General features: G+C 72.4%; 48 protein-coding genes. 21 read left to right on the top strand and 27 right to left on the bottom strand.

All coding sequences use genetic code 11. The features are described 5' to 3' along the window. Positions 1-1,038 (bottom strand): sodium/proton-translocating pyrophosphatase (locus RMN98_RS02465; protein ID WP_309647218.1); only part of this gene is annotated, 1,038 nt, incomplete at its 3' end. 183 nt (positions 1,039-1,221) lie between these two features. Then, the gene (locus tag RMN98_RS02460) at positions 1,222-1,554 is read right to left on the bottom strand and encodes an STAS domain-containing protein (protein WP_091111217.1); all 333 of its coding nucleotides are present in this window, start codon (positions 1,552-1,554) and stop codon (positions 1,222-1,224) included. Between the two features lie 202 nt (positions 1,555-1,756). Here RMN98_RS02460 and RMN98_RS02455 point away from each other — a divergent pair, with 202 nt between their 5' ends. Further along, the gene (locus tag RMN98_RS02455) at positions 1,757-4,084 is read left to right on the top strand and encodes a DEAD/DEAH box helicase (RefSeq protein ID WP_309647217.1); all 2,328 of its coding nucleotides are present in this window, start codon (positions 1,757-1,759) and stop codon (positions 4,082-4,084) included. A 54-nt stretch (positions 4,085-4,138) separates the two neighbouring features. Further along, positions 4,139-4,456 carry a hypothetical protein gene (locus RMN98_RS02450; protein WP_309647216.1) on the top strand — a complete coding sequence of 106 codons (318 nt, stop codon included), beginning with the start codon at positions 4,139-4,141 and terminating at the stop codon, positions 4,454-4,456. Here RMN98_RS02450 and RMN98_RS02445 read toward each other — a convergent pair. The 7 genes from RMN98_RS02445 to ssd form a co-directional block, all read right to left on the bottom strand. Further along, positions 4,450-4,824, bottom strand: coding sequence for an Rv3654c family TadE-like protein (locus tag RMN98_RS02445; protein ID WP_309647215.1), 375 nt, complete (start codon positions 4,822-4,824; stop codon positions 4,450-4,452). The genes RMN98_RS02450 and RMN98_RS02445 overlap by 7 nt on opposite strands. A 23-nt stretch (positions 4,825-4,847) precedes the next feature. Next, positions 4,848-5,216, bottom strand: a complete 369-nt coding sequence (locus RMN98_RS02440; RefSeq protein WP_309647214.1) for a pilus assembly protein — start codon at positions 5,214-5,216, stop codon at positions 4,848-4,850. Further along, the gene (locus RMN98_RS02435) at positions 5,213-5,449 is read right to left on the bottom strand and encodes a DUF4244 domain-containing protein (protein WP_309647213.1); all 237 of its coding nucleotides are present in this window, start codon (positions 5,447-5,449) and stop codon (positions 5,213-5,215) included. The genes RMN98_RS02440 and RMN98_RS02435 overlap by 4 nt, the downstream gene beginning before the upstream one ends. A 147-nt stretch (positions 5,450-5,596) precedes the next feature. Next, positions 5,597-6,313 (bottom strand): type II secretion system F family protein, encoded by a 717-nt coding sequence (locus tag RMN98_RS02430; RefSeq protein ID WP_309647212.1) that lies wholly within the window; start codon positions 6,311-6,313, stop codon positions 5,597-5,599. Further along, positions 6,310-7,116: a type II secretion system F family protein gene (locus RMN98_RS02425; RefSeq protein WP_309647211.1), complete on the bottom strand. Its 807-nt coding sequence runs from the start codon at positions 7,114-7,116 to the stop codon at positions 6,310-6,312. Before RMN98_RS02425 ends, RMN98_RS02430 begins: the two co-directional genes overlap by 4 nt. Then, complete coding sequence (locus tag RMN98_RS02420) at positions 7,113-8,273, bottom strand: TadA family conjugal transfer-associated ATPase (protein WP_309647210.1); 1,161 nt, start codon at positions 8,271-8,273, stop codon at positions 7,113-7,115. The genes RMN98_RS02425 and RMN98_RS02420 overlap by 4 nt, the downstream gene beginning before the upstream one ends. After that, positions 8,270-9,316: a septum site-determining protein Ssd gene (gene ssd, locus RMN98_RS02415; protein WP_309647209.1), complete on the bottom strand. Its 1,047-nt coding sequence runs from the start codon at positions 9,314-9,316 to the stop codon at positions 8,270-8,272. The genes RMN98_RS02420 and ssd overlap by 4 nt, the downstream gene beginning before the upstream one ends. 125 nt (positions 9,317-9,441) lie before the next feature. On the opposite strand from ssd, the gene RMN98_RS02410 reads away from it, so the two are divergent. Further along, positions 9,442-10,236: an HAD family hydrolase gene (locus RMN98_RS02410; RefSeq protein ID WP_309647208.1), complete on the top strand. Its 795-nt coding sequence runs from the start codon at positions 9,442-9,444 to the stop codon at positions 10,234-10,236. A 291-nt stretch (positions 10,237-10,527) separates the two neighbouring features. On the opposite strand, the gene RMN98_RS02405 is transcribed toward RMN98_RS02410, so the two are convergent. Next, the gene (locus tag RMN98_RS02405; protein WP_309647207.1) at positions 10,528-11,253 is read right to left on the bottom strand and encodes an oxidoreductase; all 726 of its coding nucleotides are present in this window, start codon (positions 11,251-11,253) and stop codon (positions 10,528-10,530) included. Positions 11,254-11,286: 33 nt separating this feature from the next. Between RMN98_RS02405 and RMN98_RS02400 the strand changes: the two genes are divergently transcribed. The 5 genes from RMN98_RS02400 to RMN98_RS02380 are packed head-to-tail and all read left to right on the top strand — an operon-like array spanning position 11,287 to position 15,977. Next, positions 11,287-12,141, top strand: a complete 855-nt coding sequence (locus tag RMN98_RS02400; RefSeq protein ID WP_309647206.1) for a methyltransferase domain-containing protein — start codon at positions 11,287-11,289, stop codon at positions 12,139-12,141. A gap of 42 nt (positions 12,142-12,183) precedes the next feature. Continuing rightward, on the top strand, positions 12,184-13,296 hold the full coding sequence (locus RMN98_RS02395) for a histidine kinase (protein WP_309647205.1): 1,113 nt from the start codon (positions 12,184-12,186) through the stop codon (positions 13,294-13,296). Between the two features lie 10 nt (positions 13,297-13,306). Continuing rightward, a complete protein-coding gene (locus RMN98_RS02390) occupies positions 13,307-14,056 on the top strand; it encodes a LytTR family DNA-binding domain-containing protein (protein ID WP_309647204.1) in 750 nt (249 codons plus the stop codon). Between the two features lie 18 nt (positions 14,057-14,074). Continuing rightward, the gene (locus tag RMN98_RS02385; RefSeq protein WP_309647203.1) at positions 14,075-14,449 is read left to right on the top strand and encodes a hypothetical protein; all 375 of its coding nucleotides are present in this window, start codon (positions 14,075-14,077) and stop codon (positions 14,447-14,449) included. Between the two features lies 1 nt (position 14,450). After that, positions 14,451-15,977, top strand: a complete 1,527-nt coding sequence (locus RMN98_RS02380; protein WP_309647202.1) for a cation acetate symporter — start codon at positions 14,451-14,453, stop codon at positions 15,975-15,977. A gap of 201 nt (positions 15,978-16,178) precedes the next feature. On the opposite strand, the gene RMN98_RS02375 is transcribed toward RMN98_RS02380, so the two are convergent. The 7 genes from RMN98_RS02375 to RMN98_RS02345 are packed head-to-tail and all read right to left on the bottom strand — an operon-like array spanning position 16,179 to position 26,173. Then, entirely contained in the window at positions 16,179-16,874 is a 696-nt protein-coding gene (locus RMN98_RS02375; RefSeq protein ID WP_309647201.1) for a sirohydrochlorin chelatase, read from the bottom strand. Beyond that, positions 16,871-18,001 carry a uroporphyrinogen-III synthase gene (locus RMN98_RS02370; RefSeq protein ID WP_309647219.1) on the bottom strand — a complete coding sequence of 377 codons (1,131 nt, stop codon included), beginning with the start codon at positions 17,999-18,001 and terminating at the stop codon, positions 16,871-16,873. The genes RMN98_RS02375 and RMN98_RS02370 overlap by 4 nt, the downstream gene beginning before the upstream one ends. Next, positions 17,989-18,363: a nitrite reductase small subunit NirD gene (gene nirD, locus RMN98_RS02365; protein WP_309647200.1), complete on the bottom strand. Its 375-nt coding sequence runs from the start codon at positions 18,361-18,363 to the stop codon at positions 17,989-17,991. The genes RMN98_RS02370 and nirD overlap by 13 nt, the downstream gene beginning before the upstream one ends. Next, on the bottom strand, positions 18,360-20,984 hold the full coding sequence (nirB, locus tag RMN98_RS02360) for a nitrite reductase large subunit NirB (RefSeq protein WP_309647199.1): 2,625 nt from the start codon (positions 20,982-20,984) through the stop codon (positions 18,360-18,362). The genes nirD and nirB overlap by 4 nt, the downstream gene beginning before the upstream one ends. Positions 20,985-21,023: 39 nt before the next feature. Next, the gene (locus tag RMN98_RS02355) at positions 21,024-22,538 is read right to left on the bottom strand and encodes an FAD-dependent oxidoreductase (RefSeq protein WP_309647198.1); all 1,515 of its coding nucleotides are present in this window, start codon (positions 22,536-22,538) and stop codon (positions 21,024-21,026) included. Then, positions 22,535-24,595, bottom strand: a complete 2,061-nt coding sequence (locus tag RMN98_RS02350; protein ID WP_309647197.1) for a molybdopterin oxidoreductase family protein — start codon at positions 24,593-24,595, stop codon at positions 22,535-22,537. Before RMN98_RS02350 ends, RMN98_RS02355 begins: the two co-directional genes overlap by 4 nt. 3 nt (positions 24,596-24,598) lie before the next feature. Continuing rightward, on the bottom strand, positions 24,599-26,173 hold the full coding sequence (locus tag RMN98_RS02345; RefSeq protein ID WP_309647196.1) for an MFS transporter: 1,575 nt from the start codon (positions 26,171-26,173) through the stop codon (positions 24,599-24,601). A gap of 310 nt (positions 26,174-26,483) precedes the next feature. Here RMN98_RS02345 and RMN98_RS02340 point away from each other — a divergent pair, with 310 nt between their 5' ends. The 5 genes from RMN98_RS02340 (at position 26,484) to RMN98_RS02320 (ending at position 32,598) form a co-directional block, all read left to right on the top strand. Continuing rightward, positions 26,484-26,849, top strand: a complete 366-nt coding sequence (locus RMN98_RS02340) for a DUF485 domain-containing protein (RefSeq protein ID WP_309647195.1) — start codon at positions 26,484-26,486, stop codon at positions 26,847-26,849. 1 nt (position 26,850) lies between these two features. Further along, on the top strand, positions 26,851-28,476 hold the full coding sequence (locus tag RMN98_RS02335) for a cation acetate symporter (RefSeq protein ID WP_309647194.1): 1,626 nt from the start codon (positions 26,851-26,853) through the stop codon (positions 28,474-28,476). A 156-nt stretch (positions 28,477-28,632) separates the two neighbouring features. Next, positions 28,633-30,612, top strand: a complete 1,980-nt coding sequence (acs, locus tag RMN98_RS02330; protein ID WP_309647193.1) for an acetate--CoA ligase — start codon at positions 28,633-28,635, stop codon at positions 30,610-30,612. Between the two features lie 170 nt (positions 30,613-30,782). Continuing rightward, positions 30,783-32,117 carry a Na+/H+ antiporter NhaA gene (gene nhaA / locus RMN98_RS02325; protein WP_309647192.1) on the top strand — a complete coding sequence of 445 codons (1,335 nt, stop codon included), beginning with the start codon at positions 30,783-30,785 and terminating at the stop codon, positions 32,115-32,117. 64 nt (positions 32,118-32,181) lie between these two features. Then, positions 32,182-32,598, top strand: coding sequence for a phage holin family protein (locus tag RMN98_RS02320; RefSeq protein WP_309647191.1), 417 nt, complete (start codon positions 32,182-32,184; stop codon positions 32,596-32,598). 31 nt (positions 32,599-32,629) lie between these two features. On the opposite strand, the gene RMN98_RS02315 is transcribed toward RMN98_RS02320, so the two are convergent. From RMN98_RS02315 to nth, 4 genes are read right to left on the bottom strand one after another with little or no spacing between them, the layout of a single operon-like run. Then, positions 32,630-33,805 (bottom strand): MarP family serine protease, encoded by a 1,176-nt coding sequence (locus RMN98_RS02315; protein WP_309647190.1) that lies wholly within the window; start codon positions 33,803-33,805, stop codon positions 32,630-32,632. After that, complete coding sequence (locus tag RMN98_RS02310; protein WP_309647189.1) at positions 33,802-34,503, bottom strand: CoA pyrophosphatase; 702 nt, start codon at positions 34,501-34,503, stop codon at positions 33,802-33,804. Before RMN98_RS02310 ends, RMN98_RS02315 begins: the two co-directional genes overlap by 4 nt. Continuing rightward, positions 34,500-35,012 carry a TlpA disulfide reductase family protein gene (locus tag RMN98_RS02305; RefSeq protein WP_309647188.1) on the bottom strand — a complete coding sequence of 171 codons (513 nt, stop codon included), beginning with the start codon at positions 35,010-35,012 and terminating at the stop codon, positions 34,500-34,502. The genes RMN98_RS02310 and RMN98_RS02305 overlap by 4 nt, the downstream gene beginning before the upstream one ends. Next, positions 35,009-35,713, bottom strand: a complete 705-nt coding sequence (gene nth / locus RMN98_RS02300) for an endonuclease III (protein ID WP_309647187.1) — start codon at positions 35,711-35,713, stop codon at positions 35,009-35,011. Before nth ends, RMN98_RS02305 begins: the two co-directional genes overlap by 4 nt. Positions 35,714-35,854: 141 nt before the next feature. Here nth and RMN98_RS02295 point away from each other — a divergent pair, with 141 nt between their 5' ends. The 5 genes from RMN98_RS02295 to RMN98_RS02275 are packed head-to-tail and all read left to right on the top strand — an operon-like array spanning position 35,855 to position 39,108. Further along, positions 35,855-36,532 (top strand): Crp/Fnr family transcriptional regulator, encoded by a 678-nt coding sequence (locus RMN98_RS02295; RefSeq protein WP_309647186.1) that lies wholly within the window; start codon positions 35,855-35,857, stop codon positions 36,530-36,532. Positions 36,533-36,556: 24 nt separating this feature from the next. Further along, the gene (locus RMN98_RS02290; RefSeq protein ID WP_309647185.1) at positions 36,557-36,856 is read left to right on the top strand and encodes an SAV_915 family protein; all 300 of its coding nucleotides are present in this window, start codon (positions 36,557-36,559) and stop codon (positions 36,854-36,856) included. Beyond that, the gene (locus RMN98_RS02285) at positions 36,853-37,179 is read left to right on the top strand and encodes a hypothetical protein (protein WP_309647184.1); all 327 of its coding nucleotides are present in this window, start codon (positions 36,853-36,855) and stop codon (positions 37,177-37,179) included. The genes RMN98_RS02290 and RMN98_RS02285 overlap by 4 nt, the downstream gene beginning before the upstream one ends. Next, entirely contained in the window at positions 37,176-38,345 is a 1,170-nt protein-coding gene (locus tag RMN98_RS02280; RefSeq protein ID WP_309647183.1) for a hypothetical protein, read from the top strand. The genes RMN98_RS02285 and RMN98_RS02280 overlap by 4 nt, the downstream gene beginning before the upstream one ends. Continuing rightward, entirely contained in the window at positions 38,329-39,108 is a 780-nt protein-coding gene (locus RMN98_RS02275; protein WP_309647182.1) for a hypothetical protein, read from the top strand. Before RMN98_RS02280 ends, RMN98_RS02275 begins: the two co-directional genes overlap by 17 nt. A 7-nt stretch (positions 39,109-39,115) precedes the next feature. On the opposite strand, the gene RMN98_RS02270 is transcribed toward RMN98_RS02275, so the two are convergent. Genes RMN98_RS02270 through RMN98_RS02255 form a run of 4 tightly spaced genes read right to left on the bottom strand, consistent with a single transcriptional unit; the run spans position 39,116 to position 41,444 of the window. Next, complete coding sequence (locus tag RMN98_RS02270; RefSeq protein ID WP_309647181.1) at positions 39,116-39,937, bottom strand: MBL fold metallo-hydrolase; 822 nt, start codon at positions 39,935-39,937, stop codon at positions 39,116-39,118. Continuing rightward, positions 39,934-40,803 carry an NUDIX domain-containing protein gene (locus tag RMN98_RS02265; protein ID WP_309647180.1) on the bottom strand — a complete coding sequence of 290 codons (870 nt, stop codon included), beginning with the start codon at positions 40,801-40,803 and terminating at the stop codon, positions 39,934-39,936. The genes RMN98_RS02270 and RMN98_RS02265 overlap by 4 nt, the downstream gene beginning before the upstream one ends. A gap of 3 nt (positions 40,804-40,806) precedes the next feature. After that, positions 40,807-41,292 carry a RidA family protein gene (locus RMN98_RS02260; protein ID WP_309647179.1) on the bottom strand — a complete coding sequence of 162 codons (486 nt, stop codon included), beginning with the start codon at positions 41,290-41,292 and terminating at the stop codon, positions 40,807-40,809. Further along, positions 41,289-41,444: a DUF4177 domain-containing protein gene (locus RMN98_RS02255; protein WP_224123438.1), complete on the bottom strand. Its 156-nt coding sequence runs from the start codon at positions 41,442-41,444 to the stop codon at positions 41,289-41,291. The genes RMN98_RS02260 and RMN98_RS02255 overlap by 4 nt, the downstream gene beginning before the upstream one ends. Before the next feature lie 183 nt (positions 41,445-41,627). On the opposite strand from RMN98_RS02255, the gene RMN98_RS02250 reads away from it, so the two are divergent. Beyond that, positions 41,628-43,154: a PTS fructose transporter subunit IIBC gene (locus tag RMN98_RS02250; RefSeq protein WP_309647178.1), complete on the top strand. Its 1,527-nt coding sequence runs from the start codon at positions 41,628-41,630 to the stop codon at positions 43,152-43,154. 87 nt (positions 43,155-43,241) lie between these two features. Here RMN98_RS02250 and RMN98_RS02245 read toward each other — a convergent pair whose 3' ends face one another. Together RMN98_RS02245 and RMN98_RS02240 are read right to left on the bottom strand one after the other, a co-directional pair. Next, the gene (locus RMN98_RS02245) at positions 43,242-44,555 is read right to left on the bottom strand and encodes an Nramp family divalent metal transporter (protein ID WP_309647177.1); all 1,314 of its coding nucleotides are present in this window, start codon (positions 44,553-44,555) and stop codon (positions 43,242-43,244) included. Between the two features lie 47 nt (positions 44,556-44,602). Then, positions 44,603-45,340, bottom strand: a complete 738-nt coding sequence (locus tag RMN98_RS02240) for a 3-beta hydroxysteroid dehydrogenase (protein WP_309647176.1) — start codon at positions 45,338-45,340, stop codon at positions 44,603-44,605. A 60-nt stretch (positions 45,341-45,400) separates the two neighbouring features. Between RMN98_RS02240 and RMN98_RS02235 the strand changes: the two genes are divergently transcribed. Both RMN98_RS02235 and RMN98_RS02230 read left to right on the top strand, forming a co-directional pair. Continuing rightward, on the top strand, positions 45,401-45,733 hold the full coding sequence (locus tag RMN98_RS02235; RefSeq protein ID WP_309647175.1) for a TfoX/Sxy family protein: 333 nt from the start codon (positions 45,401-45,403) through the stop codon (positions 45,731-45,733). Positions 45,734-45,742: 9 nt separating this feature from the next. Further along, complete coding sequence (locus tag RMN98_RS02230) at positions 45,743-46,342, top strand: nucleotidyltransferase domain-containing protein (protein ID WP_309647174.1); 600 nt, start codon at positions 45,743-45,745, stop codon at positions 46,340-46,342. Position 46,343: the final 1 nt, after the last annotated feature.

The raw sequence follows: 46,343 nt of genomic DNA, 5'->3' as shown, positions 1-46,343 counted from the left end.
TGCGCCGGAGATCAGCTCGAGGGTGTTGGTGCCGAGGCCCTCGAATTCGGCGAAGCTGGTCGGCAGGTAGACGAACGACAGGAGCACGCACGCGACCGCGGAGATGCCGGCGGAGAGGTAGAACGCCTTGTTGATCGTGGTGAGACCACTCTCGCCGACCTTGGGTCGGGTCAGGTAGACACCCGCGACGGCGGTGAGCGCGCCGATGGCCGGGATGAGCAGGGGGTAGACCAGGCCCTTGTCGCCGAACGCCTGCGACCCGAGGATGAGCGCGGCGACCAGCGTGACGGCGTACGACTCGAAGAGGTCGGCCGCCATGCCGGCGCAGTCACCGACGTTGTCGCCCACGTTGTCGGCGATGGTCGCCGCGTTGCGCGGGTCGTCCTCGGGGATGCCCTGCTCGACCTTGCCGACCAGGTCGGCCCCGACGTCGGCGGCCTTGGTGAAGATGCCGCCGCCGACACGCATGAACATGGCCAGCAGCGCGGCACCGAAGCCGAAGCCCTCGAGGACGTCGGGTGCCTGGTCCCGGAAGAGCAGGACGACGATGCTGGCGCCCAGCAGGCCGAGGCCCACGGTGAGCATGCCGACCATGGCACCGGTGCGCAGGCCGATCGTCATGGCCGGCTCGCGGCCACCCGGCTCGTTGGCCGCCGCGGCGACCCGGACGTTGGCGCGCACGGCGAGGTTCATGCCGAGGTAGCCGACGGCGGCGGAGAAGCCGGCCCCGGCCAGGAAGAAGATCGAGCGGCCGATCCGGACCGACATCTCGTCCGCGGGGAGCGCCAGCAGTGCGAAGAACGCGATGGCGGCGAAGATCGCCAGCGTCCTGAACTGCCGCGTCAGGTAGGCGTTGGCGCCCTCCTGGATGGCTTGGGCGATGTTCTGCATGTTGGCGGTGCCTTCACCGGCAGCAAGGACTTCCTGGCGGAACATGAACGCCATCGCGAGCGCGCCGAGCGCGATCAGGGCGACGACGATGACCAGGACGAGATTGCCGCCGGAGAGGTCCACGACAGCGGGAGTGATCCCGGCCATGTGCGTCCTCCTGCGAGATGAGTGCGAGCCAGAGTGTGGCTCAGGTCACGGAACGAGCCGGAGTCTACGCACGCCTTCAGCTCAGCAGGGCAGGAGGTGTGACCCACGCCACGTCGGCGTGTCGCCGGACCGGGGCATGGCGAAGCGCCCGGCACCTGACGGTGACGGGCGGCGCGGGGGCACTCAGGCCAGGGCGGCCTCGGCCGACTCGTGGATCACGAACACCTTGGCGAGACCGGTGATCCGGAAGATCTTGAGCAACCGGTCCTGGTTGCAGATGAGCTGCAACGAGCCGTCGTGCGCGCGCACCTTCTTGAGCCCACCGACCAGGACACCGAGGCCCGTCGAGTCGAGGAACTCCACGGCCTCCATGTCGATCACCAGGTCGTAGACGCCCTCGGCGACCAGCTCGGTGATGCGGTCACGCAGCTTGGGCGCCGTGTAGACGTCGATCTCCCCGCCGACGGCCACGATGGTGCGACCACCGACCTCGCGCGTGTCAAGAGTCAGGTCCACGTTCTCTCCCATGAGGCGGTCATCAGTTCCGAGGTCCAGGCTCCCACCGCACACCTGGACTGGAATATGAAACCACGCCCGCCGCTCACCTGCACAAAGAAGTAAAGAGTATGGCGCGGCACGGGGGTTTCAGACCGGCTCTCACCGAGTCCCGCTGAGGCGCCCGGGCTTCGATGTCGGTCGTCCCTGAGAGAGTTGACGGATGACGTCGACGGCCTCCTCCCGCGCTCGCCGCGGATCCGAGACCCTACGACGCCTGGCCGCAGTGCCCGGCCGCGAGGACCGGCTGACCCACCTCGAGACCCTCCCGGCGCGAGCAGCCGTGCACGCGCCGTGGCCGTCGTGGGTCGCCGACGACGTGCGCGCGGCCCTCCTGGCGCGTGGGCTGGACCAGCCCTGGCGCCATCAGGTGGAGGCGGCCGACGCCGCGCACGCCGGGCAGCACGTCGTCCTCTCGACCGGCACCGCGTCGGGCAAGTCGCTGGCCTACCAGCTGCCCGCCCTCACCGCGATCCGCGACGGTCGCGGGAGCCGGGGCCAGCGCGGCGCGACCGTGCTCTACCTCGCACCGACCAAGGCCCTGGCGCAGGACCAGCTCTCCGGGCTCACCTCCCTGGGGCTCGACGTACGCGTCACGACGCACGACGGCGACAGCAGCCACGACCTGCGCGACTGGGCACGCGACCACGGCGAATACGTGCTGACCAACCCCGACATGCTGCACCGCTCGCTGCTGCCGGGCCATGCACGGTGGGCGGCGTTCCTCGGCTCCCTGCGCTACGTCGTCGTCGACGAGTGCCATCACTACCGCGGGGTCTTCGGGGCCCACGTCAGCCAGGTGCTGCGACGGCTGCGGCGGGTGTGCGCCCACTACGGCGCCCACCCGACCTTCGTGCTGGCCTCCGCCACGGTCGCCGAGCCCGAGACGGCCGCCGGTCGGCTCACCGGGCTGCCGGTCACAGCCGTCACCGAGGACTGCTCGCCACGGGGCGAGGTGTCGCTCGCGCTGTGGGAGCCGCCCTTCACGTCCTACGCCGGCGAGAACGGCGCGCCCGTGCGGCGCGCCGCCTCCTCCGAGACCGCCGACCTGCTGGCCGACCTGGTCGCCGAGGACGTGCGCACGCTGGCCTTCATCAAGTCGCGCCGCGGCGCCGAGCAGGTGGCGATGACCGCAGCCGGCCTGCTCGCGGAGGTGGACCCGTCCCTGCCCGGCCGGGTCGCTGCCTACCGCGGTGGCTACCTGCCCGAGGAACGCCGCGCGATCGAGCACGCACTGCGCGACGGCTCGTTGATCGGTCTGGCCGCCACCAACGCCCTCGAGCTCGGCATCGACATCAGCGGTCTCGACGCGGTGCTGATGGCCGGCTTCCCCGGCACCCGCGCCGGGCTCTGGCAGCAGGTCGGCCGCGCCGGTCGGGAGGCCCAGGACGCCCTCGGCATCCTGGTCGCCCGCGACGACCCGCTCGACACCTACCTCGTGCACCACCCCGACGCGTTGTTCGGGCAGCCGGTCGAGGCCACGGTCTTCGACCCTGACAACCCCTACGTCCTCGGCCCCCACCTGTGCGCGGCCGCCCAGGAGATCCCGCTCACCGATGCCGACCTCCCCCTCTTCGGCGACACCGCCGCGGACGTCGTCGCGGGCCTGGTCGCCGCGGGTCTGCTGCGCCGCCGACCGCGAGGCTGGTTCTGGACCGACCGTCGGCGTGCGGCAGACCTCACCGACATCCGCTCCGCCGGCGGGTCCCCGATCCAGCTGGTGGAGTCGGAGACGGGTCGCGTGATCGGCACCGTCGACGGCGGACGGGCGCACAGCGAGGCCCACGAGGGCGCGGTCTACGTCCACCGGGGCGAGACCTGGCTGGTCGAGACGCTCGACCTCGACGAGCACGTCGCGGTGATGAGCCGCGCCGATCCGGGCTACTCCACCTCGGCGCGCGAGATCACCGACATCTCCATCGTGGCCGAGCGCTCGCACGAGGCCTGGGGTCGCTGCCGGTTGTCCTTCGGTGAGGTCGACGTCTCGCACCAGGTCGTGTCCTACCTCAAGCGCCGTCAACCCAGTGGCGAGGTGATCGGCGAGGAGCTGCTCGACCTGCCCGAGCGGGCGCTGCGCACCAGCGCGGTGTGGTGGACGGTGCCCGACGACCTGCTCATCGGCGCCGGCCTCGCGACCGCCGACGTGCCCGGCTCCGCACACGCCGCCGAGCACTGCTCCATCGGGCTGCTCCCACTCTTCGCGACCTGCGACCGCTGGGACATCGGCGGGGTCTCCACCGCCCTGCACGGCGACACGGGGATGCTGACGGTCTTCGTCTACGACGGCCATCCCGGTGGCGCCGGCTTCGCCGAGCGTGGCTTCGCCGCCGCCCGCGCCTGGCTGGGCGCGACGCGCGAGACCATCGCGTCCTGCGCGTGCACCGAGGGTTGCCCGTCCTGCATCCAGTCGCCCAAGTGCGGCAACCAGAACAACCCGCTCGACAAGGTCGGCGCCCTCCGTCTCCTCGACGTGCTGCTCGGACACGCTTGACCATGCGCCCGTCCCGGAGGCGCGCGGGCGCCGGATCCGAGTAGCCTCAGCACCATGTTCATCCTGGGGTTGCTCCTCGTAGCCGGTGGCGCGCTGCTCGTCGTCGCTGCCGTGTTCACTGCCGAGACCACGGTCGGTCAGATCGAGCTGCTCGGCACCGAGGTCGGCGCGCTGACGCTGTTCCTGCTCGGTGTCGGCGCCGGCGTCGCCGTCCTGTGGGGCCTGGCCATCTCGAAGTTCGGTGCGAAGCGCTCGCTGGCCAAGCGTCGCGAGGCCAAGAAGATCGACGAGCTCTCCGAGAAGCTCGAGCACGCGGAGGCCGAGCGCCGCCGCGACATCGACGAGAACGACCCGGACCGCCGGCCCTACTGACGACCCACACTCGCGGGACCCGCTCTGGCCGGCCCGGCCCGTGCGCGTCCGTGAAGGTCGGCGTCCTGACCGAGCCACCGTGGCCCGGTGACCGACACGTCGACCAGGACGTCACGGTCGATGACCGCACACGCGGTGAGGCTGGCGCCGTTGCCGGCGGCCACGTCGGCCGCCGTGGCGCACGGATCGCGGCCACGCTGGAGCGCGGTGGCCCCGGCGATCGCCGCCAGGTCGGCGGCGGCCTGGGCCGTGCGGTGCGCCACCACCAGCGCGGCGACCACGCCCAGCGCCGAGCCCAGGAGCAGCAGCAACCCGGCGAGGGCGACGACCAGCAACGTGACGGCACCGCGGGCATCGCGTCGAGGCACGGACCCGGCGCGCCGGCAGCGCGTCACGGTGCCTCCCCCTCGTCGAGGGTGACCGCCTCGGCACTGACCCGGACCTCGGGCAGGAAGTCGAAGAGCCCACCGGGCCCGGCGACCGCGCCGGTCACCACCGCCACCACACGCCCGTCCTGCCGGGTCACCGTGACCGAGCTGCCGTCGGGTGCCACCTGCTGCCCGCGGCTGACCGCCTCGGACGTCTCGTCCCCCCGGGCGACGCTGCGGGCGGTCTCGCGGGCCGCGTCGACGACGCGCACCTGGGCCGCGCCGACGGCGAGCAGCCAGACCAGGCCGACCGTCACCGCCACGAGGATCGGCAGCGTGAGGGCCAGCTCGGCCGTGACGGCGCCTCGCTCACGTCGGACGGCACGGGTCATCCGATGCCCAGCAGGCCGAGGACGTGGTCGAAGAGGGTCTTGAGCATCTTGTCGCCGAAGCCCCCGGTGAGCAGCTTGTAGAGGAGGCCGGCCAGGCCGGCACCGGCGGCCGTGCCGACGGCGTACTCGGCCGTGGTGATGCCCTGCTCCGACCGGAGCACCAACGCCCTCCGACCGGGGCGACGAGAGCGGCGAGAGCGGCGAGCGCGGAGGGTCGGGGGGGTCGCGGTCATGGTGGTCTCCTTCGGGTCTGGCGTGGCCACCGGACGTGGCCGCGCAGGACGAGACTGCGCCGCGGCGGGGACATCCGCGTCCTGCCTCCGACGCTCCTGTGGGCAGCGCGGTCGGGAGCTCGCCTGTGGACGGCTGGTGGCCGGCGGTCACCATCGGAACGAGCTCATCAGGCCGGCGACCAAGGGCACGATGCCGATCAGCAGGAAGGCCGGCAGCAGGCACAGGCCCAGCGGCACCGCCGCCTTGACGCCCACGGCACGGGCCCGGTCCTCGACGTCACCGCGGGCCTCCCGGGCCAGCTGGTCCGAGAGCCGCTCCACGGCGGTGACGACGGAGGCACCGGTCTCGTGGGAGCGCGACAGCGCCCGCCCGAGCGGGGCCAGACCGGGCTCCTGCGCGAGCTGGGACCACACCTCGGCAGGGTCGGCCCCCAGCTCCAGCCGGGCCACCGAGCGGTCGAGCCGCGTGGTGGCCGGACCGGGCAGCGCACGGCAGACCAGTCGCGCCGCCTCCGCGGGCGCCACGCCGGCCCGCAGGGCTGCGGCGAGCAGGGTCACGACGTGCGGCAGCTCGCGGCGCGTGGCCTCGCGGTCGCGGCGCGCCTGTGGTGACTCGGCCCGCCCGATGACGACCTGCGCGACGACCGTCACGACGACGCCACCGACCAGGCCCGGCGTCCCTCCGACGAACAGCCACGCACCGAGGCCCGCGAGCAGCGCCAGCAGCCAGCGGTGCCGACGCATCCGGCCACCGTCGTCCGGGACCGGGCGGCCGGGCCCAGGCACCGGTCGCTCCCAGCGTGGTCCGGCCGGCAGCAGCAGCGCTGTCGCCAGCGCGACCGCCAGCGCGCTCAGCCAGCTCATCGGGCCCGCTCCACGCCGCGGGCGATCGCCTCGATCCACCACAGGCCGGCGAAGCCGAAGGCCAACCCCGCGGCGAGGCACGCGAGCCCGACCGGGTGCCCGAGGAGGAAGCCCCACGGGTCGCCGCCGGCACCGGAGCCCATCGCCAGCGCGAGCAGTGGCAGGGCCGCAACGAGCCGAGACGTCGCTCGGGCCGAGGCGAGCTCCCCGTCGACGATCCGCCGGGTGGCGTGGGCGGCGCGGAGGTCCTGGGCCACCCGGTCGATGGCGTCGGCGAGCCCCGCGCCCGTGCGGTGGGTCAGCTGCCACGCGGCCGCGACCAGCCGGAGGTCGGAGGTGCCGGCCTGCTGGGCGACCTCACGCAGCGCGGTGGGGACGTCGGAGCCGATCCTGTGGGCGGCGGCGACCGGCGCCAGCGCCGGCCAGGTCACCGCGGCCCGCTCCAGGGCGGCACCGGGCGGCTGGCCGGCACCCAGGTCGCCCGCCAGGTGCTCGCACAGCTCGAGGACCCGCTGGCCGGCGTCACGTCCGGCGAGCCGACGCGACCGGGCGCGCAGCAGGAGCCCCGCACCAACCACCACGGCCAGTGCGAGCAGCGCGAGCACCAGGGCGGTCCCGGACGCCAGCCAGAGCGTGACCGCGCCCGGCGCCACCAGCCCACGCCACCGCAGCAGGTCACGGGGCCCCGACGCCGGCCGCACGGCAGGGGATACCGGCTGCGGCGCTGGCCCAGGCGGCGGTGCCGACACGAGCCACACGGCCAGCACCGCGGCACCGACCGTGAGCGTGGCCGCGAGGGTCACGGCGCGCGGACCGTGAGGAGGTCGACCAGCCTGTCCTCAGCAGGTCCCGCGACGGTCGAGCCGTCGGCGGCGATGTCGACGGCCGCGCTCATGATGACGAGACCGGCGCGGTCACGCACCGGCACCGCGACCTGGGCGAGCCGCCGACGACCCTCGCGACCACGCACGAGGTGGAGGACCACGTCGACGGCGGACGCGAGCTGGCTGTGCGCCGCCTCGCGCCCGAGGCCGGCGGCGAGGGCGAGCGACTCGACCCGCGAGGGCACGTCGAGCGCCGAGTTGGCGTGCAGGGTGCCGCAGCCTCCCTCGTGTCCGGTGTTCATCGCGGCGAGCAGGTCGACGACCTCCCCGCCGCGCACCTCTCCCACGACCAGCCGGTCGGGGCGCATGCGCAGCGCCTGGCGCACGAGGGTGCGCAGGTCGATCCCGCCCGAGCCCTCGACGTTGGCCGGTCGAGCCTCGAGCCCCACGAGGTGCGGGTGGTCGGGGCGGAGCTCGGAGGAGTCCTCGACCAGGACCAGCCGCTCGTGGGCCGGGACGCGCGACAGCAGTGCCGCGAGGAGGGTCGTCTTGCCCGTGCCTGTGCCTCCGCTGACGAGGAACGCCAACCGGGACTGGACGATCGCGTCCACCAAGCGGCCCGACTGCTCGGTCAGGAAGCCCGTCGCGACGAGCTCCTCGAGGGTGAACACCCGCCGGCGTGGGACCCGCAACGAGATGACGGTGCCCGGGCGGGAGACCGGGGCCAGCACCGCGTGGCAGCGGGTGCCATCGGCCAGGCGGAGGTCGACGTAGGGCGTCGCGTCGTCGAGCCGGCGTCCACCGGCGCCGGCGAGTCGCTGGGCGAGGCGCCGGACGGCCTCGTCGTCGGGAAAGCGCACGTCGGTGTCCTCGAGCCCGGCTCCCCGGTCGACGAACACCTGGTCGGGTCCGTTGACGAGGACGTCGGTGACCCCCGGCAGCCGCAGCAGCGGCTCCAGCGGGCCGGCCCCGACGACGTCACGGCGCAGGCTCTCGTAGACCTCCAGGACCGTGGCGTCCCCCACCGGGCGGCCGGTCGCCCGGAGCGCCTCAGCGACCCGGTGGGGCGTGAGGTCGCCGGGGGCGCGGGCCAGGCGGTCGCGGACCTGCTCGACCGCTCCGGCTGGGAGTGTCACGCCGCCTGACCCATCACGGTCACGCGTTGCAGCACCCCGGTGGCGGCCCGACCGAGCGGCCCGCGACGCGAGCGGATCGGCCCGAGCCCGAGGTCGATGGCCTCGGCCAGCCCCCGCTGGTCGCTCATCTCGGCGACGACCGGCACCCCGGTCGCCCGGCTGACGTCGCGTGCCGCCAGGCCCTGGCCACGCAGGACCAGCCGCAGCTGGGGTGGCGCACCGAAGCGGGCGCAGGTGCGCGCCGCGGCCGCGACCCCGGCCACGCTGGGCACCACGAGCATCAGCACCAGGTCGCAGCGCGAGACGATCTCGTCGACCACCGGCTGGGGCGAGCGCGGGAGGTCGAGGACGACTGCGTCGTGGCCACGGCCCGCGGCCGATAGCGCCTCACGTACGGCGAAGGGCTGGAGGGTGCCGGCGGAGCCGGAGTACCACGAGAGGACACCGAGGGCGCCGCGACGAGGCAGCGCCTCGCGCAGGGCCCGACCGCTGAGCCGGCCGGTCGTCTGGCACAGCGCATCCCAGCGGAAGCCGTCGTAGGCCTCGACGCCCAGCACCCGGTCGACCCCGGGACCCAGGGGGTCGCAGTCGATCACCACCGCCGGGCCCCGCTCCGCCGCCATCTGGCCCAGCGCGCAGGCGAAGGTGGTGGCGCCGGCACCGCCCGAGCCCCCGACGACGCCCAGCACGATGCCCCGCGACGGGGTGTCGTCACCGAGGTCGGTGAGGGTCTCGATCAACCAGGTGTCCGAGCGCGGCAGCTCCGTGACGTCCTCGGCGCCGACGGCGAGCGCGGTGCGGAAGAGCTCGTCGGGGACGCCGCCCCATGCCACGACGTGGACGCCCGGCCGGCGGGCGGGCGAGATGTGGGCCATCTCCACGGCCAGGTCGGCCCCCAGCAGCACCAGGGGCGCTCCGCTCCACCCGCGCAGGGCCGCGGCGCAGTCGCGCGCGACGTCCGGCGTGATGCCGGCGGCGGCAGCGAGCCGCAGGAGCTCGTCGAGCAGGGTCTCGTCTCGGGTCACGAACATGGGTGCAGTCATGACCAGGAGCGTCCCCTGGAGGACGGACAACCCAACCCCTGTTGGGCGGAGCCTGTGGAGGAGCCGGCCCGGCCGGGAGCCTGTGGATGCCAGGTGGCGCGTGGAGCGCCCCCTACGATGGACGCATGGCGCCGACCGCGGCCTTCTTCGACCTCGACAAGACGATCATCGCCAAGTCGAGCACCTTCGCCTTCTCCCGCCCCTTCCAGGCCGGAGGGCTGATCTCGCGACGCGCCGTGCTGCGCTCGGCCTACGCCCAGTTCGTCTACCTCGTCGGTGGCGCCGACCACGACCAGATGGAGAAGATGCGGCAGTTCATGTCGCAGCTGTGCGCCGGCTGGGACGTCGCCACCGTGCGCGAGATCGTCGCCGAGACCCTGCACCACGTGGTCGACCCGCTGGTCTACGACGAGGCGGTCTCCCTCATCGAGGAGCACCGGGCCGCCGGGCTCGACATCGTCATCGTCTCTGCCTCCGGCAGCGAGCTCGTCGACCCGATCGGCGAGCTGCTCGGCGCCGACCGCGTCGTGGCGTCGCGCCTGGAGATCGTGGACGGCAAGTACACCGGCGAGATCTCCTACTACGCCTACGCGGAGGTCAAGGCGGAGGCGATCCGCGAGCTCGCCGAGGAGAGGGGCTACGACCTGGCCGAGTGCTTCGCCTACAGCGACTCGATCACGGACGTGCCGATGCTCGAGGTCGTCGGGCACCCGCGAGCGGTCAACCCCGACCGCGAGCTGCGCAAGGTGGCCGCCGCCAACGGCTGGCCCGTGCTGGTCTTCACCAAGCCCGTGGCCCTCGGCAACGGCCTGCGCCTGCCCCCGGCGAAGCCCACCCTGGCCGTGCTCGCGGTCGGTGGCGCGGCCGCGGTCGGCAGCGTCCTGTGGGTCAACGCACGCAAGCGTCGCCTCGGCGCCTGAGTGCCGTCGTACGACGTCAGGAAGCCACGCCCACCTCGTCCCCAGGCCAAATGTCAACCCTTGTAGGGCTGGGCAAAGCGGCGTAGAACAGGGGAGAAGGACAACTCAAGAGCAGCACGTGAGCCGGGTACCCACGCGGCGATCTCCCTTCCTACAGGGCGCTGTCTTCCGGGACATTCCCGGAGCAGCAGTTGGCGATGCACGCTTGGTAGCCAAGCGCCCACGTGTCAGCGGTGGCGTTCGAGTCCAGTGAGATTCGGGCGCCACCTGCACGTGCGCTCGAGACTCCGCTCAGTCCGCCGCCCGCCGCAACGGGCTCGCCTCGGCGCCGGCGGCGAACGCCTCGGCGCCGTAGAGGATCCATGCGTGCATGCCGGCCGCGCCGCCCTCGGCGTAGCCGCGCAGGTTCGACTCGTACGCCGGGCGGAGCGCCAGGTGCCCGGCTTCCGGCACGACCAGCGACTTCTCGTCGACGCCGCGGGAGAGGAGCAGCAGCCGCTCCGCAGCGCGCGCCACGATGCCGTTGTGGGAGGGGAAGGGGGCTGCGGTGATGAGCTCGGCGTGGATCAGCGAGGCCACGAGCAGCGCGGGCGCGTCGGTCGGGCGGGTGAGCAGCGCGCAGATGTCGCGCAGCCGCGCCGAGGACTCGTCGTCGCGGGGCCGGCCGCGGCGGTCGTCGGGCAACGAGGCCGCAGCGAGCGCGTGCAGCCGGGCCAGCGCCTGGAGCGGCGAGCGGGCCATCAGCGGGGCGAGGGAGAGGAGCTCGGTCGAGACCCGCAGGGAGTCCTGGGCGATGTCGTCGCCGGCACCCTCGCGCACCTGCGCCAGGGTGGAGGACGACCCCTCGAGCACCGCGCTGGCCTGCGCCCCACGCAGCAGCGACTCGGCCGTGGTCTCGGGCGAGGTTCGTCGCAGGCCGCGGTCGCGCAGCATCACGTCGATGCCGTCGCGGGCGGCGGCATAGGCGGACGGGACGCCTTCGAGAGACACCAGCCACGCAAGGGGATCGGAAGCCACGGTCGAAGGCTATCCGCGGGTAACCTCGACCTGATGACCGACCGACCCTCCCGCTCCGGCAGCGCCGCCCGATCCTTCGGCAGCGTGGCCGACGTCTACGACCGCGGCCGCCCGTCCTACACCCGCGACGCCGTCGCCTGGGCAACCTCCGCCGAGCCCCTCACGGTGCTCGAGCTCGGAGCCGGCACGGGCAAGCTGACCGGGCAGCTGGTGGGCTTGGGCCACGACGTGCACGCCACCGACCCGGACGTCGCGATGCTCGACGTGCTCCGCGCACGGCTGCCCGAGGTGCGCACGTCGGTGACCGGGGCCGAGGACATCCCCGCGCCCGACCGCTCCTACGACGTCGTGGTCGCCGCGCAGGCCTTCCACTGGTTCGACCACGAGCGGGCGCTGCCCGAGATCGCCCGCGTGCTGAAGCCGGGCGGTCACCTCGCGGTCGTCTTCAACGCCCGCGACGAGCGGATCCCGTGGGTCAAGAAGCTGGGGCGCATCATCGCCACCCCGCCGTCCGAGCAGAACTCCCTGGCGGTGCTGGTCGCAGCCACGCAGTTCGACCAGCCGACGGTGGAGAGCTTCAAGAACTGGCAGACCGTCGACCGGCACTCCATCCAGGACCTCGTCGCCTCCAGGTCCGACGTCATCGGCCTCGACGAGGAGGCCCGCGCGGCCAAGCTCGCCGAGGTGCTCGCGCTCTACGACGACTACGGCCGCGGCATGGACGGGATGCAGCTGCCCTACCTGACCCGCTGCCTGCGCGCCCAGGTCCTCGACCGTCCCGAGACACCCGGGCTCGACCTGGAGGGCCAGGACCAGGGGGAGGACACCGTGCCGATCCCACCGCCCACCGACGACGACAGCGGGATGCTGCTCATCGACTTCCGCTGAGGAGATGCCTGCGGGGTCGCCGGGTGGTGCACGATGACCCCCATGCGCGCGTGGCGGCGGACCCACCTCGGCACGGAGGCCGATCGAGCGACCTTCCGGACGCTCCACAGCGCCTCCCTGGCCTCACCCGCCCTGCGCCGGGGGCTGACGGCCGAGTCGGCCGAGCGCTCGATCCGGCACCTGCGCTCCCTGCTCGGGACCCCCGCGATGGCGCTGACCGACACCGCGACGGCGCTGGCCTGGGACGGCACGGGTGCCCACCACCGCAACCAGACCGACGCGCTGGTGACCGCCACGTTGGAGCGCGGCGCCACCCGGGTCTTCGACCGGCCTGACCTGACCTGTGGTGACAGCGGCTGCCCGATCCGCACCGCGGTGGTGAGCCCGCTGGTCGTCGAGGAGCGCATCGTCGGCACCCTCCAGGCCTTCGCGCCCTACTCCACCGCCGGGCTGGCACGGGCCGCCGACGAGGTCGCGACCTGGGTGTCGGGGCAGCTCGAGCTCGCCGAGCTCGACGCGTCGCGCACCCGGGCGATCGAGGCCGAGGTCCGGGCGCTGCGGGCGCAGATCAGCCCGCACTTCATCTACAACTCGCTCGGCGCGATCGCAAGCTTCGTGCGCACCGACCCCGATCGGGCCCGCGACCTGCTGCTGGAGTTCGCCGACTTCACCCGCTACTCCTTCCGCAGCCACGGCGACTTCACGACGCTCGCGGAGGAGCTCCGCTCCGTGGAGCGCTACCTGCTGCTGGAGCAGGCCCGCTTCGGTGATCGGCTCACCGTGACGCTCAGCATCGCGCCGGAGGTGCTGCCGGTCGCCGTACCGTTCCTGTGCATCCAGCCCCTCGTCGAGAACGCCGTGCGCCACGGCCTGGCCAACGTCGAGGGTGCCGGTCACGTGCGGATCGTCGCGCTCGACCGCGGGCAGGAGTGCGTGATCGAGGTCGAGGACGACGGCGTCGGCGAGGACCCCGAGCGCGTACGACGAGCCCTGGCCGGTGACGCCGCCCTCGACTCGGTCGGGCTCGGCAACGTCGACAGCCGGTTGCGCAACACGTTCGGTGACGACTTCGGCCTCGTGGTGGAGACTGCCCCCGGCGCCGGCACCAAGGTGATCGTGCGCGTCCCGAAGTTCGCCCCCGGAGTCCAGGCATGAGCGTGCAGCGATGAGCCCCACCACCGACCTCAAGGTGCTCGTCGTCGACGACGAGCGGCCGGCTCTCGACGAGCTCGCCTACCTGCTGGCCCGGGATCCGCGCATCGGCGAGGTGATCACCTGCGACTCGGCGGCCGAGGGCCTGCGCACCTTGCACGAGCTCGACGTCGACGTGGTGTTCCTCGACATCCAGATGCCCGGCCTGACCGGGCTCGAGCTGGCCCAGGTGCTCTCACGCTTCAAGACCCCGCCGCCGATCGTGTTCGTGACCGCCCACGAGGCCCACGCGGTCGACGCCTTCGACCTGCGCGCGGTCGACTACGTCCTCAAGCCGGTGCGCGCCGACCGCCTCGCCGAGGCCGTACGACGCGTGGTCGAGGGCAGCGAGCGGGCTCCCGCTCCGGCGCAGAGCACCCAGATCCCGGTCGAGCGTGGCGGCGTGACCCGGTTCGTCGACCGGGCCGACGTGACGCACGTGGAGGCGCAGGGTGACTACGCCCGGCTGCACACGGCCGAGGGCTCCCACCTGGTCCGGGTGGCGCTGTCGACGCTCGAGGAGGAGTGGCGCGTCGCCGGCTTCGTGCGGATCCACCGCTCGCTGCTGGTGTCCCTCGCCCACGTCCGCGAGGTGCGCATGGATGCCGGGCGCTGCTCGGTCGTCGTGAGCGGTCCCGGTCCTGGCGGGCTGGCCGAGCTCGTGGTCAGTCGCCGGCACACGCGCGAGCTGCGTGACCTGCTGCTGAAGCGGGCCGGCGGATGAGAGCGCGGTGAGAACGCCGTGACCGAGGGACCCCGGCCCGAGCGGGTCCGGGTGACCGGTCCGCCGCGGCGCCACGCCCCCCGCACCCGCACGGGCGACATCGACGACGAGACCCGGCTGGGCTCGGTCTACCTCGGCTCGCTGCTGCGCGAGCAGCTGCGCCTCGCGGCCCGGACGATCCTGGTGCTGGTCGTGACGGTCGGGTCGCTGCCGCTCGCCTTCCGGGTCGTGCCCGGGCTCTCCGACGTCACGCTGCTCGGGATCCCGCTGGCCTGGCTGCTGTTGGGCGGCCTGGTCTACCCGTTCCTGGTGCTGCTGGGCTGGCGCTACGTCCGTCGTGCCGAGCGCAACGAGCGCGACTTCGCGGACCTGCTGGGCGAGATCGAGCGCTGAGATGAGCACCGAGACCGTCACCGGCCTGGTCGCCGTGGTGCTCGTGACCCTGGCGACGCTGCTGATCGGCACGTGGGGGCTGCGCTTCTCGCGCACCACCAGCGACTTCTTCGTCGCCTCCCGGTCGGTGCGCCCGGCGCTCAACGCCTCGGCCATCGGGGGTGAGTACCTCTCCGCCGCGTCCTTCCTCGGCGTCGCCGGCCTGGTGCTGACCTTCGGCGCCGACATGCTCTGGTACCCCATCGGCTGGACGGCCGGCTACCTCCTCCTCCTCGTCCTGGTCGCCGCGCCGCTACGCCGCAGCGGGGCCTACACGCTCCCCGACTTCGCCGAGGCCCGCCTGGGCTCACGCCGGGTCCGCGCCACCTGCTCGGTGATGGTGGTGGCGATCGGCTGGCACTACCAGCTTCCGCAGTTCCACGGCGCGGGCCTCACCATCCGAGCCGCGATCGGGGCCCCCACCTGGGTGGGCCCCGTCATCGTCGGCGCGGTCGTCCTCGCCAACGTCACCTCCGGCGGGATGCGCAGCATCACCTTCGTCCAGGCCTTCCAGTACTGGCTCAAGCTCACCGCACTCCTCCTCCCCCTCGTGGTGCTGATCATCGTGTGGGTCGGCGACGGCACGCCCGGCAGCCGGATGCCGGCCGACGACTCGTGGTCCGTGCCGCTCGCCAGCGGCGGCTCCGAGGGCCTCTACCTCACCTACTCGCTGATCATCGCCACGTTCCTCGGCACGATGGGCCTGCCGCACGTGGTCGTGCGCTTCTACACCAACCCCGACGGTCGCGCCGCCCGTCGCACGACGCTGGTGGTCCTCGTGCTGCTGGGCATCTTCTACGTCCTGCCACCGGTCTACGGCGCGCTCGGTCGCGTGTACGCCGGCGAGCTGGCCGCGTCGGGCCGCTCCGACGTGCTGGTGCTCGAGCTCCCCCGGCTGATGGTCCCGGGGATCGGCGGCGAGCTGCTCGCGGGACTGGTGACCGCGGGGGCGTTCGCCGCGTTCCTCTCCACCTCGTCGGGCCTGGCGATCGCCGTCGCGGGCGTGATCAGCCAGGACGTGACGGGCCGCTCGCTCACGGTGCTCGGCGGGCGACGTCTCTCGGGCGTCGCCGCGTTCCGGCTCGCTGCCGTCGTCGCGGTCCTGGTGCCGTTGACGATCGCGCTGGCCGTGCCGAGCATCGGGGTCGCCCGCGCGGTCGGTCTCGCCTTCGCGGTCGCGGCCTCCACCTTCTGTCCCCTGCTGCTGCTGGGCATCTGGTGGCGCGGGCTGACCGATGTCGGGGCTGTGAGCGGCATGCTGGCCGGCGGCCTGGGCTCCGGTGCCGGGGTGATGTGGACGCTCCTGGAGGGATCCGCGACCGGGTGGCCCGTCGTACTCCTCGAGCAGCCCGCTGCCTGGAGCGTGCCCCTCGCCTTCGCGGTGATGATCGTGGTGTCGAAGGTGACCGCGAGCCGGGTCCCAGCGCACACCCGGCGCTTCATGGTGCGGCTGCACACCCCCGAGGCGCTGGACCTCGACCGGGGGTGATGCCGCTCGGGCCGCGCGGCGTGGTCGGGTCGTGTGCCGGAGACGGCGGCTCAGCGCTGCGAGCGGCACACGACCGGTGGCGCGTCCGGATGCGGCTGTCTCGGTGCTCGCGTCGTGTGCCGGAGACCGCGGCCCGGCGCTGCGAGCGGCACACGACCGGCTGACGACGGCGACGGCGACCACGCGGACCGAACACCGACCTCAGGCGGTCTGCCGCACGCTCTCCAGCGCACCGGTGCGCTGCACGACCAGGTCGACGACGAGCGGGTGCGGACCGATGACGTCGGCGACGACGGCTGCCCCGGCGGCGAGCGACTCGGAGCGGGCCCGGTCGGCGAAGAAGCCCGGCGAGAGGAGGTAGGGCGACACGACATCGCCGGCTCGCACCACCTCGGCAGGCCGACGACCCAGCGCCGACAGTGTCGCCACCTCGACCGGCGAGCCCCAGAGCCGACCCAGCAGCTCGGCGGCGCGGGTCAGGTCACGGGTGGCGAGGGGGTCCGACGAGCCGGCCGCCACGAGCACCAGCCTCCCGTCACCCGGCCGGGCGCCGACGCGTGCGAGCTGGTCCAGCTGGGCCTGCGCGACCAGCTGGTGGGGACCGAGCGGCCGGCCGAGGACGAGCGGCCCCGCGGCGCCGCCGGCCATGCGCGGCAGGTCCTGGCGCAGGTGGAAGCCGGTGGAGAGCAAGAGGGGTACGACGACCGTGGGGGTCGCGTCCGCCGCGACGACGTCCTCGAAGAGCGGCTCGGACAGCTCGACGTAGGAGCAGACCGCCTCCGTGCCGAGCGCGAGGCCGGCGGCGACCGTGATCTCGCGGGCGACCTCGTTGCCACCGCTCTTGCGGGTGCCGTGCGCGACGGTCACGAGCCGCGGGCGCAGACCGGCCTCGTTCACGTGCTCACCGCCAGTCGGTAGCCGCGCTTCACGACCGTCTGGATCATCCGCGTCCCGATCGCCGCCCGGAGTCGCGCGACCGCCATCTCCACGGCGTGCTCGGAGCCGGCGATGCCGGAGGGCAGCGCGGTGAGGAGCTCGCGACGGGACACGACATGACCGGGGTTGACCAGCAGCGCCTGGAGCACCGCCCAGGGTGCCGGCGAGAGCTTGACCTCGGCCCCGTCGAGGAGGATCTCGTCGCCGTGCAGCAGCAGCGTGTGACCGGCGACCTCCAAGCTGAGGCCGGACGAGCGCGACGGCAGCTCGGTCTCGAGCTGCTTGACCATCGCGACCAGCCGCGAGCGCTCGGGATAGATCGTCGGCACCCCCCACATCTCGAACGCGGCCGCCGTCACCGGCCCGACGCACGAGGCGATCACGTCGGCCTGGAACGCGCCCACGACCTCCTCGCGTCGCCCGGTCGACCCGGCGGCGTCCATCAGCGCGGCGACGGCCGGCGCGGAGGTGAAGGTGACCGCGTGCACGGCCCGGTCGGCGATCTCGTCGATCAGGTGGAACATCGGTTCGGGGTCCTCGGCCGCGACGACGCGGTAGACCGTCACGGTCGTCACGTCCGCACCCCGGCGGCGCAGCGCGTGGGCGACCATCGACAGCGACTGCCCGTGCTCCTGCACCACGATGCGCAGACCGGTGAGGTCACGCCCGCGCAGGTGCTCGAGCACGTCCTCGAACTCCTCCGACGCCGGCGACCACAGCTCGCGCAGGCCACGGCGACGCAGCGCGCCGACGCTCTTGGGCCCGCGGGCGAGGATCTCGGCCCGTCCCAGCGCGGCCAGGAGGTCGTCGAGGATGCCCCACGCCTCCGCCGCGGCGAACCAGCCCTTCATCCCGATGCCGGTCGTCGCCAGGAAGACGTCGATGGGGCGGCTCAGCACGTCGTCGGTGGCAGCGCGCAGCACCGCGTCGTCGACGTGGTTGGCGCCCAGCGACAGCGCGGGCGCCCAGACCGTGGTGGCTCCCCGACGCTCGAAGAGCTGGACCTGCTCCTCGACCTTGCGCGCGGCCGTGACCCCGATCCGGAAACCGGTCAGGGACGCCGTCGGGTTCTCGTCTAGCTGCTCGATCTCACGCCTCCCACCAGGACCTGGCCGTCATCGCCGACCAGCACGTCGTACGTCGTGACCCGCACCGCCGCGTCGTCGAGGCAGTGCCCGGTGCGCAGGTCGAACGCCTGCTTGTGCATCGGCGACGCCACGAACGGGACGTCCCCCCGTGTGCCGACGATGCCACGGGCCAGCACCGAGGCCCGTGAACAAGGATCGTAGTTGTCGAGCGCGAAGACCTCGTCGTCGTAGGTCCGGAAGACGGCCACCGCAGCCCCGCCGACCAGGGCGGCGACGCCCCCCTCGCGCTCGATCTGGTCGAGGCGGCACACCATGGTGTACGTCGTCGGGTCGCCGTCGGTGGTCGGGCTCGTCGTCGTCATCGGGCCACCGCCGCAGCTGCCGTGGGGGCACCGACCGGGATGGTCGCGCCGAGGACCACGGGACCGTCGGAGTCGGCCGGGGCGATCTGGTCGCGCTCCTCGCGGAAGGTGATGTGCGGGTCGGGCGTGCCGGGCGCGTTGACGAACGACACGAAGCGGGCCAGCTTGTCGGGGTCCTCGAGCGTGGCTTCCCACTCGTCGAAGTAGCCGTCGACGTGGGCGTCCATCGCCGCCTCGAGCTCGCTGCCGAGGCCGAGCGAGTCCTCGACGACCACCTCGCGGACCCGGTCGAGACCGCCGTCGAGGCCGTCGACCCAGGGGGCGGTGCGCTGGAGGCGGTCGGCGGTGCGGATGTAGTACATGAGGAACCGGTCGAGGTAGCGCACCAGCGTCTCGGTGTCGAGGTCACCGGCGAGGAGCCGGGCGTGCACCGGGCTGGCGCCGCCGTTGCCGGCGACGTACAGGTTCCACCCCTTCTCGGTCGCGATGACACCGAAGTCCTTGGAGCGCGCCTCGGCGCACTCGCGGGCGCAGCCGCTGACGCCGCCCTTGAGCTTGTGGGGCGAGCGCAGCCCGCGGTAGCGCTCCTCGAGCATGATCGCCAGCGACGTCGAGTCCTGCACGCCGTAGCGGCACCAGGTCGACCCGACGCACGACTTCACCGTGCGCAGCGACTTGCCGTAGGCGTGGCCCGACTCGAAGCCGGCGTCGACGAGCCGGCGCCAGATCAGCGGCAGCTCCTCCATGCGGGCGCCGAAGAGGTCGATCCGCTGTCCGCCGGTGATCTTGGTGTAGAGGTTGAAGTCGCGCGCGACCTCGCCGATCACGATCAGCTTCTCGGCGGTGATCTCGCCGCCGGGGATGCGCGGGACGACGGAGTAGGTGCCGTTCTTCTGGATGTTGGCGAGGTAGGCGTCGTTGGTGTCCTGGAGCGGCCGGTTGGCCGGGGCCAGGACGTGGCCGCCGAGCTGGGAGGCGAGCACCGAGGCGACGACCGGCTTGCAGATGTCGCAGCCGCGGCCGGTGCCGTGGGCCCCGATCACGTCGTCGAAGCGCGTGTAGCCGTGGACGGCGACCACGTCGAAGATCTCCTGGCGGGTCAGGCCGAAGTGCTCGCACAGGCTCCGGTCGACGATCAAGCCGTGCGAGGCGAAGTGGTCCTCCACGATCTTCTTCACCGTCGGCTTGCACGACCCGCAGGTGCTGCCGGCTCCCGAGCACCTCGTCACGCAGGTGGCGTCGCTGCACGGCTCGTCGTCGCGCTCGTCGTCGGTCGAGCCTGTCGAGACCCTGGCGAGGATCTCGCCCTTCGTCACGTTGTTGCAGGAGCAGACGACCGCCTCGTCGGGCAGGCCGATCTCCACCGCGCCCCGGCTGGCGGGGAGGATCAGGTCCTCCGGGTTGGCCGGCAGCTCGATGCCGCTCGTGCCGTCGGCGGCGACCATCGGGCGCAGGACGCCGTACGCCGAGGCGTCGCCGACGAGGATTCCGCCGAGAAGGATCGTGCCGTCCCCGTCGGGGTTCTGCTTCACGACGAGCTTCTTGTAGTGGCCTGCGACGGCGTCGGCGAAGACCAGCTCGAGCGCGCCCTCGGTGGTGCCGTGCGCGTCGCCGAAGGAGGCCACGTCGACGCCGAGGAGCTTGAGCTTGGTGGACATGTCGGCGCCGGTGAAGGCGCCGGGGCCGCCGAGCAGGGCGTCGACGACGACCTCGGCCATGGAGTAGCCGGGAGCGACCAGGCCGTACATCCGACCGGCCGGCGCCGCGCACTCGCCGATCGCCCAGACGTGCGCGTCGGAGGAGCGGCACTGCTCGTCGACCAGGACCCCGCCGCGCTCGGCGACGTCGAGACCGGCGGCACGGGCCAGGGCGTCACGGGGACGGATGCCGGCCGAGAACACGACGACCTCGGCGGCGATGGGCTCCTCGCCGCGCAGCGCGAGGCCGGTCACGTGGGTCTCGCCGAGGACGGCCTCCGTGGCCGCGCCGGTGTGCACCGTGAGCCCGAGCTTCTCGATGTGGCGGGTCAGCATCGCGCCACCGGCGTCGTCGACCTGCACCGCCATCAGCCGCGGCGCCATCTCGACCACATGGGTCTCCAGGCCGAGCTGGGCCAGGGCGTTGGCAGCCTCGAGGCCGAGGAGCCCACCCCCGACGACCGCGCCGACCGTCGCGCCGGCCGCGGCCTCCCGGATCGCCTCGAGGTCCTCGATCGTGCGGTAGACGAAGCAGCCGGGAAGGTCCTTGCCCGGGATCGGCGGCACGAACGGCGTGGCGCCGGTGGCCAGGACCAGCTCGTCGTAGTCGAGCACCTCGCCGTCGGCGAGCAGCACCGTGCGCGTCTCGGGGTCCAGCCCTGTGACCTCGGTGCCGGTGACCAGGCGCACCCGCGGGTCGTCGTACCGACCGCCGGGAAGGAGCGAGAGCTCCTCGGCGCCGACCTCGAAGAAGGAGGTGAGGGCGACGCGGTCGTAGGCCGGGCGGCACTCCTCGCCGACGACGACGACGTCGTAGGTCTCGGTCAGCCCGCGCTCGATCGCCGCCTGCACGAAGCGGTGGCCGACCATGCCGTGGCCGACGACGACCAGGGTCAGTCGCTTGTGGTCCGGGGTGGGGGTCATGGCGATCTCCTTGTGGGTGCTGCAATCAGGACGAGGGGGTCAGGACGAGGGGGTGAGGGCGGGCCGGTCGGCGAGGAGCTGGGCGACGGACGACGAGCAGCCGCCGCAGCCGGTGGTGGCGCGGGTGGTGGCCCGGACCTCGTCGAGCGAGGCGCACGCGCGGATGCGCCCGGCGCTGACGCCGGCGCAGGCGCAGATCTCGGCGTCGTCGGCGAGACGGGACGGCGGGGCCAAGCGGTCGCCCATGAGGAGAGCTGCGGGCTCGGTGCCGGAGAGGCGGGTGCCGCGGTCGAAGTACTGCGTGATCAGGCCGATCCGCGACAGGTCCCCGACGAGCGTGGCGGCGACGATGACGCCGTCGCTCACGACGAGCTTGCGGTGCGAGCCGACGACGGGGTTGGTCACCTCGACGACGTCGCCCCCGTCGGCCGTGGCCCGCTCGGGGTCGCCCAGGACCGCGACGTCGAGGCCGGTCGCGCGCAGCCGCGCGACCGAGCGGCTGCCGGTGTAGGTGGCGTCACCGTCCGGGTCCGTGAGTCGCTGGGCGAGGAGCGAGGCCTGCTCCCAGGCCGGCCCGACGAAGCCGGTCGTGCGGCCGCCGTGCTCGGCGCAGTCACCGATCGCGAAGACGTCGGGGTCGGTGACCGAGGCGAGGTGGTCGTCGACCACGATCCCGCGCCGGACCTCGAGGTCGGCCCCGCGGGCCAGCGCGGTCGAGGGTCGACCACCGGCGGTGAGGACGACGAGGTCGGTGTCGAGGGTGTAGCCGTTGTCGAGGCGCAGCCCGACCGCCCCGCCGGCGGTGTCGCTCATCCGGACCGCCCGCGCGCCCGTGTAGACGGTGGTGCCGAGACGGCGCAGGTCGCGCGCCAGCACCTGGCCGGCCGGGCTGCCGACCTGGCTGCGCAGCAGGTGCTCGCCGCCCTCCACGATCTCGACGTCGAGGCCGCGCACGCTGAGCGCCCGGGCCACCTGGAGTCCCAGCAGGCCGCCGCCCACCACCACTGCTCGTTGGGCAGGGCGCACAACGGGGTGTGCGGTCTGGTCACCAACCGCGGTGACCTCGTCGCCCGCGTTGTGCACTTCGACCCCGATGGCCGCCATCAGGCGCCGACAGTCGTCGAGCGAGCGGAAGGCGTGGACGGCCTCGTGCAGACGTCCGTCGAGGCGCACCAGCCCACGAATCGGCGGCAGGCTGGGGATGGAGCCGGTGGCGAGGACCAGGCGGTCGTAGGGCACCACGGTCCCGTCGACGAGCACCACGTCGCGCCGCTCCCGGTCGACCCCGAGGACGCGCGCGCCGAGCCGCAGGTCGACCCCGTGCTCGGCGTGCCACTGCGCCGAGCGGAGCGTGATCGTGTCGAGGCCGTGCGTGCCCTCGAGCACCGCCGACAGCAGGATCCGGTTGTACGGCGCGTGGTCCTCGTCGCCGAGCACCGTCAGGTGGAGGTCGGTCGCGGCCGGCGACGCCACCAGCTCCTCCACCAGCCGCGTCGCGGCCATGCCGCTGCCGACCACCACGATGCGCCGGCGCCCGCCGACACGGCCGTTCACGTGCGCACCGCCGCAGCGCAGACCTTGAACTCCGGCATCCGGCTCGACGGGTCGAGCGCGTCGTTGGTGAGCCGGTTGGCGCCGACCCAGTGGAACGGCACGAAGACGGTGTCCGGCCGGATCGTCGACACCACCCGCGCAGGCGCCTTGAGCTCACCGCGACGCGTGGCGACGACGACGAGGTCGCCGTCGTGGGCACCGATCCGGTCGGCCAGCATCGGGTGCATCTCGACGAACGGGCCGGTGTCGGGCAGGTCCTTGATCCGGCGGGTCTGGGCGCCGGACTGGTACTGCGCCAGCACCCGTCCGGTCGTCAGGTGCACCGGGAAGTCCTCGCAGGGCACCTCGGCGGCGCCGCGGTGCTCGACGGCCACGCACCGCGCGCGACCATCGGCAGTGGCGAAGGAGGACGCGAACAGCCGCGGCGTCCCCGGGTGGTCGGCGGTCGGGCACGGCCAGAAGACGCCGTGCTCGGCGCGGATCCGGTCGTAGGTGATGCCGGCGTAGTCGGCCCTGCCGCCGGCCGAGGCGAGCGCCAGCTCGGCGAAGACCTCCTCGGGGACCTCCGAGAAGACCCCGGCCGACCCGAGCCGCGATGCCAGGCCGGCCATCACCTCGAGGTCGCTCCGGACCCCGTCGGGCGGTGTGACGGCCTGCTGGCGCAGGATCACCCGGCCCTCGAGGTTGGTCATGGTGCCGGTCTCCTCGGCCCACTGCGTGACCGGCAGGACCACGTCGGCCATGGCCGCGGTCTCCGACATGACGATGTCGGCGACGACGAGCAGGTCCAGCGACTCCAGTCGCGAGGTCACCTGCGTCGCGTTGGGCGCGGACACCACGATGTTGGAGCCGAAGACCAGCAGCGCCTTCGCTCCCCCATCGGTCCCGAGCGAGTCGAGCAGCTCGTAGGCCGAGCGCCCCTTGCCGGGCAGCGAGGTGGCCGGCACGCCCCACACCCGCGCCACGTGCTCGCGCGCGGCCGGGTCGTCGATCATCCGGTAGCCGGGCAGCTGGTCGGCCTTCTGGCCGTGCTCGCGCCCGCCCTGTCCGTTGCCCTGCCCGGTGAGGCAGCCGTAGCCCGCGCCCTCGCGCCCGGGCATGCCCAGCGCGAGGGTCAGGTTGATCCAGGCGAGCACCGTGTCGGTGCCCTGGCTGTGCTGCTCGGCGCCGCGGGCGGTCAGCACCAGCACCTTCCCTGACGCGCGCGCCGACGAGCCCAACAGGGCTGCGAGCGCCTGCAGCTCCGCGACGGGCACGCCGGTCACGCGCTCGACCCGCTCGGGCCACCAGACGGCGACCGAGCGGCGTACGTCGTCGAAGCCGGTCGTGCGCGCCGCCACGTAGTCCTCGTCCACGTCGCCGGCCGCCACCACGAGGTGGAGCAGCCCCAGCGCCAGCGCCAGGTCCGTGCCCGGCACCGGCTGGAGGAAGGTGTCGGCCCGGTCGGCGGTCGTCGTACGACGGGGGTCGATCACCACCACGTGACCACCGCGGGCGCGGAGCCGGTCGAGGTGGCGTGCTGCCGGCGGCATCGTCTCGGCAAGGTTGGAGCCGACGAGCACGACGACGTCGGCCCGCTCGAGATCAGCCAGCGGGAAGGGCAGCCCCCGGTCGATGCCGAAGGCCTGGTTGCCGGCCGACGCGGCCGACGACATGCACCAGCGGCCGTTGTAGTCGATCTGCGAGGTCCCCAGCGCGACCCGCGCGAGCTTGCCGAGCTGGTAGGCCTTCTCGTTGGTCAGCCCGCCGCCGCCGAAGACCGCCACCGCGTCCGCGCCGTACGACGCCTGCAGCGACCGCACCTTCGACGAGACGAGGTCGAGCGCCTCGTCCCACGACGCGGTGCGCAGCTCCCCGGTCTCGCGGTCACGCACGAGCGGGCTGGTCAGCCGCTCGCGGCTGCCCCGCAGCCCGGCCGCGCTCCAGCCCTTGCGGCACAGCGCGCCCTCGTTGACGGGGAACTCCGGCCACGCCTGCACCGCCAGGGCGGCACGACCCTCGCGGACGAGGGTCATGCCGCACTGGAGGCTGCAGTAGGGGCAGTGGGTGGCGGTCACGAGTCAGATCCCGACCCCGGCGTAGCTGGTCGCGGCCTTGGCGTCGGACGGCGCCCGGAGGTAGACGGCCCAGGTGACCAGGGCGCACACGACGTAGAAGCCGGCGAAGATGGTGAACGCGGCCCGGGTGGCGTCGATCGGGTCGGTGACCCAGGGCGAGCCGAACGTGATCGGGATGAGGAAGCCGCCGATCGCACCGACCGCACCGATGATCCCGATCGCGGCCGAGGCCCGCTTGGTGGCGTTGAGCACGGCGTGCGTGCGCTCGGCGCTGCCCTCGGCGCCGACGCGGTCCGCCTCGGTCTTGAAGATCGCGGGGATCATCTTGTAGGTCGAGCCGTTGCCGATCCCGCTGAAGGCGAAGACCAGCAGGAAGATCCCGAGGAAGAACGGGAAGACCTCGGTGTTGGCGTTGACGGCGTCGAGGACGGCCGGCGGGTACTCGAAGGACGCGGGGTCCGCGGCGATCTGCGCGAGGACCTCGGGAGCCGGCGGCGGCGGAACGGGCTGGAGCTGGCTGATCGTGTAGAGGACACCGAGGGTGCCGGTGATCATGCCGCTGAAGGCGATCAGGGTGATCCGGGCGCCGCCGTACTTGTCGGCGAGCCAGCCACCGAGCGGGCGGGCCATCGAGCCGACGAGCGCGCCGAGGAAGGCATAGAAGACGAAGTTGATGCCGATGCCGGGGATCGAGGGGACCGGCTGGCGCCAGAAGTTGAGCTTGATCAGCAGCGGCATCGCGGCGGAGTAGCCGATGAAGGAGCCGAAGGTGCCGATGTAGAGGAACGACATGACCCAGGTCTGCTTGCTCTTCAGCACGGCCAGCTGCGACTTCGTGTCCGCCCTGGAGGTGCCGAGGTTGTCCATCAGGAAGTACGCCGCCACGGTCGCGACCACCGCCAGCCCGGCGTAGATCCAGGCGGCGCGCTCGAGGTGGATGCCGCCCTCGCTCGCCTTGACCAGGCCGAAGATGCCCGCGCCGCCGACGATGACGGGCAGGAAGAACTGGATGAGCGCGACCCCGAGGTTGCCGCCGGCCGCGTTGAGCCCGAGGGCCGCCCCCTTCTTGGCCGCGGGGTAGAAGAAGTTGATGTTGGCCATCGAGCTCGCGAAGTTGCCGCCACCGAAACCGGCGGTGGCCGCGATCAGGCAGAAGGCCCAGTACGGCGTGCTCGGGTTGGTCACCGCGACCGCGAAGCCGAGCGTCGGCACCAGGAGCAGCCCGGCGCTGACCATCGTCCAGTTGCGACCGCCGAAGCTGCCGACCGCCAACGTGTAGGGCACCCGCAGCAGCGAGCCCACCAGGTTGGGGATGGCGACCAGGAAGAACAGCTGCTGCGCGGTGAACTCGAAGCCCTGCGCCAGCAGGAACGCCGACGAGACGCTCCAGATGAGCCACACCGAGAAGCCGAGGTGCTCGGCGAAGATCGACCAGACCAGGTTGCGCCGAGCCACCTGCTGGCCGGTCCCGGCCCAGAACTCGGGCTCCTCGGGACGCCAGTCGTCGATCCACCGGCCGGTCCTGCGCTGGGGTGCCGCTGCCGCCTGCTCGGCCGGCGGGGTGCTGGTCATGGTCATGTGAGGACTCCTGTGGAGGTCGGGATGTCCTCATCAAAGGCAGCGCAGGTTTCGGTCGGCCGCGGACCAGCACACCGCAAACGTCAACTTGTCCTCACGGCCTCACAGTCCTCACAGCCCCACAGCCCCACAGCCCCACAGCCCCACAGCCCCACAGCCGACTCTGCTCCGCGACCGTTCGTCGTACGGGAGTGACCGCTCGGCGCAACGCCCCTCCCGCTGACCGCAGGGTCGGCGCGCACCCCTGCACGTGACCCGACTCACGCTCCTACGGTGACGGCGATCACATGCCGCGTGAAAGGGGCCGTCCGTGACGTCCGACGTCAACACACCGCACACCCAGTCCCAACGCCAAGACCCGCTCTACGACGAGCTGGCGGCCTCCCCGGAGTTCGGCGAGCTGCGCAAGCTCTACCGCGGGTTCGTCTTCCCGGCGACCGTCGCCTTCCTGGCCTGGTACCTGCTCTACGTCCTCATGTCGAACTGGGCGACCGGTTTCATGAACCACCAGCTCTTCGGCAACATCAACGTCGCGCTGGTCTTCGGCCTGCTCCAGTTCGGCACCACCTTCCTGCTCGCCTGGCTCTACAGCCGCTTCTCCACCGCCCGCCTCGACCCGCTGGCGCGCGAGCTGAACGACCGCTACGAGGCCGGCAAGAACGAGAAGGGCCACTGACATGGATCACCAAGTCCTCACCACGACCCTGTTCCTGTCGGTCGTCGCCCTGACGATCGGCATCACCTTCTGGGCCAGCCGCGACAACTCCGGCAGCGACAGCTTCTACGCCGGCGGGCGCTCGTTCTCGCCGATCCAGAACGGCTTGGCCATCGGCGGCGACTACATGTCGGCCGCGTCCTTCCTCGGCATCTCCGGCGCCATCGCGCTGTCGGGCTACGACGGCTTCCTCTACTCCATCGGCTTCCTGGTCGCCTGGCTCGTGGCGCTGCTGCTGGTCGCCGAGATGCTGCGCAACTCCGGTCGCTACACGATGGCCGACCAGCTGGCCTACCGGATGAAGCAGACGCCCGTGCGCATGGCGGCCGCGACCTCCACGGTCGTCGTGTCGATCTTCTACCTTCTCGCCCAGATGGTGGGCGCCGGCACGCTCGTCGCCCTCCTGCTCGGCGTGGACAGCCAGTTCGTCAAGAACCTCGTGATCTTCGGCGTCGGCATCCTGATGATCTTCTACGTCACCGTCGGCGGGATGAAGGGCACCACCTGGGTGCAGATCGTCAAGGCCGTGCTGCTCATGGCCGGCTCCGCGGTGATCGTGTTCCTGGTGCTCGCCAAGTTCAACTTCAACCTCTCCGAGCTGCTCGGCGCCGCAGCCTCCAACTCCGGCAAGGGCCAGGCGTTCCTGGAGCCCGGCCTGAAGTACGGCGTGTCGACGACCAGCAAGATCGACTTCATCTCGCTTGGCATCGCCCTGGTGCTCGGCACCGCAGGGCTGCCCCACATCCTGATCCGCTTCTACACGGTGCCGACCTCGCGCGACGCCCGGAAGTCAGTGCTCTGGGCCATCGGGCTGATCGGTGTCTTCTACCTCTTCACGCTGGTCCTCGGCTTCGGTGCCGCGGCGCTGCTCAAGGGTGACAAGGCCGCCGAGGTGGCGACCAGCAAGGGCAACCTGGCCTCACCGCTGCTCGCGGAGGCTGTCGGAGGTGGTGCCGGCTCGACGGGCGGCGCGATCCTGCTGGCGGTGATCGCGGCCGTCGCGTTCGCGACGATCCTCGCGGTCGTGGCCGGCCTGACCCTCACCTCGTCGTCCTCGGTGGCGCACGACATCTACAACAACGTGATCAAGAAGGGCAAGGCCACCGAGAAGCAGGAGATCAAGGTGACGCGCATCGCCGCGTTCACCATCGGCCTGATCGCCATCCTGCTCGCCATCCCGGCGCAGAACCTCAACATCGCGTTCCTCGTGGCCCTGGCCTTCGCGGTCGCGGCGTCGGCCAACCTGCCCGCCATCGTCTACAACATGTTCTGGCGCCGCTTCAACACCCGCGGCGCGACGTGGAGCATCTATGGCGGCCTCGCCTCGTCGCTGCTGCTGGTGTTCTTCTCGCCGGTCATGTCGGGCAAGGGCGTCATCGACGGGGTCAACCAGAGCCTGCTCCCGGCCAGCATCGACATCTCCTGGTTCCCCCTGGAGAACCCGGGCATCCTCTCGATCCCGCTCGGCTTCCTCTTCGGCTACCTCGGCACCATCAGCCGGCGCGAGCCCGAGGCGGAGGACCGCTTCACCGAGCTCGAGGTCCGTGCCCTCACCGGTGCCGGCTCCGAGAAGGCGGTCATCCACTGAGTCCGTCGCCCGCCTGAACCGATGCCGGGTGGCCCCCGCGAGGAGGCCACCCGGCATCGGCACAGCAACCTCCGAGCAACCCTCGACCTGCACCCTGGGTCGAAGCGTCCTAGTGTGGCGAGCGCCACCCCACCCGCACGTCCAGGAGTGAACACCGTGAGCGAAGAGACCCTGTCCAACCTGTCCCGCGAGGAGCGCACGTTCGCCCCTCCGGCCGACCTGGCCGACTCTGCCAACGTGACCGCCGACGCCTACGACGCCGCGGAGGGTGACCGCGAGGTCTTCTGGGCCGAGGCCGCCGAGCGGCTGTCCTGGGACCAGACCTGGGAGCGCGTCCTCGACTGGGACAACCCCCCGTTCGCCCAGTGGTTCGTCGGCGGGCGACTCAACGCCGCCTACAACTGCGTCGACCGCCACGTCGAGGCCGGCAACGGCGACCGGGTCGCCTTCCACTGGGTCGGCGAGCCCGCCGACGACAAGCGCACCATCACCTACGCCGACCTCCAGGCCGAGGTCTCCCGGGCCGCCAACGCCCTCATCGACCTCGGCGTCCAGGCCGGCGACCGGGTCGCGATCTACATGCCGATGATCCCCGAGACCGTGGTGGCGATGCTCGCCTGCGCCCGTCTCGGCGCCCCCCACACCGTCGTCTTCGGCGGCTTCTCCTCCGACGCGCTGGCCTCACGCCTCGTGGACTGCGGCGCCAAGGTCGTCATCACCTCCGACGGCGGCTACCGGCGCGGCAGCGCGTCGGCGCTCAAGCCCGCGGTCGACGAGGCCCGCGCCAAGGCCTCCGGCGAGGGCTTCGACGTCGAGCACGTGCTCGTCGTACGACGCACGGGCCAGGAGGTCGCCTGGGACGACGCCGTCGACGTGTGGTGGCACGACGTCGTCGACAACGCGTCGGCGGAGCACGCGTGCGAGTTCTTCGACTCCGAGCACCCGCTCTACGTCATGTACACCTCCGGCACGACCGGCAAGCCCAAGGGCATCCTGCACACGACCGGCGGCTACCTCACCGGCACGTCCTACACCCACAACGCGGTCTTCGACCTCAAGCCCGAGACCGACGTCTACTGGTGCACCGCCGACGTCGGCTGGGTGACCGGGCACTCCTACATGGTCTACGGCCCGCTCGCCAACGGCGCGACCCAGGTGATGTACGAAGGCACCCCCGACGCCCCTCACAAGGGCCGCTGGTGGGAGATCATCGCGGAGTACGGCGTGACGATCTTCTACACCGCCCCCACCGCGATCCGGACCTTCATGAAGCAGGGCCGCGAGATCCCCGACGGCTTCGACCTGTCCTCGCTGCGGCTCCTCGGCTCGGTCGGTGAGTCCATCAACCCCGAGGCCTACATGTGGTACCGCGAGGTCATCGGCGGCGAGCGCTGCCCGATCGTCGACACCTGGTGGCAGACCGAGACCGGCCAGATCATGATCTCGCCGCTGCCCGGCGTCACCTCCGGCAAGCCCGGCTCCGCGATGACCCCGATGCCCGGCATCGAGGCCGACGTGGTCAACGACGACGGAGAGTCGGTGCCCAACGGCTCGGGCGGCTACCTCGTGATCAAGGAGCCGTGGCCCGCCATGCTGCGCACCCTGTGGGGCGACGACGACCGCTTCAAGGAGACCTACTGGTCGCGCTTCCGCAAGCAGGGGTTCTACTTCGCCGGCGACGGCGCGAAGAAGGACGAGGACGGCGACATCTGGCTGCTCGGCCGGGTGGACGACGTCATGAACGTCTCCGGCCACCGGCTCTCCACCACCGAGATCGAGTCGGCCCTCGTCTCCCACCCCAAGGTCGCCGAGGCGGCCGTGGTCGGCGCGGCCGACGAGACCACCGGCCAGGCGGTCTGCGCGTTCGTGATCCTGCGCGACTCCGCCGGTGACGGTGGCGCCGACATCGTCGAGGAGCTGCGCAAGCACGTGCAGAAGGAGATCGGCGCGATCGCCAAGCCGCGCCAGATCATGGTCGTCCCCGAGCTGCCCAAGACCCGCTCGGGCAAGATCATGCGCCGCCTGCTCAAGGACGTCGCCGAGCACCGCGAGGTCGGCGACGTCACCACGCTGGCCGACGGCGCCGTGATGGACCTGATCAGCAAGGGCGTCTCCTCCGGCAAGGCCGACGGCTGAGCAACGCCCACGCCGAGTCGGCGCGATGTTGCAGCCCGTGCAACATTGCGCCGACTCGGCCATGTCCGGGCCGCTCGTGGCGGGGTCGGGTCGCGCTAGGCTGAGCGCGGTGCGCCGGGAAGTCTGGTCGGCAACGACCTGACCGACCCCATTGTCTGGAGCCACCACCCGTGACCTCGCCGCCACCCCCACCCCCAGCCCCCCGTCGTACGACGGGCCCGCGACTCTTCGCGCGCGGCACCTTCCTGGAGAACTCCCGTGTCTCCGAGATCCTCCGCGCGGAGACGACCGGCGGGCTGCTGCTCATCATCGGCGCGACGGTCGCGATCATCTGGGCCAACACCCCGTGGGCCGACGTCTACGAGTCCGTCCGCGACGTGCGGGTCGGCCCCGAGTCGCTGCACCTCGATCTGAGCCTCGGCACGTGGGCGGCCGACGGGCTGCTGGCGATCTTCTTCTTCGTGGCCGGCCTCGAGCTCAAGCGCGAGTTCGTCGCCGGCGACCTGCGCGACCCGCGCCGGGCAGCCGTGCCCGTGGCGGCGGCGGTGGGCGGGATGGCCGCGCCGGCGCTGATCTTCGTGCTGTGGAACCTCGGGGGCGACGGCGGGCTCCGGGGCTGGGCGATCCCCACCGCCACCGACATCGCCTTCGCCGTCGCGATCCTGGCGGTGATCAGCACCCACCTGCCGAGCGGGCTGCGCACCTTCCTGCTGACGCTGGCGGTGGTCGACGACCTGCTGGCCATCACGATCATCGCGATCTTCTACACCGAGTCGCTGGACCTGGCGTTCCTCGCGCTGGCGCTGGTCCCGATCGGCCTCTTCGGCCTCCTGGTGCAGCGACGGGTGCGCAGCGGCTGGCTGCTCGTGCCCCTGGCCCTCGTCGCCTGGGCCCTCGTGCACGAGTCGGGCGTGCACGCCACCGTCGCCGGGGTGCTGCTCGCCTTCACCGTGCCGGTCCTGCGCCGTGACTCCGACCCCGACAAGCCCGGCTTGGCCGAGCACCTCGAGCACGTCGTCCGCCCGATCTCGGCCGGGTTCGCCGTGCCCGTCTTCGCCTTCTTCGCCGCCGGGGTGACCGTCGGCGGGCTCAGCGGACTGGTCGACTCGTTGCGCGACCCGGTGGCGCTCGGCATCGTCTGCGGCCTCGTGGTCGGCAAGACCGTCGGCATCGTGGGCTCCACCTGGTTGCTCGCGACCTTCACCCGCGCCGACCTCGACGACGAGCTGACCTGGGTCGACGTCACGGGGATGGCCATGCTGGCCGGCATCGGCTTCACCGTCTCCCTGCTGATCGGCGAGCTCGCCTTCGGCCAGGGCAGCGCGCGCGAGGACAACGTCAAGGTCGGCGTGCTCGTCGGCTCGCTGACCGCGGCGCTCCTCGCCACGATCGTGCTGCGCGCCCGCAACCGCGTCTACCGGCGCATCTGCGAGCTCGAGGAGCGCGACGACGACGGTGACGGCGTGCCGGACGTCTTCCAGCGCGACGGCTCTCACCCCTCCTGACGGGGCGCCGCCCCCGCCCCGTTCTGTAGGGTCGGGGTCTCACTTCGATCCCAGAGGACCCTGCATGGCAACCGAACCGGTCAAGGCACCGCCCGCTGAGGGCGATCCCACCATCGGACGTCTCGTCGCCGACGCCAGTCGCGACATCTCGACCCTGGTCTCCCAGGAGATCGAGCTCGCCAAGAGCGAGCTCAAGGTCAGCGTCACGGCCGGCGGCATCGGCGTCGCGATGTTCGCCGCGGCAGGCTTCGTCGCGGTCCTCGCGATCATCATGCTGTCGGTCGCGCTGGCCTACTTCATCCACTGGAACGACAAGGGCCTCGAGCTGCACTGGGCGTTCCTGATCGTCTTCGGCCTCTACCTCGCGATCGCCGGGCTGCTGGTCTTCGTCGGCATCAAGAAGGTCAAGCAGGTCAAGGCGCCCGAGAAGGCGATCAAGCAGGGCAAGCAGATCCCGGCCGCCCTCAAGGGCAAGCGCTAGCCCCGACCGTCCGAGGCGAGGTCCGCCTGGCTCAGCCCGCGCAGTCGCCGGTCGACTCCGCCTCGGTGTTGGTGACCCCGATCGCGGCCGAGTCGGCCACCTGGTCGGCGGTCAGGGCGTAGCCCGTCTCGGGGTCGGTCACCGACGCCGCGAAGACCACGCCGGCGACGTCACCGGCGGAGGTGATGATCGGGCCACCGGAGTTGCCGGGCCGGACCAGGCCGCGCAGGGAGAACACCTCGCGGATGACAGTGCCGTCACCGTAGATGTTGGGTGAGCGCAGGCGCTGCTCGGAGCGGATGCGCCCGGGCTGGACGTCGAACGGGCCGTCCTGGGGATAGCCGAGGATCGCCACGCCGTCCTCGGCCACCACGTCGACGTCGAAGCGGAGCACCGGGATGTCGTCGCTCTCGAAGGACAGCACGGCGATGTCGAGGTCGGGGTTGTACTCCACGACCTCGGCCGGGACGGAGGAGTCGCCGATGATGATCTCCGGGTCGTCCACCCCGGCCACCACGTGGGCGTTGGTCATCAACCGGTCCTCGGAGTACAGGAAGCCGGACCCCTCGACCCCACGGCCGCAGTCGTTGGTGCCGCGGATCTTGAGCACGGACGGCTCGGCGCCGACCACGTCCGGGTCGCGCAGGAGCCGCTTGGGACCGGGCCCGACCTCGACGATCCGCTCGGGAGCGAAGGGTTCGAGGTAGCGCGGGAAGAAGCTCGTCCCGACGACGTCGTTGAAGGCCTGGAGCACGCCGGAGGCCGACTGCGGCAGCGCGGAGTCGACGGCCTTCAGCATGGTGGAGCCCCGGACCAGCGGGGTGACCGAGCCGATCCGGGAGCCGGAGATCGCGACCCCCAGCGCCCAGGCGACGATCAGCACGGCCAGCGCGCTGAGCGCGGCCCCGCCGATCGCGTCGATCGCCCGGATGGGCTGCCAGGTGATGCGGTCACGGATCCGCGCGCCGGCGTACTGGAATCCGGCCTGCCCCAACGAGGCGGCCAGGATCACGATGAAGAGTGCGCCCAGGGAGACCATCAGCGACGGGTCGGCCTCCCCCAGCGCGATCGGCGCGAGCCAGACGCCGAGCAGTCCGCCGAGGAGCAGACCGGTGGTCGCGAAGGCACCGGTGACGAAGCCCTGCCAGTAGCCCGAGAGGGCGTAGGCGAGGACGAGGACCACGAGCAACCAGTCGAGGGCGTTCATGGGCGCTCCTCGAAGCGGGTGTTGGGCGCGAAGTCTCGGCGGGCGGGCTCACCTTGCAGCATGTAGGACGGGAGCTCGCGCACCGGCGGGTCGTCCAGCGGTGCGTTCCACCCGAGGAAGTCGAAGAGCCGGGAGATGATGCCGGCCGTGAATCCCCACAGGATCACGTCCTTGTCGTCGCCGATCATGAAGCCCGGGCCGGTGAAGCCGCTGGGGTGACGCACGTTGATCCGGTGCGTCGGCTCGACCAGCTCGCGCAGCGGCACGCGGTAGATCGCGTGCACCTCGTCGGGCGAGACGACCGAGACCGGGCTCGGCTCGCGCCACCAGGCCAGCAGCGGCGTGACCGCGAAGTTGCTCGGCGGCAGCCACAGCTCGGGCAGCTCGGCGAAGATGTCGACGCCCGTCGGGTCGAGGCCGGTCTCCTCCTGCGCCTCGCGCAGGGCGGCCTCGCGCGGGGTCTCGCCGGGGTCGATGGTGCCGCCGGGGAAGGACACCTGGCCGGGGTGGGAGCGCATGTGGTGAGCCCGCTCGGTCAGCAGCAGGTCGGGGCCGGCCTCGGTCTCGCCGAAGAGCATCAGCACCGCACCGCGCCGGGGGTCGGAGTCCTCGGGCGGCATGAAGCGGGTGAGGTCGTGGACGGTGATCGAGCGCGCCCCCTCCTCGACGGGCCGCAGCCAGTCGGGCAGGTCGCTCACAGGGTCACGTCCAGGTAGCGCTCGGAGAGCTCCACGAGCTCGTCGACCGACTCGATGACCACGAACTCCATGTGCGTCACCGTGCCGTCGGCGTCGACGAACGCCAGGAACGGCAGGCCCTGGATGAAGGGGAAGGGCGGCGAGTCGCTGACGAGCCCCTCGGGGTCGGCCAGCAGGTCGTAGGTGACGCCGCTCCTGGCCACGAGCTCCTCGGCCTTCTCCTGCCGGGTCTCGAGGTGGTTGATGCCGAGCAGCGAGACCCGGTCGCCGTAGGCCTCGTCGAAGTCGGCCAGCACGGGCATCTCGCGCGCGCACGGACCGCACCACGACGCCCACAGGTTGACGACCATCGGGCCCTTGAGCGTCGCGAGGTCGACCTCCTCGCCGGAGCCGAAGGCGGGCAGGCTGACCTCCGGCAGGGTCGTCACCTCCGGACGGTCGTCACCGCCCGTGCACGCGGACAGCAGGAGGACCAGCGCCACGGCGGGCGCGACAAGGAGTCGTCTCACGCGGGCCCCTGCGTCTTCACCAGGGCGGCTGCGGCCACCGGGTCAGTCGGCCCTTCGCCGTACGACGGGCACAGTCGCGCCAGCGGGCAGGCACCGCACGCGGGCTTCTTGGCATGGCAGCGCCGGCGTCCGTGCCAGATGAGGTGGTGGCTCAGCATGGTCCAGTCGCGCTTGTGGAAGAGCGCTCCGACCGCGTGCTCGGCCTTGACGGGGTCGGTCTCCTCGGTCCAGCCGAGACGACGCGCGAGCCGGCCGAAGTGGGTGTCGACGGTGATGCCGGGCACGCCGAACGCGTTGCCGAGCACCACGTTGGCGGTCTTGCGACCCACCCCGGGCAGCGTCACGAGGTCGTCGAGACGCCCGGGCACCTGGCCGTCGTGACGCTCGACGAGGGCGGCGCTGAGCTTGAGCAGCGACTCGGTCTTGGCCCGGAAGAAGCCGAGGGGGCCGACGATCTGCTCGAGGTGCTCGCGCGGGGCGGCCGCCATCGCCGCAGGGTCGGGGTAGGCGGCGAAGAGGGTGGGCCGGACCGCGTTGACCCTCCGGTCGGTGGTCTGCGCGCTCAGCACCGTCACGACCAGCAGCTCGAAGGGGGTGTCGAAGTCGAGCTCGCAGCGGGCGTCGGGATAGGTCTCGGCGAGGATCCGGTCGATCTTGCGTGCACGACGGACGAGGCCGGTGTGGGTCTCGGTCGGGGGCACCCCGACAGCCTACGGCGCACCGGGGACAGGTCCGGGGAGAGGACCGGAGGAGAGAACTCGCCGGACGCTCGGGCGGGTTGCGTTTCTCTGTGAGATCGCCCACTGGATAGGATCACCACCGACACCACACCAGGAGGATCCGTGGACAACGACGTACTCCGTCAGGCCCCGCTGTTCAGCGCGCTCGACGACGAGGCCGCCACCGCACTGCGGGCTTCGATGACCGACACCCGGCTGCGCCGCGGCGACGTGCTCTTCCACGAGGGCGACTCGGGCGACAAGCTCTACATCGTGCTCGAGGGCAAGGTGAAGCTGGGCCGCTCCTCGTCCGACGGTCGCGAGAACCTCCTCGCCATCCTCGGCCCGGGCCAGATGTTCGGCGAGCTGTCGCTCTTCGACCCGGGCCCGCGCTCGGCCACCGTGACCGCGGTCACCGACACCACCTTCGCCTCGCTGTCCCACGAGGATCTCCTGCGCTGGCTCGAGGGCCGACCCGTCGTCGCCCGCGGCCTGCTCACCCAGCTCGCCGGTCGCCTCCGCAAGGCCAACGACGTCGTCGCCGACCTGGTGTTCTCCGACGTCCCCGGCCGGGTCGCCAAGGCGCTGCTCGACCTCGCCGACCGCTTCGGCCGCACCGCCGACGACGGCGTCCACGTGCACCACGACCTCACCCAGGAGGAGCTCGCCCAGCTGGTCGGCGCCTCCCGCGAGACGGTCAACAAGGCGCTCGCCGACTTCGCGTCGCGCGGCTGGCTGCGTCTGGAGCCCCGCTCGGTCGTGATCATGGACGTCGAGCGCCTGGCCCGCCGCGCCCGCTGACCCGTGGCGGACTCGGACGCCCGCGTGCACACCATCCCGAAGGACTACCCGCCCTTCCTCTACATCCCCTGCCTCGAGCACGTGCGCGAGACGGCTGGAGCAGAGGCGGTCTACCGCACGACCAAGGACGGGCGCACCGCGCTGCTCGTCTACTCCGCGCTCGACCGCCTGCACGCCTGCTGTGGCGAGGACCAGCCGTGGTTCGGGCTGCCGACCCACGAGCTCCAGCGGCTCTACGACGTCCGGCCGTTCGACGTGGTCTACGCCGACGTCTACGTCCCCGAGGAGCGCCGGGAGCCCGGCCCTCAGAGGCAGGTGCGGTGAACAACGCGGCCGACGTCGGGGGCGGCGGCTCAGGTCCGTCGAGCTTCGTCGTCGACCCCGGCACCCTCACGCGGGTCTCCTCGCGCCTGGGCGCCGCGGCCGCTGACCTCGACGCGCTCGGCTCGTCACGTCCCACCGCCGGTGGCACCGGCCAGGCAGAGCCCCTGCTGCTGATGATCCTGGCGGCGGCCAGCGAGGCCGGCGCGCGGCTCTCCTACGAGTCGTCGATCCTGGCCGCGGCGGTCGAGGACTGCAGCGTCGCCGCGCAGGACGCGGACGCCGTGGCGGCCGCCTCGTTCCTCGTCGACGGCGGCAGACCGTGAGCGACCTCGACACCGAGATCGAGGGCAGCGCCTCGACCATCCGCTCGGTGGCCACCTGGCTGCGCAGTGACCTCGAGGTCGGTCTCGGCAACCTGGGCGACACCGTCGCCACCCAGCGCTCCTCCGCCCAGGGCGACTGGGACGGAGAGGCCGCCACGGCCTTCTCCGGTCGGGCGAGCACGCTGGCGACCTCGGCCGACGACGGCGCTCGCATCTCCAGCGCCGTGGCCGGTGACGTCGACATCCTCGCCACGGCGCTCGAGACCGCGCAGCGCGAGATGGGCGAGGTCCGCACGGCCGCACGGGCCGGCGACCTGGTGGTCGACGGCTTCTGGGTCCGCAACCCCGGGTCGGGGCCTGCGCCAGACGACCCGGCGGCCGAGGCCCACGCCGACAGGGTCACCGTGTGGAACCAGTGCGTCGAGGACGCCGACGCCGCCTGGACGACCTGGCAGGCGGCACTCGACACCGCCGGCTCGGCCTGGTCGCGGCACGACACCCAGTACGTCGGGATCGCCGCCCAGCTGCTCTCGTCGGGCATCCAGATCGAGCTGATCCGTCGTACGACGCCGATCCTGACCGCCGAGGTCGACTCGATGCTCACCCGGGCCGCCGAGCTGCGCGCCCACGCCGACGCCATGCGCACCCCGGACGGCCGGGTCCCCGACCCCTCCCGCTTCTACGACCTGCTCGACGAGGCCGACCGGCTCGACGGCGCCCACCCCGCAGCGCGCGGCAACCTTCCCAGCTGGGAGCTGCCGCGCGGCCTCACCCGCGGGCTGTGGGTGCTCGACGTGGCTGCCGCCGGCTACGGCGTCCACTCCGACTGGGACGAGGAGGGCCCGGCCCAGGCGATCACGTCCAACGTCGTGCCGGCCGCGGCCTCGATCGCCTCCGGTGTCGCCGCGGGTGCTGCGACCGGGGCTGTGGTGGGCAGCTTCATCCCCGTGCCCGGCGTGGGAACGGCGGCCGGTGTCGTGGTCGGTGCGGGGGTCGGCCTGGTGGTCGGCGCCTTCACCTCCGGCGCCATCGACAGCCTCTTCGACTCCGGGGCCGACACCCTGGGTGACTGGGGCGACGCCGTGGCCGACGGCGCCGGCGAGATCGCCGACACGGTCAGCGGGCTGGCCGAGGGGGCTGGTGAGGTCTTTGACTCCATCTTCTGAGCCCCGCCCGTGGTTCCGCTCCCGCGCGGTCGTCCTCTTCACTGCCGCCATCACCGCGTTGATCTGTGCCGCCAGCGCCTGGCGCGCCCTCGTCGCGACGGACGGTCGCGCCACCTCGGTGGCGGTCGCGCTCTTCACCGGCGCGGTGAGCCTGATGATGCTCGCCGGCCTGGCTCGCGACCCGGGCACCTGGTCGACCACGGATCTCGACGGTCGACCGGCCTGGCGGTTGCGTCTCGGCCCCGCCCGCACGGCCACGGTCACGGTCGTCGCCGTCCTCGCTGCGAGCGCACTGGGGCTGGTGCTGGCGGCGCTCGCCGTCGGCGCGGGCTCCCTGGCCGGCGGCCTGGTCGTGGGCGCACTCGCTCTCGGCGTGCTACTGCTGGCTGTCGAGCTGGGCCGGGTAGCCGCCCGTGCCCCCGCACTGGTCGTCGGTGTCGACCGACTCCGGCACGAGGGTGCCGGGGTGCTCGTCGACCTCGGCTGGGACGACGTGACGACCATCGAGTGGGCCCACGTCGGCACCCGGCGCGCGGCCCTGCGCATCGGCGCGGCCTCCGACGCCACGAGCCACCAGGTCCGCTCGCGCCCCTCGCTGCTGCCCCTCGACCACGTCCCCCACGAGCCGGGGATCGAGCTGCGCACCGGCCTGCTGGCCGACGGGCCGGCCCTGCTGCGCCTGCTGCGTGAGCTGCAGGTCGGCGGCCGGGCCACCCGGGAGTCCCTCATCGCCCGCGGCGTCCCCGAGGCATCGGGCCGCTGAGGGACCCTCAGCCGCGCTCAGCGAGATAGGCCAGCTGCGCGCGTACCGAGAGCTCGGCGGCACCCCAGAGCACCGGGTCGACGTCGGAGTAGACGACCTCGACGACCTGCCGCGGCAGCTCGTCGGCAGCCACCCCCTCGGGGTGCGGCCGCTCGCGCAGGGTCGCGACGGCCGCCTCGACCTGACCGAGGCGGTCCTGTCGGTGCGCGATGTAGAAGTCCAGCACCCCGAGCGCGTCGCCGATGACCGGCCCGTGGCCCGGCCAGATCGAGGCGACCTCGTGGGCCGCGGCCAGCGCGTGGAGCCGGTCGAGGGAGTCGAGGTAGGCGCCGAGCCGGCCGTCGGGGTGCGCGACGACCGTGGTGCCACGACCGAGGACGGTGTCGCCGGTGAGGACCGCGGCCTCGGCCGGCAGGAAGAAGGAGAGGGAGTCGGCCGTGTGGCCCGGCGTACCGATCACACGCAGCTCGAGCCCGTCGACGTCGACGACGTCGCCGTCGGCCAGGCCCTCGGAGCCGAGGCGGAAGTCGGGGTCGAGGGCGCGGACGCCGCACCCCATCCGCTCGGCGAACTCCTGGGCTGCCTCGGCGTGGTCGTGGTGGTGGTGGGTCAGCAGCACGACGGCGACCTCACCGGCCTCCTCGGCGACCGCGTCGAGGTGCGAGGCGATCGAGGGTCCCGGGTCGATCACGACCGAGCGCCGGGCGCCGGGCTCGCGCAGCACCCAGGTGTTGGTGCCGTCGAGCGTCATCATGTCGGCGTTGGGGGCGAGCACGCAGCGCGCCCGCTCCCCGATGGACCCACCGGTCCAGGTGCCGTCGACGCTCACGGACGCCGCCGATCGGCCACCAGGGGACGCATCCGGTCGGGCATCGACAGGGTCCATCCGTCACCCAGCGGCTCGACCGACGGGGTGAACATGTCGACCGTGCGTCCCTCGGCCACCGACAGGACCTCGGTCGGGGAGGAGTGCTGGGCGACCTCGAGGCAGGTGAGGTACGTCGGCGGCATCATCGCCAGCTCGCCGCCGTCGGCCTGGTCGGCCGCGAGGCGCGCGGGAACCCAGTGCACCGAGGAGGACTCGGTCGAGACGTCGCGGGTCAGCTGCCCCTCGGGCAGCAGCGCGACGAAGAACCAGGTGCGGTAGCGCTTGGGCTCGAAGATCGGCGTCAGCCAGCCGTCCCAGGTGCCGAGCAGGTCGGTGCGCAGGACAAGCCCGCGCTGCGCGAGGAACTCGGTCATCGCGAGCTCGCGGGACTCCAGGGCGTGGCGGTCGGCCTCCCACTGCTCACCGGTCGTGTCGGCCACCACCGTCTCCGGCGAGTCCCCGGCGAGGAGCACGCCGGACTCCTCGAAGGTCTCGCGCACGGCGGCGCAGACCAGCGCCCGGGCGGTCTCCTCGTCGGTGCCGAGGCGACGCGCCCACTCGGCGGGCGAGGGACCCGCCCAGGCCACGGTCGCGTCGAAGTCGCGCGGGTCGACCCCACCGCCCGGGAACACACACATGCCCCCGGCGAAGTCCATGGAGACCTGACGGCGCAACAGGTAGACCTCCGGGCCGTCGGGCGACGGACGCATCAGGACGACGGTCGCTGCGTTGCGGGGCTCCACGGGGGTCTTCGTGCCGTCCTCGAACTGGCGGGCCACCTCGATGAGACCGTCGGGCAGCGGCACCGGGGGCAGGGGGATCCTCACGGCTCAGACCTCGACGAGGATCTCGACCTCGACCGGCGAGTCGAGCGGCAGGACCGAGACGCCGACGGCTGAGCGGGCGTGCACCCCGGCCTCGCCGAAGACCTTGCCGAACAGCTCGGAGGCGCCGTTGGCGACCTGCGGCTGACCGGTGAAGTCCGGCGTCGAGGCCACGAAGACGACCACCTTGACGATCCGCTTGACCGCACCGAGGTCCCCGACCTGCGCCTTCACGGCCGCGATCGCGTTGAGCGCGCACTGCTGGGCGCACTCGTAGGCCTCCTCTGCCGACACCTCGCCGCCCACCTTGCCGGTGAGCATCAGCTCGCCGCCGCGCATGGGCAGCTGGCCCGAGGTGAAGACGTGGTTGCCGCTGCGCACGGACGGCACGTAGACCGCGACCGGCTTGGCGACCTCGGGGACCGCCAGGCCGAGCGCCGCGAGACGCTCCTCCGGGGTCCGGCTCGCATCCTGTCCGGGCGCCTGGGTCACTGGACGGGCCGCTTGAAGTAGCCCACCAGGTTCTCCGGGTTCATGCCCGGCGCGATCTGCACCAGCTCCCACCCGTCGGCCCCGAAGTTGTCGAGGATCTGCTTGGCCGCGTGCGTGAGGATCGGCGCGGTCAGGTACTCCCATTTCGTCATGCCCCGCACCCTACTCGGCGAGGACCCACCCGAGTGGCCCCGATAATTCTTCTTATTTCTTTGTTTCTGTTGACTTGTGTTGAGACGTGGGTCACTCTGGTGACGCACGCCACACTCTCGGGATCCACGGCTTGCAGACCCCAACCTCCGGGCGGAGCCCGGAGCACGAGTGAGGAAGACCCGATGAAGTTCATCGCCGTGACGTCGTGCCCCACCGGCATCGCCCACACCTACATGGCAGCCGAGGCACTCGAGATCGCCGCCCGCGAGGCCGGCCACGAGATCGCCGTCGAGACCCAGGGCGCCGGAGGCGCCGAGCGCGTCGACCAGTCCGTCATCGATGCGGCCGACGCCGTCATCTTCGCCGCCGACGTCGAGGTGCGCGACCGCCACCGCTTCGAGCACAAGCCGCTGGTCGTCACCGGCGTCAAGAGCGCCATCAACGACCCGGCCGGCCTGCTGCGACAGGCCGCGGAGGCCGCGGCCCGCGGCGTCACCGGGACCCCCGGCGGCGCGCCCGCGTCGTCGTACGCCGGAGGGCTGGCCAGCAAGGTCGACATGAACGCCTCCGTCGGCACCCGCGTGCGTCAGTGGCTGATGACCGGCGTGAGCTACATGATCCCCTTCGTCGCCGCCGGCGGCATCCTGATCGCCCTCGGCTTCATGCTCGCCCGCATCGCGGGCGGCGGTGACGGGGCGATCGCGGTCACGGCGATCCCCCTCACCGACATCATCAACGACTTCGACCCGACCTCCGGGATGATGTGGGCGGCCCTGCTCTTCCAGGCCGGTGTCGCGGCCTTCGGCTTCCTGGTCCCGGTCCTCGCCGGCTTCATCGCCTTCGCGATCGCCGACCGCCCCGGCATCGCCCCCGGCTTCGTCGCCGGCGCGCTCGCCGGTGCCGTCGGCGCCGGCTTCCTCGGTGGCCTCGCCGGAGGTTTCCTCGCCGGCTTCCTGGCCCTGTGGATCAGCCGCCTCAAGGTCCCCCGCGCGGTCCAGAGCATCATGCCGGTCGTCGTCACCCCGTTGCTCGCGACCCTCGCCGTCGCCGTCATCATGCTGCTCGTCCTCGGCAAGCCCCTCGCCAGCGTGCAGACCGGCCTCACCGACGGCCTCAACAGCCTCAGCGGTGGCTCCATCGTGCTCCTCGGCATGATCCTCGGCCTGATGATGGCCTTCGACATGGGCGGTCCCGTCAACAAGGTCGCCTACACCTTCGCCTCCGGCGGACTGACCGCCGGCGCGATCGCCGCCGGTGGCACCGAGCTCACCGTCATGGCTGTCGTCATGGCTGCCGGCATGACCCCGCCGCTCGGCCTGGCGCTGGCCACCGTGATCCGCAAGGGGCTCTTCAGCAAGGCCGAGCGGGAGAACGGGAAGGCGGCCTGGCTGCTGGGCGCGTCCTTCATCACCGAGGGTGCCATCCCGTTCGCTGCGGCCGACCCGCTGCGGGTCATCCCCTCGATCATGCTCGGCTCCGCGGTCACCGGTGGCCTCGTCGCCGGCTTCGGGAGCGAGCTCGCCGCCCCGCACGGCGGCATCTGGGTCACCCCGCTGATCAGCGGCATCCCCGGCTACCTGGCCGCTGTGCTGATCGGAACCGTCATCACCGCCGGCGCCGTGATCGTGCTCAAGGGCCTGCGTCCGCAGCCCGTCGAGGCCGACGGCGCGGTCGTCGCGACCTCCGCCGGCGCTCCGGTCGCCGTCTGACCCTCCCGAGAACACGCAGGGCCCGGAGGTGACCCCTCCGGGCCCTGCGTCATCTCTGCTCCCCGACCGCGGCGTCCCAGGGCCGATCTAGAGGAAGCCGACGTAGGGCGAGAGCACGTTGCGCAGCTCGTTGAGACCGAGGGCCAGGAAGAGCAGCGCGCACAGCGCGAGCATCCCGTTGGAGAACCAGCCGTTGCGCCACTCGGCGGGCACGTCGGAGTGCGGCAATGCGCCCTCGCGGCGCTTGTTGAGCAGCACCAGCAGGGTGATCGCGAGGAACGGCATGAACAGCGCGCCCAGGGTGCCGTAGGCCAGGATCAGCCCGATCGGCTCGTCGAGCAGCAGGAGCAGCATCGGCGGGAAGGTCAGCCACAGCATGTAGGCGCGGAAGAAGCGGCCGCCCGTGCGGGTGTCGGGGTGTCCGGACGGCAGGTCGCGCAGGTTGCCGACGTAGTCGGCGAACATCAGGCTGACGCCGCTCCAGACACCGATCAGCGACGAGAACGACGAGGCGAAGAAGCCGATCAGGAACACCTTGCCGAAGACCTCGCCGTAGCGCTCGTCGAGGATCCCGGAGAGCTGGACGAGCGCCTGGTCGCCGCTCTCGGACGCGATGCCCATCGAGTAGTAGAGCTCGGCGCCGACGATCAGCATCGAGACGACGAAGATGCCGGTCACGGCGTAGGCGACGCCGTTGTCGAGGCGCATCACCCGCATGAACGCCGGGGTGCTCCAGCCCTTCTCGCGCAGCCAGTAGCCGTAGGCCGCCAGCGTGATCGTGCCTCCGACGCCGCCGGCGATCGCGAGCACGTTGACGATCGAGTCGTCGGGGAAGATCGGGCGCAGGCCGAGGGCGATCTCGCCGAGGTTGGGCGTCGTCAGCAGGGCCGCGCCGACGACGGTGACGAACATGACGCCGACGAGGGCCGCCATCACCTTCTCGAACGACGCGTAGGTGCCGAACCACACCAGCACCAGCCCGACCAGGCCGATGGCCATCGCGGTCCACCGCAGCGACAGGTCCGGGAAGAGCGCCACGAGCGGCAGCGCCGAGGACGACATGGCCGTCGCCCCGTAGACCAGGCCCCAGACGACGATGTAGGGCGCGAAGTACCACGTGGTCCAGCGACCCAGGCTGCGCCAGCCCTCGAAGATCGTGCGGCCGGTCGCGAGCGAGTAGCGCCCGGCGCCCTCCACCAGCACGACCTTGATCACGGCGCCGAGCACCGCGACCCACAGCAGCGTGTAGCCGAACTTGGCACCGGCGACCAGCGTCGCCACGAGGTCGGCCGCCCCCACCCCCGTCGCGGCCACGACGAGCCCCGGTCCCACGATCCGCCACTTCGGCGGCCGTTCACCTGCCGCCGTGTCCGGCGCGTCGGTCGTGCGGTCGGTGGTCACTGGACTGTCCCGAGAAGAACCATCGAGCCATCATCACCGCTGCGGTCTCAGGTGGCCAGCCAGGCGTCGAAGGTCAGGTCGCCCCGAGGCCCGTCGGCGACCGGCAGCAGGCCGCCGTCGCGCATGGCGGCGCCGGCCGCTCCGGGGAGCCGGACGGGCACGACCCTGCGGCGCGTGCCCTGGGCCCGCGACACCCGGCGGGCGAGGTCGGCCATCTGGTGCACCTCGGGGCCGGCGAGGTCGGCGGCGCGACCGGCGGGACCGGCCTCCACGAGGTCGACGAGCGCCTGCGCCACCTCGACCGCGGCGACGGGCTGGCTCAGCATGCGCGGCACCAGCGAGAGCGGGCCGAGGCGGACGAATCCCAGCACCTGTTGGGCGAACTCGTGGAACTGGGTGGCCCGCAGGATGCTCCACGGCACCGCGCCGGCCGCGACGACCTGCTCCTGGAGGAGCTTGCCCTGGTAGTAGCCGGCGGGCACCCGGTCGACCCCGACGATCGACAGCGCCACGTGGTGGGCGACGCCCGCGCCGTGCTCGGCCTCCAGCAGCGTGTGTGTCACGCCGCCGAAGAACGCCTCGGCGGCCCGGCGCCTCTGGGTCGCGATGCTCGTGACGTCGACGACCGCGTCCACCCCGACCAGGCGCTCGGCGAGACCGGCGCCGGTGGTGAGGTCGACCCCGAGGGACCGGGCGAGCCCGACCACCTCGTGCCCGCGCTGCTGCGCCACCTGCCCGACGTACGAGCCGACCACGCCGGTCACCCCGGCGACCGCGATCCTCACTGGTCCGTCCTCACTGCGTCCTCACTGGTGCAGCGTCGCACAGGCGCGCACACTGGATCCATGCCGTACGACGAGCACCTCGCCGCCCGCGTCCGGCCGCTCGTGCAGCGGCACGGGCCGGTCGAGGAGAAACCGATGTTCGGTGGGCTCTCCTTCATGCTGGGCGGCCACCTGGCCGTCTGCGCCAGCGGCCAGGGCGGTCTGCTCGTGCGGATCGACGCCGCCGACCGCGACGACCTGCTCGACCCACCGCACGTGACCCCGATGGCGATGGCCGGGCGCGAGTCGCGCACGTGGCTCCAGGTCTCGCCCGCGGTCGTAGCCTCCGACGAGGCTCTGGCGTCCTGGGTCGCCCGCGGCGTCGCCGTCGTGCACGGCCTGCCACCGACGTAGCGTTCGTCCATGACCTCCGACCTCGGGCCCTGGGAGCCGATGGCCCCGGACGAGGTGACCGCCCTCCTCAGGGCCGTCGATCGTCCCTGGTGGATCGCCGGCGGCTGGGCCCTCGACCTCCACCTGGGACGCCAGACCCGCCCCCACGACGACACCGATGTGCTGATCCTCCGAGACGACCAGCTGGCGATGCAGGAGGCTCTGGGCGGGTGGGACCTCCATGCCGCCGACCCGCCGGGCAGCCTGCGACCGTGGCGTCCGGGCGAGATCCTCCCGGCGGCGGTTCACGACGTCTGGTGCCGACGCACGCCGGAGTCGCCCTGGTCGCTGCAGGTCATGATCGACGACGCGTCGGACGGGACCTGGACCTATCGCCGGGACGCCAGGATCCAGCGCCCGGTGGCGGAGCTCGACGCAGGCGCCTGCCACGGCGACCCGCGCGTGCTCAGCCCCGAGATCCAGCTCCTGCAGAAGAGCAAGACCCCGCGCCCCAAGGACGAGGCCGACTTCCAGATGATGAAGGACGTCCTCGACCCGGACCAGCGGGCCTGGCTGGTGCGCTCCCTGACCCTGACCTCGCCGGAGCACCCCTGGCTCGGGCAGCTCTGAC

Source organism: Nocardioides sp. (assembly GCF_031397825.1).
Lineage (GTDB): Bacteria > Actinomycetota > Actinomycetes > Propionibacteriales > Nocardioidaceae > Nocardioides.
The sequence above is the reverse complement of the archived record's forward strand: the minus strand, read 5'-3'. Positions and strand labels throughout refer to the sequence as shown.

Bases quoted from the DNA above. Each gene is read 5' to 3' on its own strand.
- RMN98_RS02455 (WP_309647217.1), top strand. From the start codon at position 1,757: ATGACGTCGACGGCCTCCTCCCGCGCTCGCCGCGGATCCGAGACCCTA.
- RMN98_RS02450 (WP_309647216.1), top strand. From the start codon at position 4,139: ATGTTCATCCTGGGGTTGCTCCTCGTAGCCGGTGGCGCGCTGCTCGTC.
- RMN98_RS02440 (WP_309647214.1), bottom strand. From the start codon at position 5,216: ATGACCCGTGCCGTCCGACGTGAGCGAGGCGCCGTCACGGCCGAGCTG.
- RMN98_RS02435 (WP_309647213.1), bottom strand. From the start codon at position 5,449: ATGACCGCGACCCCCCCGACCCTCCGCGCTCGCCGCTCTCGCCGCTCT.
- RMN98_RS02430 (WP_309647212.1), bottom strand. From the start codon at position 6,313: ATGAGCTGGCTGAGCGCGCTGGCGGTCGCGCTGGCGACAGCGCTGCTG.
- ssd (WP_309647209.1), bottom strand. From the start codon at position 9,316: ATGACTGCACCCATGTTCGTGACCCGAGACGAGACCCTGCTCGACGAG.
- RMN98_RS02410 (WP_309647208.1), top strand. From the start codon at position 9,442: ATGGCGCCGACCGCGGCCTTCTTCGACCTCGACAAGACGATCATCGCC.
- RMN98_RS02400 (WP_309647206.1), top strand. From the start codon at position 11,287: ATGACCGACCGACCCTCCCGCTCCGGCAGCGCCGCCCGATCCTTCGGC.
- RMN98_RS02395 (WP_309647205.1), top strand. From the start codon at position 12,184: ATGCGCGCGTGGCGGCGGACCCACCTCGGCACGGAGGCCGATCGAGCG.
- RMN98_RS02390 (WP_309647204.1), top strand. From the start codon at position 13,307: ATGAGCCCCACCACCGACCTCAAGGTGCTCGTCGTCGACGACGAGCGG.
- RMN98_RS02380 (WP_309647202.1), top strand. From the start codon at position 14,451: ATGAGCACCGAGACCGTCACCGGCCTGGTCGCCGTGGTGCTCGTGACC.
- nirD (WP_309647200.1), bottom strand. From the start codon at position 18,363: ATGACGACGACGAGCCCGACCACCGACGGCGACCCGACGACGTACACC.
- nirB (WP_309647199.1), bottom strand. From the start codon at position 20,984: ATGACCCCCACCCCGGACCACAAGCGACTGACCCTGGTCGTCGTCGGC.
- RMN98_RS02345 (WP_309647196.1), bottom strand. From the start codon at position 26,173: ATGACCATGACCAGCACCCCGCCGGCCGAGCAGGCGGCAGCGGCACCC.
- RMN98_RS02335 (WP_309647194.1), top strand. From the start codon at position 26,851: ATGGATCACCAAGTCCTCACCACGACCCTGTTCCTGTCGGTCGTCGCC.
- RMN98_RS02320 (WP_309647191.1), top strand. From the start codon at position 32,182: ATGGCAACCGAACCGGTCAAGGCACCGCCCGCTGAGGGCGATCCCACC.
- RMN98_RS02315 (WP_309647190.1), bottom strand. From the start codon at position 33,805: ATGAACGCCCTCGACTGGTTGCTCGTGGTCCTCGTCCTCGCCTACGCC.
- RMN98_RS02255 (WP_224123438.1), bottom strand. From the start codon at position 41,444: ATGACGAAATGGGAGTACCTGACCGCGCCGATCCTCACGCACGCGGCC.
- RMN98_RS02250 (WP_309647178.1), top strand. From the start codon at position 41,628: ATGAAGTTCATCGCCGTGACGTCGTGCCCCACCGGCATCGCCCACACC.
- RMN98_RS02235 (WP_309647175.1), top strand. From the start codon at position 45,401: ATGCCGTACGACGAGCACCTCGCCGCCCGCGTCCGGCCGCTCGTGCAG.
- RMN98_RS02230 (WP_309647174.1), top strand. From the start codon at position 45,743: ATGACCTCCGACCTCGGGCCCTGGGAGCCGATGGCCCCGGACGAGGTG.